Source organism: Pseudomonas sp. URMO17WK12:I6 (assembly GCF_003253625.1).
In the GTDB taxonomy this organism is placed as follows: Bacteria; Pseudomonadota; Gammaproteobacteria; order Pseudomonadales; family Pseudomonadaceae; genus Aquipseudomonas.
Map to the genome: position 1 here is coordinate 110,371 of NZ_QKYZ01000003.1, position 57,348 is coordinate 167,718.

A 57,348-nucleotide genomic window follows, 5' to 3' on the forward strand; every position below is an offset into this window, starting at 1 on the left:
CCGTCAGGTGGCATTGGCTGCGTGCTGGCAGATTGGCGTGGCGAGGAGGGCGTGACAAACGCTTTAATTACAGCGCATAGGTGACTAAATTAGACGCATGAATCCACTACCGCCTCTTAATGCTGTTCGCGCCTTCGCCGTTGCTGCTCGTCATCAGAGCTTCAGCCTGGCGGCCGAAGAGCTGCATGTCAGCCACAGTGCCGTCAGCCGGCATATCAAATTGCTCGAGGAATACCTGGGGGTGCTGCTGTTCGAGCGGCGTATCCGGCAATCTGTGCTGACGCCGGCCGGCCAGCGCTTTTATGAGCAGGTCAGCGCCGGGCTGTCGCAGATCGCCAATGCCGCCACTGCGCTCAAGCAGCATGCCTCGCTGCCTACGGTGAAGATCAATGTGCGTCCGTCCTTCGCCATGCTTTGGCTGACGCCCAGGCTGGCGGATTTCGTTGCGCGGCACCCCGGCATCAAGCCGCAGGTGATCACCCAGACCCAGGCACCCGATCAGGCACGCGACGGGTTCGATATCGTCATTCGCCGTGGTCGTGACGATTGGGCACCGGCGATTGAGGCGCGAGCGCTGTTCGAAGACGAACTGTTGCTGGTCGCGGCCCCTGCGCTGATCGAGCGCCTGCCACTTGAAGACCTCACGTCCCTGAGTCGGCATACGTTACTGACCGCCAAGGCACGCCGTGAAGACTGGCACAATTGGGCCATGCACTTTGGTCAAAGCCAGTCAGCCACTCAGGTAACCCGGCAGTTTGATCACATGCACCTGGTGCTTCAGGCCGCAGTGGATGGACAGGGCGTTGCCCTGTGCCCGACCTCTTTGTTGGGCAGCCATATCTCGAGCGGACGCCTGATCTGCCCGTTACCCGAGTTGCGCATGCCGTTGCCGCGTTATTACTACGGTGTTGCGCCGGACGTGACGGCTCACACGCGGATCTTTGTGGAGTGGTTATTTGCCCGGATTGCTCAGGATGAGCTGAGTTGGCAGACACCTCGTGCCGTGACCGCTACGCTCTGAAATCCCAGACGATCTCCACCACCCGCACCGCCAGCACCAGGTAAACCAGACCCAGGATGATCTGGAACGCCGTGTGATACGGCAACCTGGACAGCCGGCGCAAGCCGTCGCTGACACTGAGCAGCATCAACAGTGCTGATATTGCAATCAACCCCCAGCCGGCAAGGTTTGAGGCGAGCAATCCCATAAACAGTTGATGACCGCCTCGCAACGCGTTGGTGCCCGCCGCGAACAACAGGGCGCACACCAGCAGGTTCTTGATGTTGTCGAACACCTGCGTGGTGAAGTCGGTTTCCAGCAAGGCCAGATACTTTCGCCAGAATTTATCCATGGTTGTGGTGGCACCTGTTGATGGCGGTTGCACGTGGCAAGTCTAGTGGCGTTTTGCACGAAACGCGGGCGAAAAAAAGCCCGGCCTTCAATGTGATGGCCGGGCTTTTGTGTTCAAACGGACTGTGGCGTCAGATCAAACCTTGACGATCCAGCCCGCTGGCGCTTCGATGTCGCCGGTCTGTACACCGGTCAGCTCTTTGTAGAGCTTCTGGGTGACCGGGCCGACTTCGGTTTCGCTGTGGAACACGTGCAGCTTGTCGTTGTAGCTGATGCCGCCGATCGGGGTGATCACCGCGGCAGTACCGCAAGCACCGGCTTCCTTGAAGTCGGACAGCTTGTCGATGAACACGTCACCTTCAACCACTTCCAGGCCCAGACGGGTCTTGGCCAGTTCGATCAACGACAGACGGGTGATGCCCGGCAACACCGAAGGGGAATTCGGGGTGACGAACTTGTTGTCGTGGGTGATCCCGAAGAAGTTGGCCGAGCCGACTTCTTCGATTTTGGTGTGGGTCATCGGGTCCAGGTAGATGGCGTCGGCGAAGTGCGCCTTCTTGGCCTGGGAGCCTGGCATCAGGCTGGCGGCGTAGTTGCCACCGACCTTGGCCGCGCCGGTGCCTTGCGGAGCGGCACGGTCGTAGCTGGAGATCTGGAAGTTGTGTGGGGTCAGGCCGCCCTTGAAGTAGGCGCCGACCGGGATGCAGAAGATCGAGAAGATGAACTCGGGTGCGGTACGCACGCCGATGTTGTCACCCACGCCGATCACGAACGGACGCAGGTACAGCGCGCCGCCGGTGCCGTAAGGCGGAATGAAACGCTCGTTGGCGCGGACCACGTCCTTGCACGCTTCGATGAACTGTTCGGTGGACACTTGCGGCATCAGCAGGCGCGCGCAGCTGCGTTGCATGCGGGCGGCGTTCTGGTCCGGGCGGAACAGGTTGATCGAACCGTCCTTGCAACGGTAGGCCTTCAGGCCTTCGAAGCACTGCTGGCCATAGTGAAGGGCAGTCGAGCCTTCGCTGATGTGCAGCACGTTGTCTTCGGTCAGGGTGCCTTTGTCCCACTCGCCATTACGCCAGTGCGACAGATAGCGCTTGTCTGTCTTGATGTAGTCAAAACCCAGCTTGTCCCAATTGATGCTTTCGTTACCCATGACACCCTCTATCACTTAACAACCGTCGAAACGGTTCAAGGCTTCTGACATTTTTCTGGATGGGGACAACAATACTTCATTCCGGGCCTAAATCGCAGCCCGGACTATCGGGTGATTGGCAGATTTCTTAGCCAGCTCATGAAACTTGTCGCCGATCTTTCATCATTCGAAACCCTGTGGCGAGGGAGCTTGCTCCCGTTCCGGTGCGCAGCACTGGTAAAACCGGACACTGCGGTGCATCAGGCAGATCGCAGTGACGCGGTTGGGGCCACTTCGCAGCCCAGCGGGAGCAAGCTCCCTCGCCACAGTTGAGCGGTTACAGATGCAGCGCGTGCCCCAACGCACGCAGCGCCGCTTCCTGCACCGCCTCGCCGAGCGTCGGATGCGCGTGGATGGTGCCGGCGATGTCTTCCAGCCGGGCGCCCATTTCCAGGCTTTGGCCGAACGCCGTCGACAACTCCGAAACACCCACACCCACCGCCTGCCAGCCAACAATCAGATGATTGTCACGCCGCGCCACGACCCGCACGAAGCCACTTTTCGACTCCAGTGTCATCGCCCGGCCATTGGCGGCGAACGGGAAGCTGGACACGATGCAGTCCATCCCCGCAGCCTTGGCCTCGTCCGGGGTCTTGCCGACCACCACCAGTTCCGGGTCGGTGAAACACACGGCGGCAATGGCGGTCGGGTTGAATTCGCGGTGTTTGCCGCTGATCAGTTCGGCAACCATCTCGCCCTGGGCCATGGCCCGGTGGGCGAGCATCGGTTCGCCGCTGAGGTCGCCGATGGCGTAGACGTTGCGCATGCTGGTCTGGCAACGGTTGTCGATCTTGATCGCCGAACCGTTCATGTCCAGGTTCAAGGTTTCGAGGTTCCAGCCCTGGGTGTTGGGTTTGCGACCGACGGCCACCAGCACCTGATCGGTTGCAAGATTCAGGATGTCGCCGTTCGGGTCGCGAACTTGCAGTGAATTTCTTTGTGAATCAAAGCCTTCAACGCTGTGCTTCAAGTAAAGCTTCACATCGAGTTGTTTGAGTGCTTCGTGCACCGGATGGGTCAGTTCGGCATCGTAGGCCGGCAGAATACGATCCTGCGCCTCGACTACGCTGACCTCGGCGCCGAGCTTGCGATAAGCAATCCCCAGCTCCAGACCGATGTAACCGCCACCGACCACAACCAACCGTTTAGGCACGCTTTTCGGCGCCAGGGCTTCAGTGGAGGAGATGATCGGCCCGCCAATCGGCAGCATCGGCAGGTTGACGCTTGTCGAACCGGTGGCCAGCACCAGGTGCTCGCACTGAATCCGCGTGTCGCCGACCTCAACGGTTTTACCGTCGATCACTTTCGCCCAGCCGTGGATGACCTGGACCTTGTGCTTCTTTAATAGCGCGGAGACGCCAGTGGTCAGGCGATCAACGATGCCGTCCTTCCACTCGACGCTTTTGCCGATGTCCAGGGTCGGCGCCGATACGCTGATGCCCAGCGCCGAGTATTGGCTGTGGTGCTGTGTCTGATGGAACTGTTCGGCGACGTGGATCAACGCCTTGGACGGAATGCAGCCGATGTTCAGGCAGGTGCCGCCCAACGATTGGCCTTCCACCAGAATAGTCGAAATGCCCAACTGACCGGCACGGATCGCTGTCACGTAACCGCCAGGGCCGCCGCCGATGATCAGCAGCGTAGTATTTAGAGTCTGTTGCATTCCTTACTCCACAAACAGCGTTGCGGGTTGTTCGAGCAAGCCACGAACGGCCTGGATGAATTGCGCCGCGTCCATGCCATCGACCACGCGGTGATCGAAGGAGCTGGAGAGGTTCATCATCTTGCGGATCACGATCTGGCCTTTGATCACCATTGGTCGCTCGACGATTTTGTTCACGCCGACGATCGCCACCTCCGGCAGGTTAAGCACCGGCGTGCTGACGATGCCGCCCAGGGCGCCGAGGCTGGTCAGGGTGATGGTCGAGCCGGACAGCTCATCGCGGCTGGCCTTGCCAGTGCGTGCCGCCGTGGCCAGGCGGGAGATTTCCGCGGCGTTGTCCCACAGGCTGCGGGCTTCGGCGTGACGCACCACCGGCACCATCAAACCGATGTCGGCTTGCGTGGCGACGCCCACATGCACCGCGCCGAGGCGGGTGATGACCTGGGCCTCGTCGTCGTAACGGGCGTTGATCTGCGGGAAGTCGCGCAGGGCCACGACCAAGGCGCGCACCAGGAACGGCAGCAAGGTCAGCTTGCCACGGGTCGCACCGTGTTTTTCGTTCAGGTGCGCACGCAGCTCTTCGACGGCGGTGACGTCGATTTCTTCGACGTAACTGAAGTGGGCGGCACGCTGGGTGGCGTCCTGCATACGCTGGGCGATCTTGCGGCGCATGCCGATCACCGGGATTTGCTGTTCGTCGTTGCGCTGGGCGTAAGCGGCGGTGGTCGTCGATGCGTTCGACTGACCCTGAGCCAGATAAGCTTCGAGGTCTTCGTGCAGAATCCGCCCGGCAGGGCCGCTGCCACGCACCAGGCGCAGTTGAATGCCAAGGTCCAGCGCATGCTTGCGCACGGCCGGGGAGGCCAGCGGACGTTCGTCGGCTTCGCGGGCGACCATCGGTCCTTGGCAAGCGGCAGCCGGACGCGGGGCCGCTGCAGCCGGTGTGCTTTCTACGACGGCTTCAACTTTCGGCGCCGCCATAGGTGCTTCTTTAATAACCGCCGTTGGCGCAGTCGATTCCTTAACGTTGCCTGCGCCTTCGACTTCAATGCTGATCAGCACGCTGCCGACCGCCATGACTTCGCCCGGCTGTCCACCCAGTGCAATCACCTTGCCGTTCACCGGCGAGGGGATGTCGACCATCGCCTTGTCGGTCATGACATCGGCCAGCACCTGATCTTCGACGACCATGTCGCCGACCTTGACGTGCCACTGAGACAATTCAACTTCTGCAATGCCTTCGCCAATGTCCGGCATTTTAATAACGTGCGTGCCCATTCAGACCTCCATAACCCGATGCAAAGCCGCGCCCACACGGGACGGACCAGGGAAATACGCCCACTCTTGCGCGTGCGGGTAGGGGGTGTCCCAACCGGTCACGCGCTCGATTGGCGCTTCCAGGTAGTGGAAGCAATGCTCTTGCACCAGCGCGACCAGCTCGGCGCCGAATCCGCAGGTACGGGTCGCTTCGTGAACAACTACGCAGCGTCCGGTTTTCTTCACCGACTTGACGATGGTTTCCAGGTCCAGCGGCCACAGGCTGCGCAGGTCGATGACTTCGGCATCGATGCCGGTTTCTTCAGCGGCGACTTGCGACACATAAACCGTGGTGCCGTAGGTCAGGATGGTCACGTCCTTGCCCGGACGGGTGATGGCGGCAACATCCAGCGGCACGGTGTAGTAACCGTCCGGCACTTGCGCGGCCGGGTGCTTCGACCATGGGGTCACCGGGCGCTCGTGGTGACCGTCGAACGGGCCGTTGTACAGGCGTTTTGGCTCGAGGAAGATCACCGGGTCATCGTTTTCGATGGAGGCGATCAGCAGGCCTTTGGCGTCGTAAGGGTTGGATGGCATGACGGTGCGCAAGCCGCAGACCTGGGTGAACATCGCCTCGATGCTCTGGCTGTGAGTCTGGCCGCCATAGATGCCGCCGCCGCAGGGCATGCGCAGGGTCATCGGCGCGGTGAACTCGCCGGCCGAGCGATAACGCAAGCGCGCCGCTTCGGAAATGATCTGGTCCGATGCCGGATACACGTAGTCGGCGAACTGGATCTCGGCCACCGGCCGCAAACCGTAAGCACCCATGCCCACGGCGACGCCGACGATGCCGCTTTCGGAGATTGGCGCATCGAATACGCGGGAGGTGCCGTACTTGGTCTGCAGGCCTTCGGTGCAACGGAACACACCACCGAAGTAGCCGACGTCCTGACCGAACACCACGACGTTGTCGTCACGCTCAAGCATCACATCCATGGCCGAGCGCAGGGCCTGGATCATGGTCATGGTGGTCGTGGTCATGGCGGTTTCCAACTGAATATTATTGTTGTGATCGTTCATGTCAGATCCCCAACTCCTGACGCTGGCGCTTCAAGTGCTCCGGCATCTCTTTGTAGACGTCTTCGAACATGGTCGCGGCGCTCGGAATCTGGCCGCCGGCGAGGGTGCCGTACTGCTCGGCTTCTTTCTGCGCGGCGATCACTTCGGCTTCCAGTTCGGCGCTGACAGCGGCGTGTTCCTCCTCGGACCACTGACCGATTTTGATCAGGTGCTGCTTGAGGCGAGCAATCGGGTCACCCAACGGGAAGTGACTCCAGTCGTCGGCAGGACGGTATTTGGAAGGATCATCGGAGGTCGAGTGCGGGCCGGCGCGGTAGGTGACCCATTCGATCATGGTCGGGCCGAGGTTGCGCCGCGCGCGTTCGGCAGCCCAGGCGGATGCAGCGTAGACCGCGTAGAAATCGTTGCCATCGACCCGCAGGGAGGCGATGCCGCAACCGACGCCGCGTCCGGCAAAGGTGGTGGCTTCACCGCCGGCAATCGCCTGGAATGTCGAGATCGCCCACTGGTTGTTGACCACGTTGAGGATCACCGGCGCACGGTACACGTGGGCGAAGGTGAGGGCGGTGTGGAAGTCCGATTCAGCAGTGGCACCGTCGCCGATCCACGCCGAGGCGATTTTGGTGTCGCCCTTGATCGCCGAGGCCATGCCCCAGCCCACCGCCTGGACGAATTGGGTGGCGAGGTTGCCGGAAATGGTGAAGAAACCGGCTTCCTTGACCGAGTACATGATCGGCAGCTGACGGCCCTTGAGCGGATCGCGCTCGTTGGACAGCAGTTGGCAGATCAGGTCCACCAGCGGCACTTCGCGAGCCATCAGGATGCTTTGCTGACGGTAGGTGGGGAAGCACATGTCGTCGATGTTCAGGGCCAGGGCCTGGGCGCTGCCGATGGCTTCTTCGCCGAGGCTCTGCATGTAGAACGACATTTTTTTCTGGCGCTGGGCGACCACCATGCGGTTGTCGTAGATCCGTGTCTTGAGCATGGCGCGCATGCCTTTACGCAGGATCTCGACGGGTACGCCTTCAGCCCATGGGCCGAGGGCATTGCCCTGGTCGTCGAGCACGCGAATCAGGCCTTTGGCCAGATCAGCGGTATCGGCCGGTTCTACGTCGATTGGGGGTTTGCGCACCGTGCCGGCATCGGTCAAATGCAGGTAGGAGAAGTCGGTTTTGCAGCCGGGACGGCCCGAAGGTTCGGGCACGTGCAGGCGCAGCGGTTCGTACGCTTGGTTCATGGCTTCTACGCTCGATCTTGTGAATTTCTTGTAGTGAGCTGGCAGTCATTCTTCGGTAAAAGAATTCTTGTCCTACAACAATCATAGGCCGGGCCAAGAAGAATATTTCTCTGTGTTTCGTTGCGCTGGAGGTCATTTGAGGATAAAAAATCTGCATAAACATAAAAAACAGGTGTTTTTGTCTCATGCGCAAACTGGACCGTACCGACATCGGCATTCTCAACAGCCTTCAGGAGAACGCGCGCATCACCAACGCCGACCTCGCGCGCTCGGTGAACCTGTCGCCCACGCCGTGCTTCAATCGGGTCAAGGCGATGGAAGAATTAGGGCTGATTCGCGAGCAGGTGACGTTGCTGGATGCCGACTTGCTGGGGCTGCATGTGAATGTGTTCATTCACGTCAGCCTGGAGAAGCAGGTGGAAGAGGCGTTGCAGCATTTCGAAGAGGCGATTTCTGATCGCCCGGAAGTAATGGAGTGCTATCTGATGGCCGGCGACCCGGACTATTTGATCCGTGTGTTGGTGCCGACCATCCAGTCGCTGGAGCGCTTCATGATGGACTTTCTGACCAAGGTGCCGGGAGTGGCGAACATTCGTTCGAGCTTTGCGCTCAAGCAAGTGCGCTACAAGACGGCGTTGCCGTTGCCGGCGAATGGTCTGACCCTGGCCAATTGAAGATCGCAGTTGTAGCGGCCGTAGCAGCTGTCGAGCACCGCGAGGCAGCGTTCGGGGCTAGAGTTGGTTCAGGGGGATTTTCAGGTAGGTCACGCCATTGTCTTCCGCGGGCGGCAAATTCCCTGCCCGCACATTCACCTGAATCGCCGGCAGCAACAGCGTCGGCATGCACAAACCGGCGTCACGCTGGGTGCGCATCGCGACGAAGGAGGCTTCGTCGACGCCGTCGTGAATATGAATGTTGCTTTTGCGCTGCTCGCCAACCGTACTCTGGCATTGCGGGGCGCGGCCCTCGGGCGGGTAATCGTGGCAAACGAAGAGACGCACACTGGCGGGGAAGGCCAGCAGTTTGCGGATCGAGGCGAACATCTGGTTGGCGTTGCCGCCGGGGAAGTCGCAACGCGCGGTGCCGACGTCCGGCATGAACAACGTGTCGCCCACCATAATCACATCGCCGTCGATCAAATAAGCCATATCTGCCGGAGTATGCCCTGGCACATGCAGGGCCGTGGCCTTGAGGTTGCCGATGCGGAATGACTCGTCTGGCGCGAACAGGTGATCGAACTGCGAACCGTCGGTCCTGAATCCTGGTTCAAGATTGAACAGTGTCTTGAACACCCCCTGAACCTTGCTGATCGACTGACCAATCGCAATCTTGCCCCCCAGTTCCCGGCGCAGATAAGGCGCGGCCGACAGGTGGTCGGCGTGGGCATGGGTTTCCAGCAGCCATTGCACCTGCAACTGGTGTTGGCGAACGAAGGCGATGATCCTGTCGGCCTGGACGGTCGAAGTGCGCCCGGCGGCGGCGTTGTAATCGAGCACCGGGTCGACAATCGCGCAGTGCCCGCCATCGTGCTCGTAGATTACGTAGCTGTAGGTCTTGGATGCGGGGTCGAGGAAGGCTTCAATCAAGGCGGGCATGGTGGCTGTTTCTGTTTGGACAAGCCTTGAGGGTAGTTTCATTTTCCCTGCGTTGACCAGCCCCGCATCAATTCAATTAATGAAAAAAACTGTGCGGGCTCTATCCTGTCACTCAATCGATACCGGGCGTCCCCGGCCTTTTTTCGCGGATCATGAGTGTTTTATGTTGTTGGCAAGTTTTTTTGGCCTGGTCATGGGCCTGGTGCTCGGCTTGACCGGAGCCGGTGGCGGTATTCTTGCGGTGCCGGCGCTGGTGCTCGGGCTGGGTTTGACCATGACCCAGGCGGCGCCCGTCGCGTTGTTCGCGGTGGGCAGTGCGGCGGCGATCGGTGCGATCGACGGGTTGCGCCATGGTCTGGTGCGCTATCGCGCGGCGCTGTTGATTGCTTTGCTTGGCGCGGTGTTTTCGCCGGTGGGTATCTACTTCGCTCATCAGTTGCCGGAAAAGATCCTGAAAATCCTGTTCAGTCTGCTGATGGTCATGGTGGCCTGGCGGATGCTGCGCCCGGAAAAGCTCGACGCCGGTCCGAGCGACCACGGCCACGCCAACTGGGGCCAGAAGAACTGCATGCTCGATCAACAGACCGGGCGTTTTTCCTGGACCGCCAAATGCACCGCGACCCTTGCCGCGCTCGGCGCGGTCACTGGCGTGGTCTCGGGGTTGCTCGGGGTCGGTGGCGGTTTTCTGATAGTGCCTGCGTTCAAGCAACTGACCGATGTGCAGATGCGCGGGATCGTCGCCACGTCGTTGATGGTGATCAGCCTGATCTCGATCATCGGGGTGATTGGCGCGTTTCACGCCGGGGTGCGGATCGATGGTTTGGGCGTGTCGTTCATTGTCGCCAGCATCGTCGGGATGATCCTCGGCCGAAAACTCTGCGCGCGGGTGCCGGCCCGAGGGTTGCAGATCGGCTTTGCCAGCGTCTGCGTGGTGGTAGCCGTTTACATGCTGTTTAGAGCACTCGCCTAGCGCACCGGTTCCTGTGGACGTCTGTGTGGCCCGCAGGCTTACACCCTAAGTTCCGGGCCTGGCCGACGGGCGGTCTTACGCCGAATTTGCCGCGCGCTACCGGCCAGCCCAAAGCACCCGACAACCGCCCCCAAGGCAGCGTATGACGCCGCCTGTCCGCTTTCGATAATCGCCTCCGACATCAAGTCCCCGTAGCGGAGCGCGTCATGCACAACAATAAGAATTTCAAGCATCGTTTCTTGCCGGCTTTCATCGTTAGTCTGTCATCCCTGGGCCTGAGCTCGATGGTCCAGGCCGAGATCATGCTGTACGACAAGGACCAGACCACTTTCTCCACCGATGGCTACATCAACGCCTTCTACGTCAATAGCAACGTGGACCGGGCCGGCGATCAGTACGACCGGCGCCAGGCGCGGGTGAAGATGGGTTTTTTGCCTAACTATCTGGGTTTCAACATGGGCAAGCAGGTCGATGACCTCAAGCTCGGCGCCCGGGCCTCGTTCTGGGTGACCATCAATGACAGCGAAACCAACGGCACCAACACCGCCATTGACGTGCGGCAGTTCTACGGCACGGTGGCCAACCCGGAGTGGGGCGAGGTGCTGATCGGCAAGGACTTCGGCCTGTTTGCCCGTTCCAACATCCTGCTCGACGAACTGCTCGCCGGTTACGGTCAGGTCAGCGATACGTTGGGCCTGGTGGACGGCGGGGGGGTGTCGTTCGGCAACATCGGCAGCGGTTATCCGTACCCGTTCCCGACCTCGCAGATTACCTATCGCACCCCGATGATGGACGGCTTGCGGGTGGCGGTGGGGATCATGGACCCGGTCGACACCAACGACAGCAGCGCAACCGGCAAGGCCTACCAGAAGAACCCGCGTACCGAGAGCGAGATCACCTATCAGTTCGACCTCGGCGGAGCGAAGATTTACAGCTGGCTCAACGGTAGCTACCAGACCTCCGACAACACCGACTCCAACGTCGAGTCCGTCACCTCCAAAGGTGTCGGTTACGGTGTGCAGGCGAAGATGGGCGGGCTGTCGCTGACCGGCTCCGGTTTCCAGGCCAAAGGTATTAACCCGTTCTTCACCAACAATGCCGGTGAACCGACCCTGCGTAATGTCGACAGCAACGGTTACCTGTTGCAGGGCTCCTACAAACTGGGCAAGAACCGCCTGGCCTTGTCTTATGGCAAGACCAAGGACGACGGTAACGGCGTGGTGGGCAGCGGTGCCGATTACGAGACTCGCGGCGTTGCGCTGTTCCATGACGTCAACGACAACCTCAAGCTGGTGGCCGAGTACAACCAGTTCGAAATCAACGGCCACGACACCAGCGCCCAGAATGAAAACACCGATACGTTTGCGGTGGGGGCGGTGTTGACCTGGTAGGGGTTGACTAACCACTCCTTATGGCGAGGGAGCTTGCTGTGGCGAGGGAGCTTGCTCCCGTTGGGTCGCGCAGCGGCCCCGATCCTGGTCGCGCATCGGCCAGTATTAGGGGACTGCTTCGCAGTCCAGCGGGAGCAAGCTCCCTCGCCACAATTGCGCTAGTCACCCACTGATCAGGCCACCATTCTCATCCCATCGAACCACCCACCCGCTACCCAAGTAGCATTCGTCGCCGCCCGCAGGCTTCGTACACTCGAGCCTCATACAGGCGAGGGGCGACGATGCAGCAGGTTCAGAGCGACGGTGTGGTCAGTGCCATGTCCCAGGCCATCGATGCCCAGCAAGCGGCGCAGGATCTGGCGCGACAACTCTTGCACCCGCATTTGGGCTTCGTGCTGTTCTTCTGTTCCGCCGAGTACGACTTGCAGGCGCTGGGGCAGGCGTTGCAGCAGAGCTTCGGCGGCATTCGGCTGGTGGGCTGCACCAGTGCCGGCGAAATCACCCCCCAAGGTTATGGCCGCAGCTGCGTGACCGCGGTGGGCTTCGATCATCGGCACTTTTCCATCTCTACCGAACTGATCGATGAGATGGAGCATTTCAGCCTGATCGATGCCCAGCAAATGGTCGAGCGCCTGGTCAGCGGTTGTCGCAGCAATACCCTGGCGCCGATCAAGGGCAACAGCTTCGCCCTGACCCTGCTCGATGGCTTGTCCAGTCGTGAAGAAATGGTGCTCGCGGCCTTGAGCGCGGCGTTGGGCGATATTCCGCATTTCGGCGGTTCGGCCGGCGACGACAATTACCTGACCCACACCCATGTGTATTTCGGCGGCGAGTTTCACAGCGGCGCGGCGGTGGTGGTGCTGGTCAATACCTGGCTGGACTTCGAAGTCTTCACCACCCACCACATCCTGCCCAGGGCCGAAAAACTGGTGGTCACCGCTGCCGACAGCACTTCGCGCCGGGTATTCGAACTCAACGCCGAACCGGCCGCCGAGGAGTACGCCCGGCATATCGGCGTGCCGGTGGCCGACCTCGATTACCGGACCTTTGCCGCACACCCGTTGGCGGTACGGATCAACGATCAGTATTACGTGCGGGCGATCCAGCAGGTTCACCCAGACCTGAGCCTGAGTTTCTACTGTGCGGTGGAAAACGGCATCGTCCTCACCGTCATGAAACCCGGCCCCATGCTGCCGAATCTGCAAGGCTTGTTCGAGGGCTTGCGCGAGCGTCTCGGGGAATTGTTGCTGACCATCGGCTGTGACTGTTTTCTCCGGCGCCTGGAACTGGAGGACGCCGGCAGTCTCGAGCAGATCGGCGCGTTTTTGCGGGACCAGCGGGTGATGGGTTTCAACACCTACGGAGAACAGTTCAATGGCATGCACATCAACCAGACCTTCACCGGGGTTGCCATTGCCCGAGGACGCGCCCCTGGACAGCGCTGACCTTCAGGCGCAAATCGCCAGCCTGCGGCACGAGAACCAAAAATTGCAGCGCATCAATGACGCGTTGATCGAACGCATCGAGTCCGGTATCACCCGGGGCAACGACCCGTATGCGGCGTTCCAGCATTCGGTGGTGCTGGCCGAACAGGTGCGTGAGCGCACCGACGCCCTGAACCAGGCCATGGCCGAACTCAAGGCTGGCAACCATTTGCTCAGCGAAGCGCGGCTACGGGCCGAAACCGCCCATCAACACTTGATCGACGCCATTGAAAGCATCTCCGACGCTTTTGTGCTGTTCGATGCCGAGCAGCGGATCGTGCTGTTCAACAGCCGTTTCAAGGCGTTTTGGGGTAACAGCCGGGTACGGATCAACGCGGGCATGCGCCTGAGTGAGGTCAAACGGTTGATGACTTCGACCGGGTTGTTCAGTGAAGAACCCCGGTCGCCTGTCGACGAAAGCCTGCTCTATCGCCTGCACAATGGCCGTTGGCTGCAAGTCAGCGAGCGGCCGACCCAGGAAGGCGGGCGGGTGATCCTGTTCACCGACATTACCGACGTCAAACTCAGCGAAACCCTGCGCCGCGAGCAGGCGGTGGCGCAGAAATCGCACCTATTGCAACGGGCGGTCGACAACCTGTCCCAAGGGGTGGCGATGGTCAACGCCGAGGGCATTCTGGAGTTGTGGAACCGGCGCTTCCTGGAACTCAGTGGCCTGGCCCCGGTGGCGGCTCATCGGCCGTTCGCCGAAGTGATCGCCGACAGCGAATTGAACCTGCTGACCCCGGCCAGTCGCGATGCCAACGGGCGGTACGTGCAGGAATGCGAGCAGCGCCTCTACGATGGCCGGGTCCTGGAAATCCGCACCCATCCGTTGCCCACCGGCGGCTTCGTCAACACCTTCACCGACATCACCGAACGCTATCAGCATGCCGAAGCCCTCAGCGAAAGCGAGCGCTGGATTCGCTTGATCACCGACCATGTGCCGGCGCTGATCGCCTACCTGAATGCCGATCTGGTCTATGAGTTCACCAACAAAGTCTATGAAGAATGGTACTGCTGGCCCCGGGGCGTGATGCTCGGGCAGAGCCTGCGCGAAGTGCACAGCGAGCAGCACTATCAGCGCCTCGAGGCCTATGTGGCTCGTGCCCTGGCCGGCGAGAGCGTGACGTTCGAGTTTGCCGAAACCAACATCAACAATCAGGAGCGCTACATGCTGCGCTCCTATGTGCCCAATCGCCTGGCCAGCGGGGAAGTGGTGGGGATTTTCGTACTGATCCGCGACATCACCGAACGCCGCCGTACCGCCGAGGCGCTGCATCAGGCCTATCAGAACCTTGAGTTGCGGGTACGCGAACGCACCACCGAACTGACCACCCTCAATGACCAATTGCTGCGCGAAATCGACGAGCGCCGCCGCGTGGAATCACGCTTGCGCGAGGCCAAGCTCGAGGCCGAGCAGGCCAACCTGTCGAAGACCAAATTTCTCGCTGCCGTCAGCCATGACCTGCTGCAACCGCTCAACGCCGCACGATTGTTTACCAGCGCGTTGCTGGAGCGCCGGGAACCAGTGGCCAACGAAAATCTGGTGCGCAATGTCAGCAATTCCCTGGAAGACGTGGAAAACCTGTTGGGCACACTGGTGGACATTTCCAAACTGGATGCCGGGGTGATCAAGGCCGACATTGCGCCGTTCGCTCTCAGCGAATTGCTGGAAAACCTCGCCGCCGAATACACCCAAGTGGCCCGCAGTGAAGGCCTCGAGCTGCATTTCATCCCGTGTTCGGCGCTGGTGCGCAGTGACATTCAATTGCTCGCGCGGATCCTGCGCAACCTGCTGAGCAACGCAATCCGCTATACCTACAGCGGGCGGGTGGTACTCGGTTGCCGGCGCCATCACCAGCGGCTGACCATCGAAGTCTGGGACAGCGGCATGGGCATTGCCGAGAACCGTCTGGAGGAGATTTTTCAGGAGTTCAAACGCGGTGACGTACAGCGCCCCGATCAAGATCGCGGCTTGGGGCTGGGCCTGGCGATCGTCGAGAAAATCGCGCGTATTCTTGGCCACCGGATTCACGTGCGTTCATGGCCGGGCAAGGGCTCGATGTTTTCCGTCGAAGTGCCTTTGAGCGCCACGGCGCCGAAGGCATTGCCGAGTTTGTTGATGAGTGAACCGATGCTCGAGCGCCTGCGCGGTGCACGGGTGTGGGTGCTGGACAACGACGCGGCAATTTGTGCCGGGATGCGCACCTTGCTCGAAGGTTGGGGCTGCCGGGTGGTCACGGCACTCTCGGAGGAGGACCTGGCGCGGCAAGTGGATAATTATCACGCCGAAGCCGACCTGTTGATCGCCGACTATCACCTGGATGACGAGCAGAACGGTGTCGACGCCGTGGCCCGCATCAACGCCCGTCGCGCTTCGGCGATCCCGGCGATGATGATCACCGCCAACTACAGCAACGAACTCAAACAACAGATCCGCGAACTGGGCCACACCCTGATGCACAAACCGGTGCGGCCGATGAAGCTCAAGACGGCGATGAGTTATTTGCTCGGCCCATCCAGATAACACCTAACCTGTGGCGAGGGAGCTTGCTCCCGCTGGGGCGCGAAGCGGCCCTTTACAAACCACCGAGTCGCCTGGATTGACGACTGCTTCGCAGCCGAGCGGGAGCAAGCTCCCTCGCCACAGGTCAGCTTTCAAACCGGGCAGTTACCGCCGAAGATACGACCCGAAATCAATATCCCCGGCACTCAATATCGCCTGCACCCGGTTGTGCACATTGAGTTTGCGCAAGATCGCCGAGACGTGGGCCTTGACCGTGGTTTCGGCGATTTCCAGGGTGTAGGCGATCTGTTTGTTCGACTCGCCCTTGGTCATGCGTTCAAGCACCAGCAGCTGTTTGCGGGTCAGCGCCTGGAGCAGCTCCGGCGGGAAGCTCGGAGTCTCGCTCATGCGCCGGCTGGCACCGCTCTTTTGCGTGCGGATGATGTCCGGCGGCAGGTACACATTGCCATTGAGAATCTGCTGGATGGCTTCGGTCATCTGCGCCCGTGGCGAGGACTTGGTGATGAACCCCACCGCGCCATAGGTGATGGCTTGCAGCACGATCTGCTTGTCCTGTTCGGCCGAGACGATCACCACCGGAATGGTCGGCGCCTCGTTGCGCAGGTTGATCAGGCCATTGAGGCCGTGCATGCCGGGCATGTTCAGGTCGAGCAGGATCAGGTCCAGGTCGTCGTGTTCCTGGGTCAGGGCCAGGGCGCTGTCGAGGTCGGCGGTTTCCATGACCTCGCTGCCGGGGAAACCGTCGCTGATGACGTTATGAATGGCTTCACGAAACAGCGGGTGATCGTCGGCAATCAGAATTTTGTACATGGCCTTTCACCTCATTATTTTTTTTCAGGGTGTGGCAACAACACGCAAATGCTCAAGTCAGGGAAAAGGCTCGGGCTTCGCCTGTGTCACGGGCAGATTCGCCGCTTGCCAGGCATCCAGTCCGTCGCGGTACCAATACAGTGTTTTATAGCCCATGGAAGCAGCGCGTTTTACCGCGTTCCAGCTCAACCAGCAATCGGAGCGGCAGTAAAAGACCAACGGTTGCGTGTGATCGCCAGCGGTCAATGTGTTCAGGTTACGCGCAAAATAGTCTTGCCAGTCGGGCGTCAGATCGCCGTCACCGGTATTGGCCAGCCAATGGCTGCCGGGCAGGTTTTCGTGGGGCTGGTCTTCGATGAAGCGGCCCTGTAGCCATTGTCGGCGGTAGACGTCGATCAGCACCGGCGGGGGTGTCTGCTTGAGCAGGTCTTGCAGGGCGGGCGTGTCGATGATGCTCGCGCCCTGGAGCTGAGTCGGGGTCGGGCTGCGGTACAGACCGATGCGATAACCGTCGGCGGAGAACAGCGCTGTTTCGGCCTGTGCGGTGCCCAGCAACAGGCTCAGCGACAGCGCAGCGAGAGAAGGGCGCAACAGAACACGTCGGGCACGCGGCATAGGGGTCAGTCCTTATAGTTATGAACCCATTACATGCCAGTAGCGATGCGTTGTGAATGCGACGATAGACAGGTAAACCAGTACCAAAGTAGTAATTTGCCCTGTTTTTTATCGTTCGGAGTAGTCAGCCGGATTTACGCAAGGCCGCATGTTGCGGGTTGAAGGTGAGCACGGCGAGCAGGGCGAACACCAGCGTCAGCCCCGCGCACACCGCCAGCGCCAAGAGGTTGAAGCGTTCGTACAGCGCGAAGCGCACCAGCTCCACCGCATGGGTGAACGGGTTCAAGGCGCACAGCCAATACAGCCACTCGCTGGAATCGCGCATTTTCCACAGCGGATACAGCGCCGACGACAGGAAAAACAGCGGGAAGATCACGAAATTCATCACCCCGGCAAAGTTCTCCAGTTGGCGAATCGCATTGGACAGCAACAGGCCCAGCGCACTGAGCATCAACGCCACCAGCAGCAACGCCGGCAACGCCAGCAACAGGCCCATGGCCGGCGGTTGCACGCCGTACAGCCAGGCAATCGCGAGGAAGGCGTACACCTGCAACAGCGAAATCAGCGACGTCGCCAGTAATTTGCTGCACAGCAGAAAGGTCCGGGGCAGGGGGCTGGTCAACAGCACGCGCATGCTGCCCATCTCCCGGTCATACACCATCGACAACGAACCTTGCATGCCGTTGAACAGCAGGATCATGCAGGCAAGGCCGGGGATGATGTAAACCTCATAGGGAATGTAGGTGTCGTAGGGCTCGATGATGGCGATGCCCAGTGCCGCGCGGAACCCGGCAGCGAACACCAGCAGCCACAGCAACGGCCGTACCAGCGCACTGAGAAACCGCGTGCGCTGCAACACGAAGCGCAGCCATTCGCGCAGCACGATACCGCTGAAACATTGCCAGTAAGCGTTCATCTGCTGACTGCTCCTGAAGGGGGCGAGGTGGTCAGGCGAGCGAAGGCCGAATCGAGGTCGCCGCCATGTTCCAGGCTCAGCGCATCAGCTTGTCCGCTGGCGACCAAACGGCCTTGATGCAGGATCAGCAAGTCGTCGCTGGGTTGCACTTCATCCAGCAAATGAGTGGTCCAGAGCACGCTGATGGTTTGCTCGCGGCACAGGCTGCGGATGTGCTGATTGAGCGCCAGGCGACTGGCCGGGTCGAGGCCGACGCTGGCCTCGTCAAGCAACAACAGGCGTGGTTCGTGCAGCAACGCGCGGGCGATTTCCACCCGCCGGCGGTGGCCGCCATTGAGTTCGCGGACCCGCTCGCGACGGCGCTCGGTCAGGGCCTGACGCGCCAGCTCAGCGTCGACCCGCAGCCCGGTCTGGCGTCGGGACAGACCATGCAGCGCCGCGTGATAACGCAGGTTCTGCTCGACACTGAGGTCTAGATCCAGCGTGCTTTGCTGAAACACCACCCCTAATTGCTTGAGCGCCGGGCGTGCCGCGTCGCGCAACGAGCAGCCGCCGACCCGGATATCACCGCGTTGCAGATCATAGAGGCGGGTGAGCAGGGCGATCAGAGTGGATTTGCCCGCGCCATTGGGCCCAAGCAGCGCCGCAAAACGCCCGGGTGCCAGGCTGAAACTCACCTGACGCAAGGCCTCGCGCGGGCCGTAGGCGAAACTCAGGTCGCTGACCTCGAGGGCGTTCATGGCGTCACCACCACGCCCCATGGATAGCGCCCGACCTTCACCGATTTGCTGACCTTGAGGGTGTCGACATCGATCACCGACACATCGCCACTGACGCCATTGGTGGCCAGCAATTGTCGTTGATCCGGGGTGAACGCCATCTGCCAGACCCGTCGGCCCACCAGCAGGTAATCAACAATTTCGAAGGTCTTGGCGTCGATCACCGCCACATGGTTGGCCGGGCCGAGGGCGACAAAGCCGTACTTGCCGTCGGCGCTGAGCTTGATGCCCACCGGCTGGACTTTGTCCGGGTGCACGCCTTTGATCTGGAAACTCAGGGTCTTGAGGATCTTGCGGCTGGCGACATCGAGAATCGTCACCGTGCCACCGATTTCCGCCGAGGCCCAAAGCTGCGAGCCATCGGGATTGAACTCGACGAAACGCGGCCGCTGATCCACCAGCGTATTGTCGGCCAGGGTCTGGGTGCTGGTGTCGATCCAGTGCAGCATGTTGGTGGTTTCGCTGGTGTTCACCGCCCATTTGCCATCGGGGCTGACGGCCATGCCTTCGGGCTCGACGCCGACGTTGATCTGCCCGAGCACCTTGGAGGTTTCGGTGTCGATCACCGTCACCAGCGCATCGTCTTCGTTGGAGACATACAACCAGCGATTGTTAGGGTGCAGGGCGAATTGTTCAGGGTCTTTGCCCGAGGGCAGTTCCTTGATGATCTTGCGCGTGGCGACGTCCATCACCTGGACCCGGTCCGAATCGCTGGCGCAGATGTACAGCAGCTTGTTGTCGTGGGACAGCAACAGGCCGCGCGGGCGCTGGCCGACGGGCAGGGTGTCGGTGACTTGCAGGGTCTGCATGTCGATCAGGCTCAGGCTGTTGTCCTTTTCGTTGGAGACCCAGGCGGTGCTGGCCGCCGCATGCCCGGCGGCGAGCAGTAGAGCGCATGAAAGCAGGGTGCGGCGCATGGCAGATTCCTTATTGTTGTGGTGGTAGAGCTTTCAGGGAAAGCGGCAACTGACCTCGGCTTTGTCGTAACCCAGGCTGTCCATTTCGTTGAAGGGGTGCAGGAAGCCGTCTTGCGGCGACGTACTGACCAGCGCCCTGGGTTGCACGATGGGGATCGGCTGGCGCAACTGACCGTTCCACGGCCGATAACTGAGCTTGCGACCCTTGAAGCCGTCCAGCGGCAATTGCTCGCTGATTTCAAGGGTACGAATCGCCATGGCATCGGCCTGACGCAGTTTGCCCACCGCGCTGGCAATGCTGCGCACCGCCATCCATGCGGCGAAATCCCGGTCGTTCATCCAGCGCCCGGCCAGGGCTTCGAAGCGTTTTTGCAACTGGGCGGCACCGTAGGTTTCCACGGTCTTGTGCCAGCCCACCGGGGTCAGGCCCTGGGTGCCGGCGACCGGCCGTGGGTACCAGGTCTGGTAGGGCACGTACTCGCCGAAATCGCCGCGTTCATCGGCCACCAGCACCACGTCGTACTCGGCGGTTTGGGTGAACAGCGGCATGTCGGCCTGGGCGCTGCGCCGTTGATCGTTATCGAAGCTCCAGGCTTTCTCCGCCACCAGTTGCAGGCCGAAGCGTTTCGCCGCCCGGCGCAGGGCGGCGGCATAGGCTTGATCGTCGGCGGTGGGGCCGACGATCAGCAGCGCCCGTTGCCATTTGCGCAGCACCAGAAATTGCGCCAGCGCATCGGCCAGCATCGCCCGGCTTGGCAGGCTGTGCAGCACGTTCGGCAGGCAATCGGTAGTGCGCAGGCTGTCGTCGGGGCTGCCGGCATTGAACAGCAGGCTGTCGGGGAGCATGGCGCTGAGTCGGCGCAGGTTTTCCGCCGGAGCATTCACCACAAACAGGCGCAGGCCTTGTTCGTGTTGGGCTTTGGCGGCTTCGAGCAAGGCGTCGGGGTTGTCGACATTGGCGCTGACCAACTCGTAGCGCTGGTTGAGAAAGTGCCCGGTGCTGTTGCTGTCGATGATTGCCAGTTCAGCGCCCCGCAGGCCGGCATCGGTCGGTTCAGGAATAACGTTCGACAGCAATGGCCCGGGATCGGGGCGATACCCCAGGTAGCCGATCCGCACCTGCAACGGAGCATCCGCCGCCTGACTCTGGGTCGCCAGCCCGGCGGCGCAGGCGATCGCCAGCAGGTAGATCAAGGCATAAGGGGCGAGCTGGCGCATAAGGCACTCCATCACAGGTAGCGCCAGCATAGGAACCCTGGACGGGCGGGGAAATATGCAGAAAGTACCGATGGGCCAGTACCAAGGTAGTAACGGCGTGGGAAATACTTGGGCGGCTCACCACAAGCCCTACTACCAAGGGAGTAGGTCGCGACCACCAAAGCAGCATAGGGCTGGTGCGACGGGGTTCCTAAGATGGCTGCCATAGCCTCTGTAAAGAGGTTCTGCGTGCAATCTTGAGGGCATAACAATGACAACAAAACGCAACGCCTTGCTCGTTGCCGGACTGCTGGCCGGCTTCATCAGCGCAGGTTCCGTCTGGGCTCACGGCAACGTGGTACCCCAGGCCGTCGAAACCAAGGGACTGACCCCGATCAAGGATGCCGGTGTGCAGGTCGATGCCGATGGTTGGGCGGCGGTGAACCCGTATCGTTCCTCTCCGGAGCACGATAAAGCGTTGGAAATCGGCTCTTCGGCCTACAACCAGAACTGCGCGGCCTGTCATGGTCTGGAAGCCAAGTCCGGCGGCATCGCCCCTGACTTGCGCAAGCTCGACGTCGCCGAAGCCGGTGACGAGTGGTTCGTCGAACGGGTGCGCCATGGCGCCGTGCGTGATGGCCGAGTGTACATGCCGAAGATGGCTGACTATTTGAGTCAGGAAGCCTTGTGGGCGGTACGCACCTACCTGGACAGCGTGCACGTCGAGGAGTGACCCATGCGCCTGCTCGCGGTGTTGATCAGCGCTGTGTGGTTGTGCTGCCAGGCAGCGCAGGCACAGGTCCGGACCTATGACGAAATGATCGCCGCCGCCGAGCTGAAAGTCGCGGTCTACAAGGACTTCGCGCCCTACAGTTTCGAAGATGCCGGCCAGCCTCGTGGAGTCGATGTCGAACTCGCCCAGGCCTTGGCCAAGGCCATGGGGGTACGCCTGAAACTGATCTGGGCGCCCGCCGGAGAGAAGCTCGACGACGACCTGCGCGATTACATCTGGCGGGCCAGTCAGCTGCACAATCAGCAACTGGCCGACCTGATGATGCGCGTCCCCTACGACCGCGATTACTCACAGAAACGCAATGAGCTGGGCGAACTGGAGAACGGCCATGTGGTGATGTTCGGGCCGTACCAGACCGAGCAATGGCAGGTGGCGTATGACCGTCGTCGGCTGGACTCGGTGGCCAGCGTCGCGGTGTTCCAGCAGCACCCGATTGGCGTCGAAGTCGACAGCGTGCCGTCGTTTTACCTGACCTCGGTGTTCAACGGCATGCTCGCCGCCAAGACCCACCATTACCCCGGTGTGCCCCAGGCGTTTGCCGCGATGAAGGCCGGTGAAGTCGACGCGGTGATGGCGATGCGCGGCGAGATCGACTGGCAGGTGCATCAGGCCGCCGATCCGCAAGTGGCGCTGGCGGAAAACGCCTATCCGAACATGGGTAAGCAACGCTGGGAGATCGGCATGGCGGTGCATGAAAGCAACCGGCAACTGGCCTATGCCGTGGAAGAGGCGTTGGAAACGTTGATTCGCGAGGGCACGCTCAAAAGCATTTATGCCCATTACGGCCTGCGCTATGACGTGCCCGAGATGTATCAACAATGAACTGGCGCGCGCGTTGGCTGTTGGCCTGCTGGTTGCCCTTGGCCGCGCAGGCGGTTGAGGTCGATCCGGTGCCGTCGGTGATGTGGGCGTTCTATCACAAGCAGATGCTTGGCGACGCACCGTTCGTGTTCGACGAGCGGGTCAAGCTGCTGGCACCGCCGTTCGCCGAAGACGCCCGGCAAGTGCCGTTGGAAATCGACGCTCGGGCGTTCAAGGGCGAAGTGGTGCGAATCCTTGCCTGGGCCGAACTCAACCCGCTGCCGAAAATCGTCGACTTCGAGCCTTTGACCGGTGTGCTGCCCTGGCTGTCGATCCGCATCCGCGTTGAACAGGCCACGCCATTGCGCGCGGCGGTGTTGACCCGCGACGGACTGTGGCATGTCGGTTCGACCCTGATCGACGCGGCCGGCGGCGGTTGCACGGCGCCGAGCGTGGTGCGCACCCAGCCGGGCTGGGAAGAACACATCGGCGAAGTGCTTGGCGGTCGTTATCCCCGTGATGAGTTCAGTCGCGTGCGTTTGCAAGTGGCGCATCCGATGGACAACGGTATGGTCAGCGGCATCCCGGAATTTTTCCTCAACCAGGCCGAGCTGCGGGACTCAGACGACCGGGTACTGGCGCGTCTGGAGCTGTTCCCGGCGGTCAGCGAAAACCCCAACCTGGCTTTCGACATCGAAGGTGCGGGGCAGACGCGCCTGATACTGCGCGACAACAGCGGCAATCAATTCGATGCGGCCATACCCTGACCCAAGGAGCGTTTGATGCGCTGGATGCTGTTGTTGTTCATCTGTGTGAGCCTGCCGACCCTGGCCGATCCCGATTACGCACTCAAGCCCCGACAGATTGCCGAAGACACCTGGCTGCTTGAGGGCAGCACCGATAACTTCGCCAAGAACAACGGCGGCAACATCGTCAACACCGCGTTCATCGTCACCGGGCAAGGGGTGGTGGTGATCGACACCGGGCCATCGAAGCGCTACGGCGAGGCCCTGCGCAAAGCGATTGCCGCAACCACCGATAAACCAGTGATCCAGGTGTTGCTGACCCATCACCATCCCGACCATGTGCTGGGCAATCAGGCCTTCACCGACGTGCCGATTGGTGCACTGGCCGGCACCACCGAGCTGTTGCATCAACAGGGTGATGCGATGGCCGAGAACATGTATCGACTGGTGGGTGACTGGATGCGCGGCACCGAAGTGGTGTTGCCGACGCAGACGCTGACGCCAGGTGTGCAAAGTTTTGGGAACCACGATTTGCGGCTGCTGAGTCTGGGTGGGCACACCGGCGCGGATCTGGCTATTCTCGACCAGAAAACCGGCGTGCTGTTTGCCGGGGATCTGGTGTTTTATCAGCGGGCCCTGACCACGCCGAACAGCCCGGGGTTGTCGGTGTGGCTGGCGGATATCGCCACGCTTCAGGGGCTGCCGTGGACGCTGATCGTCCCCGGTCATGGCCCCGTGGCAACGGACAGCAAACCGTTCGAGCAAATGCGCGATTACCTCTCCTGGCTCGATCAACTCATGCGCGAGGGTGCGGCGAACGGCAGCGACATGGCCGAGATGATCCGCAGCCCCATCCCCGAACGTTTCGCCGGGATCAACCTGAGCCGTTATGAGCTGATCCGCAGCGTCAGCCATTTGTACCCGCGCTATGAGCGCGCGCAGATGACGCGGGTGGATTCCGGCACGCGCCAGTAACGCTGATCGTGGTGATCGATCGTTCCCATCTCCTCCGACCCGCTACCAAGGAACTAGAAATCTCCGCATTGCGGGCAATTGTTGCAAGGGCGGCGGCGCCCAAGAATCTGCACCAGACCGGGAAAATTTCCCGGGTATAACAAAAACCGCAGAGGTAGCCGTCATGACCCAACCCGCACGTCGCCAACCCTTCGTCTTGAGCGTGCTGCTCAGTGCCATGCTGTTGTCCGGCCAGGCAATGGCCGCAGTCTCCGATCAAGACATCCTCCAGGATCCGAAGAATCCGGAACAGGTCGTCACCAATGGCCTGGGCGTCCAGGGTCAGCGCTACAGCCCGCTGGACACCCTCAATGTCGACAACGTGAAAGACCTGCGCCCGGTCTGGGCCTTTTCGTTCGGCGGTGAAAAACAGCGCGGTCAGCAAGCGCAGCCGATGATCAAGGACGGCGTGATGTACATGACCGGCTCCTACTCACGGGTGTTCGCGGTGGATGCGCGCACCGGCCGCAAGCTTTGGCAATACGATGCGCGCCTGCCGGATGACATCCGTCCGTGCTGTGACGTGATCAACCGTGGCGTGGCGCTGTATGGCGACCTGGTGATCTTCGGCACCCTCGACGCCAAGCTCGTGGCCCTGAATAAAGACACCGGCAAAGTGGTATGGAGCAAGAAAGTCGCCGACCACAAGGAAGGCTACTCCATCAGCGCCGCGCCTCTGGTGATCAACGGCAAACTGATCACTGGCGTTGCCGGTGGCGAGTTCGGGGTGGTGGGCAAGATCGAAGCCTACGACCCGAAAAACGGCGACCTGCTGTGGACCCGGCCAACGGTCGAAGGCCACATGGGCTACGTCTACAAAGACGGCAAGGCCGTAGAGAACGGCATCTCCGGCGGCGAAGCGGGCAAGACCTGGCCGGGCGATTTGTGGAAAACCGGCGGCGCGGCGCCGTGGCTGGGCGGCTACTACGACCCGGAAACCAATCTGCTGCTGTTCGGCACCGGCAACCCGGCACCCTGGAACTCGCACCTGCGCCCTGGCGACAACCTTTACTCGTCCTCGCGCCTGGCGCTGAACCCGGACGACGGCACGATCAAATGGCACTTCCAGAGCACCCCTCACGACGGCTGGGACTATGACGGCGTGAACGAACTGGTGTCGTTCAACTACAACGAAGGCGGCAAGGAAATCAAAGCCGCGGCCACCGCGGACCGTAACGGTTTCTTCTATGTGCTGGATCGCACCAACGGCAAATTCATCCGCGGCTTCCCGTTCGTGGACAAGATCACCTGGGCCAGTGGCCTGGATAAAAACGGTCGGCCGATCTACAACGAAGACAGCCGTCCGGGTGCACCGGGCTCCGAGGCCAAAGGCAGTTCGGTGTTTGTAGCGCCGGCGTTCCTGGGGGCGAAAAACTGGATGCCGATGGCCTACAACCGCGACACCGGCTTGTTCTATGTGCCGTCCAACGAGTGGGGCATGGACATCTGGAACGAAGGCATCGCCTATAAAAAAGGCGCGGCGTTCCTCGGCGCCGGTTTCACCATCAAGCCATTGAATGAAGACTACATCGGCGTGCTGCGCGCCATCGACCCGAAAACCGGCAAGGAAGTCTGGCGCCACAAGAACTTCGCGCCGTTGTGGGGCGGGGTGCTGACCACCAAGGGCAACCTGGTGTTCACCGGTACGCCGGAAGGTTTCCTACAAGCGTTCAACGCCAAGACCGGCGAGAAAGTCTGGGAATTCCAGACCGGCTCCGGCGTGCTCGGCTCGCCCATCACCTGGGAAATGGATGGCGAACAATACGTTTCGGTGCTCTCCGGCTGGGGCGGCGCGGTACCGCTGTGGGGCGGCGAAGTGGCCAAGCGCATCAAGGACTTCAACCAGGGCGGCATGCTGTGGACCTTCAAGCTGCCGAAGGACCTGGTTGCCAAGCACTAACCCTGGCAACCACAACCTGAGTGGCGATGAATGACCTGTGGCGAGGGAGCTTGCTCCCGCTGGGCTGCGAAGCCGCCCCCAACGTTCCCGGCCCCAACCGAGTCGTTTGGATTTACGACTGCTTCGCAGCCGAACGGGAGCAAGCTCCCTCGCCACAAAAGCCGCTGACACAGCGGCGCCTTCTACTACCAAATAACGAGAGTCCCCCTGCCAACGGCGCATTCGTCTGACAGGCGGGGCTCTCTACTATCGGTTCATCGCCTGTTGGCCTGACAGGCATCGACCCAGACAGAGGCCCATCATGATCTACGCACAACCCGGAACACCTGGCGCCATCGTTTCCTTCAAACCGCGCTACGGCAATTTCATCGGCGGCGAGTTCGTCGCCCCGGTCAATGGCGAGTACTTCACCAATACCTCACCGGTCACCGGTGAAGTGATCGCCGAATTCCCGCGCTCCAGCGCCGCCGACATCGAAAAGGCTCTCGACGCCGCCCATGCCGCCGCTGATGCCTGGGGCAAAACCTCGGCGCAGGACCGCTCGCTGGTGCTGCTGAAAATCGCTGACCGCATCGAACAGAACCTGGAAATCCTCGCCGTCACCGAAACCTGGGACAACGGCAAGGCCGTGCGCGAAACCCTCAACGCTGACGTGCCGCTGGCCGCCGACCACTTCCGTTACTTCGCCGGTTGCATCCGCGCTCAAGAGGGCGGTGCCGCTGAAATCAACGAACTGACTACCGCCTATCATTTCCACGAACCACTGGGCGTGGTCGGGCAGATCATTCCGTGGAACTTCCCGCTGCTGATGGCCGCGTGGAAACTCGCCCCGGCGCTGGCGGCCGGCAACTGCATCGTGCTCAAACCCGCCGAGCAAACACCGCTGTCGATCATGGTGTTCGCCGAGCTGATCGCCGATTTGCTGCCAGCCGGCGTGCTGAATATCGTCCAGGGCTTCGGTCGCGAAGCCGGTGAAGCGCTGGCCACCAGCAAGCGCATCGCCAAGATCGCCTTCACCGGTTCCACCCCGGTGGGCGCGCACATCATGCATTGCGCAGCCGAGAACATCATTCCAAGCACCGTCGAGCTGGGCGGCAAGTCGCCGAACATCTTCTTCGAAGACATCATGAACGCCGAGCCACAGTTCATCGAAAAAGCCGCCGAAGGCCTGGTGCTGGCGTTCTTCAACCAGGGCGAAGTCTGCACTTGTCCGTCGCGGGCACTGGTGCAGGAATCGATCTACGAGCCGTTCATGGCCGAGGTGATGAAGAAGATCGTCAAGATCAAGCGTGGCAATCCGCTGGACACCGAGACCATGGTCGGCGCCCAGGCGTCCGAGCAGCAATACGACAAGATCCTCTCGTACCTGAAAATCGCCCAGGAGGAGGGCGCCGAGCTGCTCACTGGCGGCGCGGCCGAGCGGCTGGAAGGCGACTTGTCCAGCGGCTATTACATCCAGCCGACGCTGCTCAAGGGCCACAACAAAATGCGCGTGTTCCAGGAAGAAATCTTCGGCCCGGTGGTGGGTGTCACCACCTTCAAGGACGAAGCCGAAGCCCTGGCGATCGCCAACGACAGCGAATTCGGCCTCGGCGCCGGCCTGTGGACCCGCGACATCAACCGCGCCTACCGCATGGGCCGGGCGATCAAGGCCGGGCGCGTCTGGACCAACTGCTACCACCTGTACCCGGCCCACGCCGCGTTCGGTGGCTACAAGAAGTCCGGTGTCGGCCGTGAGAACCACAAGATGATGCTCGACCATTACCAACAGACCAAAAACCTGCTGGTGAGCTACGACATCAATCCGCTGGGGTTCTTCTGATACGACCTGAAACCGGGTGATGGCCTTCGCGGGCAAGCCTCGCTCCTACAGGTTATGTGTTGGCCGTGAGGTCCGCGCATCCCTGTAGGAGCGAGGCTTGCCCGCGAAGGCGTCGTCACATTCAACACATTCGTTGACTGACATTCCGCTATCGCGGGCAAACCCGCTCCCACAGGATTTTGTGTGGTGCTTAAGATCTGCGCGCCCCCCTACCAACGCACGCCGCCACCTCCTTCGAAAGTAGCATTCGGGCAGTTGGCGCCCCGTGCATTAATGACGTTACCGGAATCGTCCGGCACAAGAAGAGGAATGACCCATGTGGCATAAACCCGCGTTTACCGATCTGCGCATTGGCTTCGAAGTGACGATGTATTTCGCCAACCGTTGATTGATCGCCCGGTCAGCCGTCGCGTTGGCCGGGCCTGCTTTCTGGAGCCTGCCATGCACATCCGCGTTCTCGGTTCCGCCGCCGGCGGCGGTTTTCCGCAATGGAACTGCAACTGCCGCCAGTGCGCGGCGATGCGTCACGGCAACCTGCGTGCGCAACGCCGTACGCAGTCGTCCATTGCCCTGAGCGACGACGGTGTGGAATGGATACTCTGCAATGCTTCACCAGACATCCGCGCCCAACTCGAAAGCTTCCCGACGCTGCAACCGGCCCGCCGCGTGCGTGACACGGCGATTGCCGGCGTGGTCCTGCTGGACAGTCAGATCGACCATTGCACCGGCCTGTTGAGCCTGCGCGAAGGCTGCCCGCATTCGGTCTGGTGCACCGAGCGGGTGCATGAAGACCTGAGCAGCGGCTTCCCGTTGTTCACCATGCTCAAACACTGGAACGGTGGTTTGCAGTGGCAACCGATCGAACTGGACCGTGAGCCGTTCAGCATCGCAGCCTGCCAACACCTGCAATTTCGCGCCATTCCATTGGTCAGCAACGCACCGCCGTATTCCCCCAACCGTGGCAACCCGCAGCCGGGGGACACCATCGGCCTGTTCATCGAAGACCTGCGCAACGGTGCATCGGTGTTCTATGCGCCGGGTCTGGGGCAGGTCGATGCCGAGGTATTGAGCTGGATGCAGCGCGCCGATTGCCTGCTGCTGGACGGCACGCTGTGGCGCGACGATGAAATGCGCGTATGTGAAGTCGGCCAGAGCCTGGGCCGCGAAATGGGCCACCTGCCGCAAAGCGGTCCCGGCGGGATGCTCGAAGTGCTGGAGGGCTTCAATCGCCAGCGCAAGGTGCTGATCCACATCAACAACACCAACCCGATCCTCGACGAAGACTCGGCCGAGCGGGCGTTGCTGGAGCGGCGGGGGATTGAAGTGGCCTATGACGGCATGAGTATTGAGCTGTAGCGGACTGCCTCATCGCAGAACCCAACGGTTATTCCCCGGAGAACCGCAATGACTGACACTCCCATGACCCCCACCGAATTCGAAGCGGCCCTGCGCGCCAAAGGCGCCTATTACCACATCCATCATCCATTCCACCAAGCGATGTACGCCGGGCGCGCCACCCGCGAGCAGATCCAGGGCTGGGTCGCCAATCGCTTTTACTATCAGGTGAACATTCCACTGAAGGACGCGGCCATTCTCGCCAACTGCCCGGACCGCGACGTGCGGCGGGAATGGCTGCAACGGATTCTCGACCATGACGGAGTCCCCGGCAGCGAAGGCGGTATCGAAGCCTGGTTGCGTCTGGGCGAAGCGGTGGGGCTGGATCGCGAACAAATTCTCTCGCAAGAGTTGGTGCTGCCGGGTGTGCGATTTGCCGTGGACGCCTACGTCAATTTCGCCCGCCGTGCTTGTTGGCAGGAAGCGGCCAGCAGTTCGCTGACCGAACTGTTCGCACCGCAGATCCATCAGTCTCGGCTCGACGCCTGGCCCAGCCATTACCCATGGATCGACCCGGCCGGTTACGACTATTTCCGTACGCGCCTGAGCCAGGCCCGGCGCGATGTCGAGCATGGTTTGCGCATCACCCTGGCGCATTACGTCACGGTCGAGGGCCAGCAGCGCATGCTGGAGATTCTGCAGTTCAAGCTTGATGTGCTGTGGAGCATGCTCGACGCGATGAGCATGGCTTATGAGCTGGACCGCCCGCCGTATCACACGGTCACCGCCGAGCGGGTCTGGCACCGGGGGATCGCCCTGTGAACGCGATCGAGCAGCAACCCGGCCCACCGTTGTGGCTGTTGGCGGAGCTGACCTATCGCTGCCCGCTGCAATGCCCGTATTGCTCCAATCCCTTGGATTTCGCCCAACAGGGTGAGGAGTTGAGCACAGAAGAGTGGATCCGGGTGTTTCGCGAAGCCAGGGAGATGGGCGCCGCGCAACTGGGGTTTTCCGGTGGCGAGCCGTTGGTGCGCCAGGACCTGGCCGAGCTGATCAAGGCCGCGCGGGATATGGGTTACTACACTAACCTGATCACCTCGGGTATCGGCCTGACCGAGCAGAAGGTCCGCGACTTCAAGGTCGCCGGGCTGGACCACATCCAGATCAGCTTTCAGGCCGCCGACGAAGCGGTCAACAACATGCTCGCCGGCTCACGCAAGGCCTTCGCCCAGAAACTGGCCATGGCCCGGGCGGTGAAAGCCCAGGGCTACCCGATGGTGCTGAACTTCGTTACCCATCGGCACAACATCGACCAGATCGCGCAGATCATCGAGCTGTGCCTGGAGCTGGAAGCGGATTTCGTCGAGTTGGCGACCTGCCAGTTCTATGGCTGGGCCGAACTCAACCGCGTCGGCCTGTTGCCGACCCGCGAACAATTACAGCGCGCCGAGCGCATCACCAACGAGTATCGCCAGCGGCTTGAGGCCGAGGGCCACCCGTGCAAGCTGATTTTCGTCACCCCGGACTATTACGAAGAGCGCCCCAAGACCTGCATGAATGGCTGGGCCAACCTGTTTCTCGACATCACCCCGGACGGTACGGCGTTGCCTTGTCATAGCGCGCGTCAGCTGCCGGTGCAGTTCCCAAATGTGCGCGAGCACAGCGTCGAACACATCTGGAACGACTCCTTCGGTTTCAACCGGTTTCGTGGCAATGACTGGATGAAAGAGCCGTGCCGTTCCTGCGATGAAAAGCATAAGGACCTGGGCGGCTGCCGCTGCCAGGCGTTCATGCTCACGGGGGACGCGAGCAACGCCGACCCGGTGTGCAGCAAGTCGCCGCACCACAGCGTCATCCTCAAGGCCCGGGACGAAGCCGAAGCGCCGGGGCAGGGCATGGAACACCTGACCTTGCGCAATGAAAAGGCTTCGCGGCTGATCTATCGCGGATAAATCGAACAGCACCACGTAAGCCGTCATGCGATCTGTAGCAGCTGGCGAAGCTTGCGTTCGGTGGTAGCAGCTGCCGAGCTCGCGAGGCTGCGTTCGGCTGCGAAGCAGTCGTAAAATCCAGCCATTTCGGTGCGTCAGGGACACCACGGCAACCGGACTCGCGACTGCTGCGCAGCCGAACGCAGCCTCGCGAGCTCGGCAGCTGCTACAACGAATGCGTCGCGGCTGAAATTGGCTCCCACAGGGATCTTCGTGCACCCCGGGTAGTTGCTACCCATTGGTCTGATTGCATTCGCAGCCGGATGCTTTAGTGTTGGCTTTACCTTTCAAAACAATAAAAACAGGCTTTCCAATGAGCCAGAATCTCAGTCAACTGCGTAAATTCGTTTCACCTGAAATCATCTTCGGTGCCGGCTGTCGGCATAACGTCGGCAATTACGCCAAGACCTTCGGCGCCCGCAAGGTGCTGGTGGTCAGCGACTCCGGTGTGATCGCCGCCGGTTGGGTCGCCGATGTCGAGGCCAGCCTGCAAGCCCAGGGCATCGATTACTTTGTGTACAGCGACGTTTCGCCCAACCCGCGGATCGAGGAAGTGATGCTCGGCGCCGAGCTGTACCGGGAGAATCACTGCGATGTGATCGTCGCGGTCGGCGGCGGCAGCCCGATGGATTGCGGCAAGGGCATCGGCATCGTCGTCGCCCACGGGCGCAACATTCTTGAATTCGAGGGTGTGGACACCCTGCGCATGCCCAGCCCGCCGCTGATCCTGATCCCGACCACCGCCGGCACGTCGGCCGATGTGTCGCAGTTCGTGATCATCTCCAATCAGCAAGAACGCATGAAATTCTCCATCGTCAGCAAGGCTGCGGTGCCGGACGTGTCGCTGATCGACCCGGAAACCACCCTGAGCATGGACCCGTTCCTGTCGGCCTGTACCGGCATCGACGCGTTGGTCCACGCCATCGAGGCCTTCGTTTCCACCGGCCACGGGCCGCTCACCGATCCCCACGCGCTGGAGGCGATGCGGCTGATCAACGGCAATCTGGTGCAGATGATCGCCAACCCGAACGACATCGCCCTGCGGGAAAAAATCATGCTCGGCAGCATGCAGGCCGGGCTGGCGTTCTCCAACGCGATCCTCGGCGCGGTGCACGCCATGTCCCACAGCCTCGGTGGATTCCTCGATCTGCCTCACGGCTTGTGCAACGCGGTGCTGGTGGAGCACGTGGTGGCGTTCAACTACAGCTCGGCGCCGGAGCGCTTCAAGGTGATCGCCGAGACCTTCGGCATCGATTGTCGCGGCCTGAATCACCGGCAGATCTGCGGACGTCTGGTCGACCACTTGATCGCCCTCAAACACGCCATCGGCTTCCACGAAACCCTGGGCCTGCACGGGGTGAGCACGTCGGACATTCCGTTCCTGTCGCAACATGCCATGGATGACCCGTGCATCCTTACCAACCCGCGCGAGTCCAGCCAGCGCGACGTCGAGGTCGTCTATGGCGAAGCCCTCTGACGAACAGCAACGGGCGCTGACCGGGTTACTCGGGCTGGGCAATCACTCGGCGCGCAAGAGTCATTACCCGGAACTGGCCGCGCGCCTGGATGAACTGGAGGCCGAGCGCAACCGCTACAAATGGCTGTTCGAAAACGCCGTGCACGGAATCTTCCAGGCCAGCCTGCAGGAAGGCATGCGCGCCGCCAACCCGGCGCTGGCGCGGATGCTTGGCTATCAGGACCCGCAGGAGGTGCTGTTTTCCCTGACGGACCTGGCGGGCACGCTGTTCGTCGGCGGCGCGCAAGAGCTGGAAGGCATCGGCGAGGTCCTCCAGCGTGAGCGCAGCCTGCTGGGCTATGAAACCCAGCTGCGGCGCAAGGACGGCACTGTCCTCGACGTGTTGATGAACCTGCTGCTCAAACCGGATCAGGAAGGCCTGGTGGAGGGGTTCGTCGCCGACATCACCGAACGAAAACAGGCCCAGGAGCGCTTGCAACAGCTCAATGATCAACTGGAGCAACGGGTCACCGCGCGCACCAATGAGTTGCTGGACGCCAACCGCAATCTGCAACAACAGATCACCGAGCGTAAACAGATCGCCGAAGCCTTGCGCGACGCCCGTGATGCCGCCGAAGCGGCCAATCGCAGCAAGGACAAATACCTCGCCGCCGCCAGTCACGACCTGCTGCAACCGCTCAACGCCGCGCGTTTGCTGATCTCGACCTTGCGCGAGCGCAAGCTGCCCGACGTCGAGCAGGTGTTGGTGGAACGCACGCATCAGGCGCTGGAAGGGGCCGAGGACTTGCTCACCGATCTGCTGGATATTTCCCGGCTCGATCAGGCCGCGGTAAAGCCGGACATCGCCCTGTACCGCCTCGATGAATTGTTCGCGCCACTGGTTTCGGAGTTTCAGTCGGTGGCCGCGGCGACCGGGTTGAACCTGCGGGTGCACATGGGTGATTACGCGATTCATACCGACTTGCGGCTGATGACGCGGATTCTGCGCAACTTCCTCAGCAATGCCTGCCGCTACACCGACGACGGCAGCATCCTGCTGGGTGCCCGGCGCCGGGGCGACGTACTGCGAATCGAAGTCTGGGACACCGGGCGCGGGATCCCGGCGGATCGTCTCGATTCGATCTTCCTTGAATTTAACCAACTGGACGTTGGCCGCGCCGCCGACCGCAAGGGCGTGGGCCTGGGACTGGCGATTGTCGAACGCATCGCCAAGATCCTCGATTACCGGATTCAGGTGCATTCGCGGCCAGGGCGCGGTTCGATGTTCAGCATCGAGGTGCCGATTTCCCGTGAGATTCCACTGCCGATCAGCCAGGCCGCGCCGCAGCCGAGCACCGGCAACCCGCTGCCGGGGCGGCGCCTGCTGGTGCTGGACAACGAAGTCAGCATCCTTGAAAGCATGAGCGCACTGCTCGGGCAGTGGGGCTGCGAGGTGGTCACCGCCACCGATGAGGCCACCGCGCTGGTGGCTTTGCAGGGGCAGGCGCCGGAACTGATTCTGGCGGATTACCACCTCGATCACGGGGTGGTGGGCTGTGAAGTGGTCCGGCATCTGCGCGAGCATTTCAGCCGGACGATACCGGCGGTGATCATCACCGCCGACCGCACCGATCAGTGTCGACGCTCGTTGCAGCGGCTCGACGCGCCATTGCTGAACAAACCGGTGAAACCCGGCAAGTTGCGTGCGGTGTTGAGTCAGTTGTTGGCGTAGCGATTTTTCAAAGGGTCACAACACCAAATGCGGTAACCACAGCGAAATGGCGGGGATGTAGGTCACGGCCATCAGCACCAGGAACAGCACGCCGTAGAACGGCAGCAGCGCTTTCACGGTGCTTTCGATGCTGACCTTGCCCACCGCCGAGCCGACAAACAGCACCGCGCCCACCGGCGGTGTGATCAAGCCGATCCCCAGGTTCACCAGCATGATCATGCCGAATTGCACCGGGTCTACGCCGATGCCGAGAATCACCGGCATCAGAATCGGCGTGAGGATCAAAATCAGCGGCGCCATATCCATCACCGTGCCGAGCAACAGCAGCATCACGTTGATGCACATCAGGATCACGTAACGGTTGTCCGACAGGGTCAGGAACATCGTGGTGATCTTCGCCGGGATCTGCATCAGCGTCATGATGTAGCCGAAGCTGGCAGCGAAGCCGATCAGGATCATTACGATCGAGATGGTGCGCACCGTGCGGTGCATCAACTTGGGCAGTTCGCGCCATTTGTAGTCGCGGTAGATGAACATGGTGACGAAGAACGACCAGAGCACCGCGATCGCCGCTGATTCGGTGGCGGTGAAAATGCCCGAGAGAATGCCGCCGAGGATGATCACCATCGCCATCAAGCCCCACATCGCTTCACCGCAGATTTTCAGCGCCTGGCGCATGGGGATGACTTCGCCCTTGGGGTAGTTGCGCTTTCTGGCGAAGAGCAGACACAGCACCATCAGGCACGCGCTCATCAACAGCCCCGGCACCACGCCGGCCATGAACAGCGAAGCGATCGAAACGGTACCGCCGGCAGCCAGCGAGTACAGCACCGAGTTATGGCTGGGCGGCGTCAGCAGGGCTTGCACCGAACCGCTGACCGTCACTGCGGTGGAGAAATCCCGCGGGTAGCCGCGACGCTCCATTTCCGGAATCAGCACCGAACCGACTGACGCCGTGTCCGCTACCGAAGAGCCGGAAATCGCCCCGAAGAAGGTCGAGGCCATGATGTTCACCAGCGACAACCCGCCCCGCACGAACCCCACCAGCACGCCGGCAAAAGCCACCAATCGCCGGGACATGCCGCCCTCGGCCATGATCGCCCCGGCGAGCACGAAGAACGGAATCGCCAGCAACGAGAATTTGTTCACCCCACCCGCTACCTGAATCATCAGCGCCTGGAACGGAATGTCGATCCACCACGCACCGATCAGGGCCGAAAGCCCCAGGGCGTAGGCGACCGGCATGCCGATCAGGATCAACGCGATAAAACTGCCCAACAGGATCAATGCGTCCATTCATGCCGCCCCTTCGCTTTCTTCAACCAAATCGAAACGCACGACCCGACGGTTGCTCTGGTCACCGAGCAAGAGTTTTTCCAGCACGAAAATCAGCGTCAGTACACCGCCCACTGGGATCGGCATGTAGGTGATGCCCACGCGCAGGGTGGGCAGAGAGCTCATGAACTGGTTCCAGGTGGACAGGCAGAGCTTGGTGCCCCAGATGGCCATGAACAGGCAAATGGTCGCCATCAGCAGCTGCGAAACGATGCTCATGGTCTTGCGCAGTCCGGGGGCCATGCGGTCGGTGAGCATGGCCACGGCCATGTGCGCACCGGCGCGATAACTGGCGGCGGCGCCAATGAAGGTGAACAGCATCATCAGCAGAATCGCGGTGGGCTCCGGCCAACTCGAACCGGTGCCCAGGACATAACGGGCGAAGACGCCCCAGGGAATGATCAGGGCAATGGCCAGGACCGACAGGCCGGCGACCCAGATGCAGGTCATGTAAATCCTGTCGTTGATGCGCAGCAGCAGATTCTTCATCGGGTTTCACCGTAACCGGGCGTCGCTGACGATCCGTTCGTCAACGGTGCCGGGCCTTTCATGAAGGTTAGGGAGGGTTACTGAACGGCTTCGATGCGCTTGATCAGGTCGGCGTAAGGCGCGCCGTATTTTTCCCGGACCGAGGCTGTGGCTTCATAGAAAGGTTTCTTGTCGACCGTGATGAACTCGACGCCGGCAGCCTTGAGTTTCTCTTCGCTACTGGCGGATTTGGCGTCCCACAGCGTGCGTTCCTGGGCCTGTGCGGCTTTGGCGGCTTTCTTCACAAGGGCTTGCTGATCGGGGGTGAGTTTTTCCCAGGTGATTTTCGACATCACGATTGGCTCGGGCAGGATCAGGTGCCCGGTCAGGCTGTAGAACTTGGCGTTCTGGTAGTGGTTGTGTTCAAGCAGGGTCGGCGGGTTGTTTTCCGCGCCGTCGATCACCCCGGTCTGCAAGGCGCTGAAGATCTCGCCGGTGTCCATCGCGATGCCGTTGCCACCCATGGCGTTGATGGTGTCGATGAACATCGGGTTGCCTTGCACGCGGATCTTCATGCCCTTGAGGTCGGCGAGGCTGCGCACCGGTTTCTTGGTGTAGATATTGCGCGTGCCGCCGTCCATCCAGGCCAGGGCGACCAGGTTGAATTCGGAGTGAGTGATCTTGTCGAGGATCTCGTCACCGACCTCACCGTCGATGACTTTGCGCATGTGCGCCTGGTCGCGGAACACGAACGGCATGTTGAACACGTTCACGTCCGGCACCACTGGTCCGACGATGCCAAGGCTGACCCGGGCCATCTGGATGGCGCCGACCTGAGCCTGTTCGATCACCTCTTTTTCCGAGCCGAGCACACCGCCGGCGAACATCTTGAAGGTCAGCTTGCCGTCGCTGTCGGCCACCAGGGTTTTACCCAGCTGTTCCTCGGCGATCACGGTCGGGTAACCGGCGGGGTGGATGTCGGCGAATTTGATTTCCAGCGCCTGGGCGGCACTGCTGAGGGAGAAGGTGAGTGCTGCGGTGATGGGAAGTGCGGCGGCGAGCAAGGTGCGTTTGAAGTCCATGGGGTGGTTCTCCAGTCTTGTTATTTTTTTATTCAAGGCACAGCGGTGCGGCGGGAGCGGTTAAAGCGAGTCGTTGAACTGGGGTTCGGGTAAACCTTGAACGCCGGGGTTGAGGGCGAATACGCCGCCGGCCAGGGACTGTTCGTCATGGTCGTCAGCGGGGCGGATCGAGGTCACGAACAGCGTGTCGAGCCGGCTGCCACCGAAGGCGCACATGGTCGGTTTCTTCACCGGCACGGGGAGGGAACGTTCCAGTCGGCCATCGGGGGTGAAACGGTGAATCAGCCCGACGTCGTTGGCGCAGATCCAGTAGCAACCTTCGGCATCCACGGCGGCGCCATCGGGGCGGCCAAGGAAGTGATGCATGTCGACGAACAGTCGACGGTTGGACGGCGTACCGCTGTGGATGTCGTAATCGAAGGCCCAGATCTGCTGCACGTTCGGGTGCGAGTCCGAGAGGTACATCGTCTTGCCGTCCGGGCTGAAGCCCAGGCCATTGGGCACGATGAAATCGCCGAGTCGGGCGGCGAGTGGTCCGGGTTGCCCGGCGCTGTAGCGATAGAGCCGGCCGTCAGCGGCGTTGGCGCCCATGTTCAGCACCATGCTGCCGGCCCAGAACCGCCCCTGACGATCACAGCGGCCATCGTTCAGGCGCATGTCGGGGCGGGTGTGATCGACGTGGGCCAGCAGTTCGCTGTCGAGGCTGCCATCGTTGTGCGGATGCAGGTGAAACAATCCGCTTTCCATGCCGGCGATCCAGCCACCGGCGCTGTGACGGGCGATGCAGGCGAGCATTTGCGGGGCTTTCCAGACGTGAACGTGCCCGCTGTCGGCACTCCAGCGCTGCAACCTTCCGGCCGGAATATCGACCCAGTACAGGGCGTTTTCCTCGAGGACCCACACCGGGCTTTCACCGACCGCATTGCGGGCATCGACAATCAATTCCGCTTGCATGGCAACTCATTCCCTTGGGTTGTGATGGGGCAGTGGCGAGGGTTCAGTCGCCGAACGGCCCGGCCGCGACAAAGGCTCCGCCCTGATAGACCCGGGCCGGATCATCCTCGGCGGGCATCGGCAGGGCTTCGACTGTTTCGCGGAACACTTCGGACGTGTCTTGCGGCGCATAACCCAGGTGCGCGGCGAAACGGTTGTCCCACCAGACGTGCTGGTTGTCGGACATGCCATACACCACGGTGTGGCCGACATCCGGGGTGTACAGCGCGCGTTCGAGCAGCTGGGTCAGGTCGCCGAAGCTCAGCCAGGTGCTCATCATTCGACGGTTTTGCGGTTCCGGGAACGAGGAGCCGATGCGGATGCTGACAGTCTCGATGCCATGGCGATCGAAGTAGAAACTGGCCATGTCTTCGCCGTAGGACTTGGACAAGCCGTAGTAGCCGTCCGGGCGGCGAGGGGAGTGGGCGTCGAGGGTTTCGTCCTGCTTGTAGAAGCCAATGACGTGGTTGGAACTGGCGAAGATCACCCGCTTCACGCCGTGATGGCGGGCCGCTTCGTAGATATGGAACACCCCGCAGATATTGGCACCGAGGATCTCTTCGAACGGACGCTCCACCGACACGCCGCCGAAGTGCAGGATCGCGTCCACGCCTTCGACCAGCTGATGCACCGCTTGCTTGTCGGCGAGGTCGCAAGGCACGACTTCTTCGCGGTCATCGATGGCCGGCGTCATGGCGGCGATGTCCGACAGGCGGATCACGTTGGCGTATGGCCGCAGGCGTTCGCGCAGGACTTTACCGAGGCCACCGGCGGCGCCGGTCAGGAGCAGGCGATTGAAAGGCGCACGGACTGGGGGGGTGGTCGTCATGAAAGTCCCTGTACATGAAGTTGTTATTGGTTTGTTGTAGGTTGTCGTATGACTTAGCGAAGTATTGGTAGGCTTTCCGGTGCTTGTCAACGACAGGTTCGTGGAAATTGACGGAGGGTCATTCCACATTGCAGGCGACCGAGTGCTGAAATAGATCGCCGTGATGGTGACCTATCAATGAGCCGGATAACCGCCCGGCCAAGGGTGGGTTATACGATGACTTGCCGAAGGATGCAGCCCCGGCAAGGGCTGCGTTCACCTGAGTCAGTGGTTATACGCTGCCTCGGTGTTATCGATCAGCGGGTTCTTTTCGGTCAGCACGATCTGGGCAATCTGATCCTTGCGCATGAAGCTGACCTTCGGATGGGACTTGGCGTAACGGATAAAACGCTCCACCGCCTCGACCATCGCCGGGGTGCCGCCGATGCGGTCATGCAGACTCACCGACATCATCCGCCGCTGGCTGGCACCTTCGGCGTACAGGCGGTCGAATTCCAGCACCAATTGCCGGTAGAACTGTTGCGCCGAGAAGTGCCGGCCTTCGATCAGCACAATGTCGTTGTTGCGCAGGGTGTAAGGCACCACGGCGAATTTCCTGCCACGGACCAGCGTCACAAACGGCTCATCACGGCTGACGTCGTCGATGTGGTAGGTGAAGTTCAGGTCTTGCAGCACTTTCAGGGTATTGGGGCTGCGCCGCAGCCAATTGGCGTTGTAGCCCACGGAGCGCTGGCCGGTGAGTTTCTGCACCGCGTCGACGCCGTCGCCGATGAAGGCCTTCTCTTGCTCGTAGCTCATGTTGTAGGAGTCGGCCCAGCGCATGCCATGGGCGGCGACTTCATGGCCGCGATCGGCGATCGCCCGCACCAGTTCAGGGTGTTTCAATGCCGCTTCGCCCACCACATGGGACGTGACCTTGATGCCGTTGCGGTCCCACAAGTCGAGCATCCGCCACAGGCCTTCCTTGTAGCCGTAGTCGAACCAGGTCTGTGCCGGCATGTCCGGGTAACCCTTGGGCAATGGAGTGCCGGAGAACGGACTTTCGGCACCGTCGGGCTGGCCGCCGGTTTCGAATTGCATGGAGAACGAAATCACCAGTTGCGAGCCATCCGGCCACGGGCGTTCCTGGGCGAACGCGAGGGACGGCAGCAGCAGGGCGGCGGCCAGCAGATTTTTCAGCCAGCGGGGGGAGCGTTGCCAATGGGCAGTGGTCATAAGGGGCACCTTTTGAGTTGAACAGTGCCGTGAGGGTGTCATTTGGATTGCCCCGGAAAAATCCGCTACGGGCGAGAAGACTTTTAAACAGAATTTACGAATCCCGCCGAACACACCGTCCAGTGCGGGAGTAAGCCTGTGGCGAGGGATTTGTGTTTCAGCTGTGGCAAACTGACCACACTCCTTGAACCAAGGCCATCGAATGGATCACTACACCCCGCGCGACTGGCAGCCCCACGAGCGGCCCAGCCTGCCCGGATCGCCCTCGACGCCGTTGCACTCCAACCCCAGGCGGCTGGCCTACGCGCTGGTGGGGGTGTTGGTGGCATTGACCGGTGGTCTCGGCAACTCGCTGGTGGTCGCCAACCTGCCGTATCTGCAAGGCGCGCTGGGCGCGACCACGGCCGAGATGGCCTGGCTGCCGGCGGCTTACGTCATGACCAACGTGTCGATGAACCTGCTGCTGGTGAAATTTCGTCAGCAGTTCGGCCTGCGGGCTTTCACCGAAGTGTTCCTGATGCTTTATGCGCTGGTGACCTTCGGCCATTTGTTCGTCAACGACCTGAGTTCGGCGATCGCCGTGCGCGCGGCCCACGGCATGGTCGGCGCAGCGCTGAGTTCGTTGGGCCTGTATTACATGATCCAGGCCTTCCCGGCGAAATGGCGGATGAAGGCGCTGGTATTGGGCCTCGGCACCTCGCAACTGGCTTTGCCCATGGCACGGTTGTTTTCCGAAGACCTGCTGCAGATCGCCGAATGGCGCGGGCTGTACCTGTTCGAACTGGGCATGGCGCTGTTGTCTTTGGGCTGCGTGTTTCTGCTGAAACTGCCGCCGGGTGATCGCTTCAAGACCTTCGAAAAACTCGACTTCCTGACCTTCGCCATCCTCGCCACCGGCGTGGCCTTGCTCTGCGCGGTGTTGTCTTTGGGGCGGATCGACTGGTGGCTGGAAGCGCAGTGGATCGGCGTGGCCTCGGCGGCTTCGATCGTGTTGATCCTCACGGGCCTGGCCATCGAGCACAATCGCAGCAACCCGATGCTGATGACCCGCTGGCTCGGCAGCGGGGCGATGATCCGCCTGGCCCTGGCGGTGATCCTGATTCGCATGGTGACGTCGGAACAGTCCACCGGGGCGGTGGGGTTCATGCAGACGCTGAACATGAGCAGTCAACAGCTGCACAGCCTGTATGTGGTGATGTTGATCGGCAGTATCGCCGGCCTGGTCACCAGCGCCCTGACCATCGACCCCAAGCACCTGATCATGCCGCTGAACATCTCCCTGGCGCTGATGGCGGTCGGTTCGGTGATGGACAGTTATTCGAACAACCTGACCCGCCCGGAAAACCTGTATTTCAGCCAGTTTCTGCTGGCCTTCGGCGGGACGTTCTTCCTCGGGCCGACCATGGTCTTCGGCATGCGTAACGTGCTGTCCAGCCCGCGCAACCTGGTGAGTTTCTCGGTGCTGTTCGGTATCTGTCAGAACCTCGGCGGCTTGATCGGCGCGGCACTGCTGGGGACGTTCCAGATCGCGCGCGAGAAGTTTCATTCCAGTCACATCGTCGAGCAGCTGACGTTGCTCGACCCGCGTGTGGCGGCGCGGGTCCAGAGCGGCGGCAACGCGGTCGGCTCGATAATTGCCGATCCGAGCCTGCGCAACCTGCAGGGCATCCGTAGCCTGGCCGCTGCCGCCACTCGCGAGGCTAATGTCCTGGCCTATAACGATGTGTTCATGCTGATTGCCGTGATCGCGGTGCTGACCATGATCTGGATTTCCATTCGCGCCCTGTGGCTGATGAGCACTACCCAAGCCGTTGCCCCGGCGCCTGCCACTCCAACCAAACAATCCAGCGGTGCCACTTCTTCATGACCGAACCGACCACCACGACCACCAACACTATTGCCGCCACCCCCGAAGGCGTGACGCCGCCATCCTCGCCGGGCTCTGAACCGCGCTCGCTGGGGGTGCGGATCATCTCGTCCCTGGGCTTTGCGGCGATTGCTCTCGTCGGTGTACTGATCGTGTTGTACGCCTGGCAACTGCCACCGTTCAGCAGCGCGGTCGAGACCACGGAAAATGCCCTGGTGCGCGGGCAGGTGACGATCATCGGCCCGCAACTCAGCGGTTACGTGTACGAAGTGCCGGTGCAGGATTTCCAGTTCGTGAAGGCCGGCGATTTACTGGTGCGCCTTGACGACCGCATCTACAAGCAGCGTCTCGATCAGTCCCTGGCGCAACTGGCGGTGCAGAAAGCCGCGTTGGCCAACGTGGTGCAGCAACGCAACAGCGCCGAAGCGACCATCAAGTTGCGTCAGGCCGCCGTCGCCGACGCCCAGGCACAGTTGCGCAAAAGTGAAGCGGATTTGCGCCGCAACAAAGAGCTGGTCGGTGATGGCTCGGTGTCGAAACGCGAGCTGGACGTGACCCTGGCCGCCAACGCCCAGACCGTTGCCGCCGTGGCGCAAGCCCAGGCCAATCTGGACATCGCCCGCCAGGATCTGCAAACGGTGATCGTCAATCGCGGCTCGCTGGAAGCGGCGGTGGCCAGTGCTGAAGCGGCGGTGCAACTGGCGCGGATCGACCTGTCGAACACCCGCGTGGTGGCGCCGCGCGACGGTCAACTCGGGCAGATCGGCGTGCGCCTTGGCGCCTACGTCAACTCCGGGGCGCAGCTGATGGCGTTGGTGCCGAACCAGTTGTGGGTGATCGCCAACATGAAGGAAACCCAGATGGACAACGTGCGGGTCGGCCAGCCGGTGAGCTTCACCGTCGATGCGCTGAACCACCAGAAATTCCACGGGCGGGTGCAACGGATTTCACCGGCCACAGGCTCCGAGTTCAGCTTGTTGCAGGCTGACAATGCCACTGGCAACTTCGTCAAGATTGCCCAGCGAGTGCCGGTGCGGATCAGCGTCGATGCCGATCAGGAACAGAGCGAACGGCTGCGGCCGGGGATGTCGGTGGTGGTGAGTATTGATACCGCTGCGCCGATTACCCCTGACTGACACCGCCCTTGTAGGAGCGAGGTGTGTTTCAGTTGGCGATCATTGGGGGCAGGGTGCCCAGCAGTGAAACCGCCGCTACCGCGCCGATCCCCAGTATCCATTCCAGCATGACGCTGGTGCGCAACAGCCCCGGACGCTGCTGGCAATCCTTGACCCGCAGCCGATTGAACAGCGCCAACCCCAGCATCGCGATCACCAGCACAACCTTGATCAACAGAATCAGCGCAAACCCGGACAGCAACGGCGTCGGCCAGAACACGCCGGTCAGTACGCGCACGTTGATCAGGCCGGTCATCACCAACCCCGCCACCAACGTGTAACCGATCCCGCTGAAGCGTTGCAGTATCGCGCTCAAGGGATGATCGTCCGGTTGGCGCAGGATCATCACCAGCAACATCAAGCCCCCGAGCCAGGCACCGACGCACGCCAGATGAATGATCTGATTGAGGATCAGCAGCCGGCCTTGCAGACCATCGAGCATGGCGCCATGACCGACCGGAGCCAGGGTCGCCAGCAGCAGGCTGGCAAGGCCGATGCGCAGGAGCATGCTTGAACGCCAGGGTGTCAGCAGCAACGCCACGAGCAACAGATTGAATAGCAGATGCCAGCGCCAGACCTGACCGAAATAGGTATTGCTCAGCACCAGGCCTAGCGTCGCCGGGTCGAATGCCGCCTCCGGGGAACTGGCCATGCTGGCGGTGATCAGCAGCAACCAGCCGACGCCGCTGAGTAACGCCACCACGCTGAGCCAGCGGGTCACTCGCGCCAGTGCCGGATCCAGCCACTTCGTTTCGCGGCCCAGCAGCAAAGGCCTGAACACCCAGGCCCCGAACAACATCAGCACCACGGTGAAATGCAGGAAGCGGCACAGCACCAGCGCATCGGTCATGAATTACTGACCCACCTTGAAGCGGTAGGCGCCTTCACTTTTATGGGTGTCGACCGACACGGCGTGCCATTCGACTTTGTAATCGCCAGCGGCCAACGGCGCTGCCGGGGTGACGACCAGGGTTTTCTTGTCGCTGCCTTCGGTGGCGAGGCTTTTTACCGGTACGTCGGCACCGTCCTTGCTGATCGTCACTTTGGTGAATGTCGCTTCAACCCCTTCGGAAAACACCAGGCGCAGTTCCGTAGGCGCGCTCACCGAGCTGTCGGCCGCCGGGGTCTGGCTTTTCAGATGGGCGTGGGCAAACACTGATGAGGCGGCGAACAGCGAGCCGAGCAGGGCGGCGGCGGTCAGGGCGTTCTTGAGCAGCATCGTGGAGACCTCGCAGGCAGGTTCAAAGAGGCAGGCAGTTTACCTGCCGCAGGGCCGCTGTACGAAGTTTCGTTTTCCCCTGTCGCCGCGACGTAGAGCGGATGCTAGTCTTGAGCAACGCTGTTGTCAGGGAGCCCTCATGGGCAATCACAAGATCGAGATTCGTCGCAGTAACGTCGAAAAAATCCTGTTGGCGGCCGAAAAGGTCTTCGCCGAAAAAGGCTTCGGCAGCACCGCCATGGCCGACATCGCCGCTGAAGTGCAACTGCCGCGCTCCAACCTGCATTACTACTTCAGCACCAAGAGCGAGCTGTACAGCGCGGTGCTCCTGGGTTTGCTGGAGGTCTGGAAGCAGGACGCCCTGTGCTTCGAAATGTTCGACGACCCGCGCGTGGTGCTCAGCAGCTACATCCGCGCCAAGATGAACCATTCCCGCAGCCGGCCGTACGGTTCGAAAGTCTGGGCCAACGAAATCATCCACGGCGCTCCGACCCTCGGTGAGAAACTGGACGCGAGCCTGTACGACTGGGCCAAGATGAAGGAAGCGAAAATTCGCCAGTGGGTGGAAGACAAACGCATCCTGCCGGTGGAGCCTTCCAGCCTGTTGTACATGATCTGGGCCTCGACCCAGCACTACGCCGACTTCGATCATCAGGTGAACATCCTGAATGATCATCAGCCGTTGTCGGACATGCAGTTCGAACGGGCGGTGCAGACGGTGACCAGTGTGATCTTGCGTGGGATCGGGTTGGAGCCATAGATCAAGGGATCGCAGCCTCGTTTCACTCGACAGCTCCTACAGAGTGCAACGAGGCTGTGATCCCTTGATCTTCAGCCCTCAAACCGTGACATGGTAGGGATTGCGGGGATCATGGTTCCAATCCAGAAACGGCTTGCCCGTATCCACCGGGACCATCTCGATGCAATCCTGCACCGGGCAGGTGATCTGGCACAGGTTGCAGCCCACGCACTCCTCATCGATCACTTGATATTTATGCGTGCCATCGGCCTGTTTGAGGCTGGCAATCGCCTGGTGCGAGGTGTCTTCGCAAGCGATGTGGCAGCGACCGCAACCGATGCACGCCTCCTGATCGATTTTCGCAATCACCTGATAGTTGATGTCCAGGTACTTCCAGTCCGTGGTATTGCTCACCGCACGCCCGGAAAAGTCCGACACGCTGGCGTAGCCCTGACTGTCCATCCAGCGTGACAAACCGTCCTTCATCTCCTCGACAATCCGGAAGCCATGCAGCATCGCCGCCGTGCACACCTGCACCGAACCGCTGCCCAGGGCAATGAATTCCGCCGCGTCGCGCCAACTGCCGATGCCGCCAATGCCGCTGATCGGCAAGCCCTGGGTCTGCGGGTCGCGGGCGATCTCGGCGACCATGTTCAATGCAATCGGCTTCACCGCCGAGCCGCAATAACCGCCGTGGGTGCTTTGGCTGCCGACGGCGGGATTGGCGACCATGCGCTCCAGATTGACGCTGGTGATCGAGTTGATGGTGTTGATCAACGACACCGCATCGGCGCCACCACGGTATGCGGCACGAGCGGCGACGCGGATGTCGGTGATGTTCGGCGTGAGCTTGACGATTACCGGCAACGAGCAATAGGTCTTGCACCAGCGGGTGACCTGTTCGACGTATTCCGGCACCTGGCCGACCGCCGCGCCCATGCCCCGTTCCGGCATGCCGTGGGGGCAACCGAAATTCAGCTCGATGCCATCGGCGCCGGTGGCTTCCACCAGCGGCAGGATGTTTTTCCACGACTCTTCGACGCAGGGCACCATCAGCGACACGATCAGTGCGCGGTCCGGCCAGTCCTTTTTGACCTGGGTAATTTCCCGCAGGTTGATTTCCAGGGAGCGGTCGGTGATCAGCTCGATGTTGTTGAAGCCCATCACTTCACGGTTAGCCCCGAAGTGCGCCGAGTAGCGTGACGACACGTTGACCGCCGCCGGGTCTTCCCCCAGGGTTTTCCAGACCACGCCTCCCCAGCCGGCCTCGAACGCGCGGACCACGTTGTAGGCTTTGTCGGTCGGCGGCGCGGAAGCGAGCCAGAACGGGTTGGGGGCCTTGATGCCGGCGAAGACAATCGAGAGATCGGCCATTTACGCAGCCTCCACGTTGAGCATGAGTTGAGCGTTGATGGCCTCGGCGGCCAGCTTGCCGTGCTGCACGGCTTGCACGGTAAGGTCCTGATCGAGGCTGGTGCAGTCGCCACCGGCATACACGCCGGGAATGCTGGTGCGCAGCTGTTCGTCGACGAGGATGCGATCGCCCTGACGCTTGAGTTCACGGGCCAGCGGATCGGCGAGGGCGCGGGCGTCGAAGGCCTGGCCGATGGCTTTGAAGATCGCGTCGGCGGCCAGCTCAAAGGTTTCGCCGGTGGTTTGCAGGCGACCTTCCACCAATCGGGTGCGGGCGAAGCGCATGCCGCGCACGTTGCCCTGATCGTCGAGCAGCACCTCTTCGGGTTGTGCCCAGGTCAGCAGGCGCACCTGATTGGCCTTGGCGATGTCCTGTTCGTGAGCGGTAGCGCCCATGTCCGCGACACCACGGCGGTACACCAGATTGACGTCCCGGGCACCGAGGCGGGCCATTTGCACGGCCATGTCGATGGCGGTGTTGCCGGCACCGAGGACGATGCAGCGTTCGGCCAGCGGCAGTTGCGTCAGGTCATCGGCCTGGCGCAGTTCGCGGATGTAGTCGGTGGCGGGGAGCAGGCCGGGGGCATCCTCGTTGGGCAGGCCCAGTTGTTTGCTGGCGGCCAGGCCGAGGCCTAGGAACACCGCGTCGAATTGCTGATGCAGTTCGCTGAGGGTCAGGTTGTCGCCCAGCTTCTGCCCGTGGCGAATCTCGATTCCGCCAATTCCCATCAGGAACTCAAGCTCCTTCTGCGCGTAGTCGTCCACCAGCTTGTACTTGGCGATCCCGTATTCGTTGAGGCCGCCGGCCTTTTCCCGGGCCTCGAAAATCACCACGTCATGGCCGTGCATGGCGCTGCGGTGCGCGCAGGACAAACCGGCCGGGCCTGCCCCCACCACGGCAATGCGCTTGCCGGTTGCGGCGGCGCGCTGGAACGGGTGTTCGCTGAAGTGTGCGTTGTCCACGGCATAGCGTTGCAACAGGCCGATCAGTACCGGCGCGCATTCCTGGGCGTTGTTGCGCACGCAGGCTTGCTCGCAGAGGATTTCCGTCGGACAGACCCGGGCACAACTGCCACCGAGGATGTTGGCCGAGAGGATTTTCTGCGCCGCACCCTGCACGTTTTCCTGATGGATATTGCGGATGAACGATGGAATGTCGATGTCGCTTGGGCACGCGTTCACGCACGGCGCGTCGTAGCAATACAGGCAGCGCGAGGCTTCCAGATGCGCCTGACGCTCGTTGAGCGGCGGCGCCAGGTCGGTGAAATGGCCGGCGAGGGCGGCCGCGTCCTCATGGGGATGCGGGAGGTGGTTCAAAGTCTTGATCACGGTGTTGGCCTCACGGTTAATTGAGGTACTGCCTCTGGTGGGCATTGGTTTTTTCGCATCATCCTGTGGCGAGGGAGCTTGCTCCCGTTGGGTGGCGAAGCCGCCCCACATCCTGCCAAATCGGTTGTCCTGCCCCCCCCGAGTCGACTGGCTTTGGGCCTGCTACGCGGTCCAGCGGGAACAAGCTCCCTCGCCACAGAGGGCAGATCAGCGTTTCACAGCGGTCGGCTTGTGCAACTCAGCCCGCTTGCTCAGCAAATCAAACACCGCTGGATACGCCGGCCGTTCGATATACCGGCCCGCGCCACGCTCGGCGCGCAAATCACCATCGGCCCACACCACACGGCCCTGGCTGACGGTGTGACTCGGTACGCCACGCACGGTCTTGCCTTCGAAGATGTTGAAGTCGACCTGCTGGTGGTGAGTCTTGGCTGAAATCGTCCGCGTGCCTTCCGGGTCCCACAGCACCAGATCGGCATCGGCACCGACACGGATCGCACCTTTGCGCGGGTAGAGGTTGAAGATCTTCGCGGTGTTGGTGGAGGTGAGCGCTACGAAGTGCTGCATCGACAAACGCCCGGTGTTCACCCCTTCATCCCAAAGCACTGCCATGCGGTCTTCGATACCGGCGGTGCCGTTGGGGATCTTGCTGAAGTCGTCACGGCCGGCGGCTTTTTGCTCGGCGCAGAAGCAGCAGTGGTCGGTGGCGGTGGTGTGCAGGTTGCCCGCTTGCAGGCCGTTCCAAAGGGCTTCTTGATGACCGCGCGGGCGGAAGGGTGGGCTCATCACGTAACCGGCGGCGGTCTGCCAGTCCGGGTGTTGGTAAACGCTGTCGTCCAGCAGCAGATGCCCGGCCAGCACTTCGCCGTACACCGGTTGGCCCTTGGCGCGGGCGTAGGTGATTTCGTCGAGGGCTTCCTTGGTCGAGACGTGGACCAGGTACAGCGGCGTGCCCAACGTTTCGGCAATGCGGATCGCCCGGCTCGCGGCTTCACCTTCCACCTGCGAAGGTCGTGATAGCGGATGCGCTTCCGGCCCGGTGATGCCCTGGGCCATCAACTTGCGTTGCAGGTGATAGACCAGCTCGCCGTTTTCCGCGTGCACGGTCGGCACCGCGCCCAATTCCAGGCAGCGCTCGAAACTCGCCACCAGCGTATCGTCGGCGGCCATGATCGCGTTCTTGTAGGCCATGAAATGCTTGAAGCTGTTGACCCCGTGCTGGCTGACCAGCTCGGCCATTTCCTCGCGGACTTGCTCGCTCCACCAGGTGATGGCGACGTGAAAGCCGTAGTCAGACGCCGACTTCTCGGCCCAGCCACGCCATTGATGAAAGGCCTCCATCAATGATTGCTGTGGGTTGGGTATCACGAAGTCGATGATCGACGTGGTGCCACCGGCCAATCCCGCTGCGGTGCCGCTGAAAAAATCTTCGCTGGCCACCGTGCCCATGAAGGGCAGTTGCATGTGCGTGTGCGGATCGATGCCGCCGGGCATCAGGTATTGGCCGCTGCCGTCGAGCACTTGAGCATCGGCGGGAACATCGAGGTTTTCACCGATGGCTTTGATCACGCCGTCGGCGCAATACACGTCGGCGCGATAACTTTCATCATGGGTAATAACGGTGGCGCCACGGATCAACAGAGACATTCCGAGTTCCTCGCAGGCATGACCGACTATTGCCGGTTCTAGATGTTTTATATGAAGCAGACGCCAATCGGTGTATTCCTGTCAGCGCTGTCAAGAATAGACGCTAGCTGCAGTTTGTGGATTGAGCAAGAATATTTTTTATAAGCTTATTATTGTTTTAACTGTTTGATAAATAACGATAAAAAATGAAAATCACCAAAATGGTGAGACCGCTCACCATTTTGACGCACTTGACAGGTTGGAAATATGGTCAAGATTTTCTATGTGAAATCAGCCGGTTGAGGATGGTCTATGGTTGATGCGCAACCTTACAAAAAAGATCGACGCACCAGATTGAGTCCTGACTGTTCGGACAACTTGCCTGGCATTCGGCCTGAGTGACAGGGCAACTGACCGGGGACTCGCTAGCTGGATAAATAAAGCTGATTAACATCAGTTGGTTAGCAAAGTTTTATGGCACTGCCCGAGGCGCAAGCGGGGCACCCGGCACGTTTATTGATGCCGCCGCTGACACCGTGGCCGGTCCGTAAAAGTTGTCAGTTTCTCCGGCCATCGTCCGGCTCGCGCGCATTGCGCCAGCCTCTGATGAGCAAAAATAATCAAAAGAACAGTGGAGCGGCCATGCAACAGATCAGATCGCAAGTGACCGAGCGCGACGGCTTGTTTGAGCTCGAAGCCGGCAGCGATGTCCTCGACAGTCCCCGATACAACCACGACATGGCACCGACCAAGGTGCGCGAACGAACCTGGAACAAATGGCACATCACTGCGCTGTGGGTCGGCATGGCGATCTGCGTGCCGACTTACACCCTCGGCGGTGTGCTCACGGCCTACTTCGGCCTGACCGTGGGCGAAGCGCTGCTGGCGATTCTGTTCGCCAATATCATCGTGCTGATCCCGCTGACCCTGAATGCCTTCCCCGGCACCAAGTACGGCATTCCGTTTCCGGTATTGCTGCGCTCGTCCTTCGGCATTCTCGGTTCCAACATCCCGTGCCTGATCCGCGCCCTGGTGGCGTGTGGCTGGTTCGGCATCCAGACCATGTTCGGTGGGCTGGCGATTCACCTGTTTCTCGGCTCGGTGTTCGATGGCTGGAAGGCCCTCGGCGGTACCGGCGAGGTGATCGGCTTCATGCTGTTCTGGGCCTTGAACCTGTGGGTGGTGATTCGCGGCGCGGACTCGATCAAGTGGCTGGAAACCCTCTCGGCGCCGTTGTTGGTACTGGTGGGCGTGGGCCTGCTGGTGTGGGCTATGCCAAACGTGTCGATGACCGAGTTGCTGGCGATCCCGGCCAAGCGTCCGGAAGGGGCCGGCGTGGCCAGTTATTTTGCCGCCGGGCTGACCGCCATGGTCGGCTTCTGGGCCACGCTGTCGCTGAACATCCCGGACTTCAGCCGCTACGCGAAAAGCCAGAAGGATCAGATCATCGGACAGATCATCGGCTTGCCCCTGACCATGTTCCTGTTCGCCTCCCTCGGCGTGGTGATGACGGCCGCGTCGGTCAAACTGGTGGGTGTCACCGTCTCTGATCCGGTCACCCTGATCGGCCATATCCAGAGCCCGGTCTGGGTCGCACTGGCCATGGCGCTGATCATCATCGCCACCTTGTCCACCAACACTGCGGCCAACATCGTGTCGCCAACCAACGATTTCCAGAACGTCGCGCCCAAGTACATCAACCGCACCACGGCGGTGATGCTCACGGGGTTGGTCGGGTTGGCGCTGATGGCCCATGAACTGCTGAAAAAGCTCGGGCTGATTGTCTCGGATCTGAGCCTGGAGACGGTGTATTCCAACTGGTTGCTCGGCTATTCGAGCCTGCTGGGGCCGATCGCCGGGATCATGGTGGTGGACTATTTCCTGATCAAGAAACAGCAACTGGATCTGGCCGGCCTCTATCGTGATGACGTGTACCCGGCGTGGAACGGGTTTGGCTTCATCGCGTTCGGCGTGCCGGTGGTGTTGACGCTGCTGTCGCTGGGCAGCGATGCCTTCAGCTGGTTCTACAGCTACGGCTGGTTCACCGGCTCGGCCTTGGGAGGGCTGATTTATTACGGGTTGAGTTCGATGCGGCCGAGTCCGACTGTCGTGAAATCTCCGGTGTGATGAGTGATCGTTCCCACGCTCTGCGTGGGAACGCAGCCAGGGACGCTCCGCGTTCCAGGAGCGGACGCAGAGCGTCCAGGGATGAATTCCCATGCGGGGCGTGGGAACTAGCGAAGAAACCGATAACAACTGCCTGAGGAGATCACCATGAACGCTGCTGTAGACGTTCTGCAATCCACCCATCAGCACATCAATCGCGACCGTCTGTGGCAGTCGCTCATGGACCTGGCCAAGCTCGGCGCGACGGTCAAGGGCGGTGTCTGCCGGCTGGCCCTGACCGACCTCGACCGCCAGGCGCGCGATATCTTCGTGAAGTGGTGCGAGGAGGCCGGTTGCACGGTCAGCATCGACGCCGTCGGCAACATCTTCGCCCGTCGTCCGGGGCGCAATCCGAACCTGCCACCGGTAATGACCGGCAGCCACATCGACACTCAGCCCACCGGCGGCAAGTTCGACGGTTGCTTCGGCGTGCTGGCCGGGGTCGAAGTCTTACGCACCCTCAACGACCTCGGCGTGGAAACCGAAGCGCCGCTGGAAGTGGTGGTCTGGACCAACGAGGAAGGCTCACGCTTCGCCCCGTGCATGATGGGCTCCGGCGTGTTCGCGGAAAAATTCACCCTCGAGGAAACCCTGGCCAAGGTCGATGCCGAGGGCGTGACTGTCGGCGAAGCCTTGAACGCCATCGGTTACGCCGGGCCGCGCCAGGTCAGCGGTCATGCTGTGGGTGCGTACTTCGAGGCGCACATCGAGCAAGGGCCGATTCTTGAGGACGAACACAAAACCATCGGCGTGGTGATGGGCGCGCTGGGGCAGAAATGGTTCGACTTGAAACTGCGCGGCGTCGAAGCCCACGCCGGTCCGACGCCAATGCACCTGCGCAAGGACGCGCTGGTCGGCGCCGCGGTGATCGTTGGCGCAGTCAATCGCGCAGCCCTCGGTCATCAACCCCACGCCTGCGGCACCGTCGGCTGCCTGCAAGCCTATCCCGGCTCGCGCAACGTGATTCCCGGCGAAGTGCGCATGACCCTGGACTTCCGTCATCTGGAACCGGCGCGACTCGACTCAATGATCGCCGAAGTCCGCGAGGTCATCGAAACCACCTGCGAGCAACACGGCCTGACCTTCGAACTGACACCCACCGCCGACTTCCCGCCGCTGTATTTCGACAAGGGCTGCGTCGAAGCGGTACGCGGTGCGGCTCAAGGGCTCGGTCTGTCGCACATGGACATCGTCAGTGGAGCAGGGCACGACGCAATCTTCCTCGCCGAACTCGGCCCGGCCGGGATGATCTTCGTGCCCTGTGAAGGTGGTATCAGCCACAACGAAATCGAAAACGCCGCGCCGGATGATCTGGCCGCCGGGTGCGCCGTGTTGTTGCGGGCGATGCTGGCGGCGTCGCAGGCGATTGCCAGTGGTAAGCAGGCGGCTTGACCACTGGCTTGGCGGGGATGCTCAACGGCGGGTTTGCAGCGCTTTGAACATCAGCATCCCCGCCAGCATGGCGATGGCGAACACCCAGGCTTGCCAGTGCCCCGTCGGCAACAACACCAGTGCCGGGCCGGGGCAGATGCCGGCAATACCCCAACCGATGCCGAAGAGCAGGCTGCCACCGATCAGGCGTCGGTCCAGCTCACGGCTGACCGGCAATTGCATAGGCGCACCCAGCAAGGATGTCGGTTGTTTCATGGCCCAGTGAAACGGCCCCCAAGCCACGGCAATGGCGCCGATCATGACCAGCGCCAGTGACGGATCCCACAGGCCGGCAATGTCCAGAAAACCCAGCACTTTGGCCGGATTCGCCATGCCGGCCAGCAACAGGCCGACGCCGAACAGCAGGCCGGCGAGGAAAGCGGTCAGTTTGCGCATGTTCAATACCCCAGCAGATGGCGCAGGACGAACACCGTCACGAAGCCTGTGAACATGAAGCTCAATGTCGCGGCAATGGAGCGCGGTGACAGGCGCGAGATACCGCACACGCCGTGACCACTGGTGCAGCCGGAGCCATAACGAGTGCCGATGCCGACGCACAATCCAGCGATGATCAGCCCCACCGTACCGGTTTTGAATTCGATGGTCGGCCACACATGAAACAGCGCCCACACCAACGGTGCCGCCAACAGTCCAAGCAGGAACAGGGCTTTTTCACCTCGTCCTGAATCATTACGCTCAAGCAGGCTGCCCAACAGCCCGCTGATCCCGGCAACTCGCCCGTTGGCCACCACCATTACGCTGGCGGCCAGGCCAATCAGCGCTCCTCCCGCAAGGGCAGACCAGGGGGTGAAGTGAAGAGAATCAAACACCATGGCAACTCTCCGTATAGACAAAAAGCGGCACTAAACCACTCTTTCCGTATTGAGCATAGGGCTACTTTGGGAGGCCGCGGGTGCCGGGCTTTGCACTATCACAAACGCCTGCGGTCGTAATCTTCACTGGGCAGCGCGCAAAAGTGCCGCCGCAATTGTGGAGTTCCAATGAGCCAGGACGTCCTGAGCACTGAAACCAATCGCCGCCAGTTGCAGCAGATCATCGCCGGCCTGTCCGATGGGGTGATTCTGCTGGAGCTCGACCAGACCATTCTCTGGGCCAATGACGCCGCGCTGGCCATGCACGGTGTCAGCGAGATTGGCGAGTTGGGGGCCAATGCCGGGGAGTACGCCAAGCGTTTTGCCTTGCGTTATCGCAACAATCATCCGGTAGCGATCGAGAACTATCCGATCAGCCGCGTGGCCCATGGCGAGACGTTCAGCGATGTGATGGTGGAGGTGACGCAGCTGGAAAATGAAGAGCGCACCTGGGTTCACAGCGTGCGCAGCATGGTGCTGGCGGACCGTGCCGGTGAGCCGGAATCGTTGGTGCTGATCATGAACGATGTCACCGACTGGGCCAGCGCCGAGCAGCGTTTCGAAAGGACCTTCAACGCCAACCCGGCCCCGGCAGTGATCTGCCGCCTCAGCGATTTGCGCTACATCAAGGTCAACCAGGGCTTCGTGGACATGACCGGCTATGCCCGTGATCAGGTGATCGGCGCTTCGGCTTATGAGCTGGATGTGCTGGAGCGCGCCGAGAACAAGGACCTGGCCAAGCAGCGTCTGCGTGACGGCGCGACCATTCCGCAGATGCAGGCAGAACTGCAATTGGCCGACGGTGGCAGCAAGCAGGTGATCGTTGCCGGGCAACCGCTTGAGCTCAACGACGAAGCTTGCATGCTGTTTTCCTTCGTCGACATGGAGCTTCGGCACAAGGCCGAAATCGCCCTGCGCCAGAGCGAGGAACGGTTCGCCAAAGCGTTTCGCCTCACTCCGGTGCCGATCCTGGTGTGCCGCGCCGCGGACCAAGTAGTGATGGACGTCAACGAAGCCTTCCTGGAGTCCCTCGCATTTCCCAATGATGAAGTGCTCGGCAAGACCGTGGCGCAACTCGGCTTCATTGATGACGCGGGCGCTCGCACGCGACTGTTTGCGACCCTGGAGAAAAGCGGGCGCGTGGATCGTGTCGATGTCAGGGTGCGCCGGAAGGATGCCGGGCTGATTGATTGTGCGGTCTCGGCGGACACCGTGAACATTCAGGACGGCTCTTGCTATCTGCTGGTGTTGATGGACATCACCGAGCGCAAGCGCACCGAGTTGGAGTTGGTGTCGGCGATCGAAGAGGTGATGAAAGATGCGTCTTGGTTCAGCCGTACGCTGATCGAAAAACTCGCCAATGTGAAAAACGTCAATTCGCCGCAGTTGCCCAGTGTGTCGTTCACCGACCTGACCACCCGGGAGCGCGATGTGCTCGGCCTGATTTGTGAAGGCCTGGCCGACAAGGAGATCGCCGCGCGCCTGAAACTCGCGCCCAATACAGTGCGCAATCATGTGTCGACGGTGTACTCCAAGCTCGATGTGCATAGCCGTAGCGAGGCGATTGTCTGGGCTCGCGAACGAGGTCTGTTCTCCGGCGTGAAGCGGACCAAGGGGCAACGTTAAGGTGCAAATGCACTAGTGCGGGTGGTGCAATTTCATGTATTGATCAGATGGGGCTTTTTCTAGGCTGTCGGGGTGCGAGACGTGGCTTGGGCCCGGTATCGCGTCCTCTTCGATGCAGCTGAAGGAACAACCTCATGGGTGCGAAAAGAACAGGCGGGCAGTCGACGTTACGCTGTCGCCAAGGTGAGTCGGGATGAGTTACCTGGTGCAATTGCGTATGCGGTTGGAGCGGAGCTTTTTGCCGTTGGCCTGTGAGTGTGCGCTTGCCGGGGATAATTCGTTGACGGTGAAGCTTTACCATCCGGCGACAGGGCAGGTGGATCTGGTGGTCAGCGGGTTGAACGTGGCGACGCTCCGGACGCCGGAGGCAGTGGCGGCGTTGATTGAAGAGCTGCGCTATGAGCTTGAAAGCAGTGGTTTGAATCGATCCTCCGCTCTTTAGGCGTCATATCCCGCAGGCCTGCGGTAATGGAATGGTCGCAGTCTTTCTGGCATTGGCGGGTAGCTAAGCTATAAGGAATGCGAGGGTATTTCTTTTCTGTGACAGGGCCGCGGGTTCGCGGGATGGTTTTCGAGTCGCGGAAAATGTCGATTACTTACCGCGGGTCAGCCTATGAACAATTTTGGGAAATGTGCTTTTTCACCACTGTCGCTCGCACTCTGCATGGCAATTCTCGGTGGTTGCGCCAGTCCGCCGCCTCCACCCCCGGCCGTACCGCCACCGACACCGGTTCGTACCTGTTCGACCACCGAAAGTACCGATGTACAGGGTGATATGAGGGCTGAAGGGCAGGTGACCCGAACCACGACCCTGACCCGTTGCGTCACTCAGTAAACCGGGTCCGGTGTACCGCCAGTAGCACGTGCAACTGGCGGTGTATGACCTGAGCGTCGGTTCAGACTTCCTCGATCCTGACCCACCGCGACTCTCGTGCCGCCAGACGAATCGCTGTTGCCAGGCGTTCGACTTCCCACGCCTGCTCGAAATCGGTCCCGTCCTGGCCGAGACCGGCCAGCGCCATCACCAACTCATGCACTTCAAGGGTCTTGAGTTCGTTGTAACCCAACTGGTGCCCCGGCGCCGGGCTGAAGGCGGCGTAACCCGGCAAATCCGGCCCCGCCAGCAGCCGTTGGAAACCGTTTTGCCCGGCACGATACAGCCGCAGTTCATTCAAGCGTTCCTGATCGAACGCCAGGGTGCCTTGGGTGCCGCTGATTTCAAAACTCAGGTGATTCTTGTAACCGTGTTTGAGCCAGCTGCTGCTGAACGTCCCTCGCGCGCCATTGGCGAACCGCAGCAACGCGTGGACCTGATCGTCGACCGCGACCTCGCGTCGTTCCTGACCGCCCGCCGTCACGGGGCGTTGCGCATGTACGGTCTGGGTATCC

At 61.4% G+C, this 57,348-nt stretch carries 52 protein-coding genes (1 of these 52 only partly in view); 25 read left to right on the forward strand and 27 right to left on the reverse strand.

Annotation, left to right across the window (positions count from 1 at the left end; genetic code table 11):
- The first annotated feature begins 97 nt into the window (after positions 1–97).
- Positions 98–1,021, forward strand: coding sequence for a LysR substrate-binding domain-containing protein (locus tag F475_RS06545; protein WP_018929729.1), 924 nt, complete (start codon positions 98–100; stop codon positions 1,019–1,021).
- On the opposite strand, the gene F475_RS06550 is transcribed toward F475_RS06545, so the two are convergent.
- From F475_RS06550 to F475_RS06580, 6 genes are all read right to left on the reverse strand, one after another.
- Positions 1,011–1,352, reverse strand: coding sequence for a hypothetical protein (locus F475_RS06550; RefSeq protein WP_018929728.1), 342 nt, complete (start codon positions 1,350–1,352; stop codon positions 1,011–1,013). The genes F475_RS06545 and F475_RS06550 overlap by 11 nt on opposite strands.
- 135 nt (positions 1,353–1,487) lie before the next feature.
- The gene (locus F475_RS06555) at positions 1,488–2,507 is read right to left on the reverse strand and encodes a branched-chain amino acid aminotransferase (protein ID WP_018929727.1); all 1,020 of its coding nucleotides are present in this window, start codon (positions 2,505–2,507) and stop codon (positions 1,488–1,490) included.
- A gap of 316 nt (positions 2,508–2,823) precedes the next feature.
- Complete coding sequence (lpdA, locus tag F475_RS06565) at positions 2,824–4,209, reverse strand: dihydrolipoyl dehydrogenase (RefSeq protein ID WP_111453482.1); 1,386 nt, start codon at positions 4,207–4,209, stop codon at positions 2,824–2,826.
- 3 nt (positions 4,210–4,212) lie between these two features.
- Positions 4,213–5,487, reverse strand: coding sequence for a dihydrolipoamide acetyltransferase family protein (locus F475_RS06570; protein ID WP_111453483.1), 1,275 nt, complete (start codon positions 5,485–5,487; stop codon positions 4,213–4,215).
- Positions 5,488–6,546: an alpha-ketoacid dehydrogenase subunit beta gene (locus F475_RS06575; protein WP_019648882.1), complete on the reverse strand. Its 1,059-nt coding sequence runs from the start codon at positions 6,544–6,546 to the stop codon at positions 5,488–5,490.
- Position 6,547: 1 nt separating this feature from the next.
- A complete protein-coding gene (locus F475_RS06580) occupies positions 6,548–7,783 on the reverse strand; it encodes a 3-methyl-2-oxobutanoate dehydrogenase (2-methylpropanoyl-transferring) subunit alpha (RefSeq protein WP_018929723.1) in 1,236 nt (411 codons plus the stop codon).
- Positions 7,784–7,968: 185 nt separating this feature from the next.
- Here F475_RS06580 and bkdR point away from each other — a divergent pair, with 185 nt between their 5' ends.
- A complete protein-coding gene (gene bkdR / locus F475_RS06585; protein WP_017339472.1) occupies positions 7,969–8,457 on the forward strand; it encodes a Bkd operon transcriptional regulator BkdR in 489 nt (162 codons plus the stop codon).
- Positions 8,458–8,514: 57 nt separating this feature from the next.
- On the opposite strand, the gene F475_RS06590 is transcribed toward bkdR, so the two are convergent.
- Positions 8,515–9,378, reverse strand: a complete 864-nt coding sequence (locus F475_RS06590) for an MBL fold metallo-hydrolase (RefSeq protein WP_111453484.1) — start codon at positions 9,376–9,378, stop codon at positions 8,515–8,517.
- Between the two features lie 163 nt (positions 9,379–9,541).
- Here F475_RS06590 and F475_RS06595 point away from each other — a divergent pair, with 163 nt between their 5' ends.
- From F475_RS06595 to nahK, 4 genes are all read left to right on the forward strand, one after another.
- The gene (locus F475_RS06595) at positions 9,542–10,348 is read left to right on the forward strand and encodes a sulfite exporter TauE/SafE family protein (protein ID WP_111453485.1); all 807 of its coding nucleotides are present in this window, start codon (positions 9,542–9,544) and stop codon (positions 10,346–10,348) included.
- 206 nt (positions 10,349–10,554) lie between these two features.
- On the forward strand, positions 10,555–11,739 hold the full coding sequence (locus F475_RS06600; protein ID WP_111453486.1) for a porin: 1,185 nt from the start codon (positions 10,555–10,557) through the stop codon (positions 11,737–11,739).
- Positions 11,740–12,020: 281 nt separating this feature from the next.
- Positions 12,021–13,184, forward strand: a complete 1,164-nt coding sequence (gene nosP, locus F475_RS06605; protein WP_111453487.1) for a nitric oxide-sensing protein NosP — start codon at positions 12,021–12,023, stop codon at positions 13,182–13,184.
- The gene (nahK, locus tag F475_RS06610) at positions 13,153–15,750 is read left to right on the forward strand and encodes a hybrid sensor histidine kinase/response regulator NahK/ErcS' (protein ID WP_111453488.1); all 2,598 of its coding nucleotides are present in this window, start codon (positions 13,153–13,155) and stop codon (positions 15,748–15,750) included. The genes nosP and nahK overlap by 32 nt, the downstream gene beginning before the upstream one ends.
- A 144-nt stretch (positions 15,751–15,894) precedes the next feature.
- On the opposite strand, the gene F475_RS06615 is transcribed toward nahK, so the two are convergent.
- The 6 genes from F475_RS06615 to F475_RS06640 form a co-directional block, all read right to left on the reverse strand.
- Positions 15,895–16,560, reverse strand: coding sequence for a response regulator transcription factor (locus tag F475_RS06615; protein WP_111453489.1), 666 nt, complete (start codon positions 16,558–16,560; stop codon positions 15,895–15,897).
- A gap of 57 nt (positions 16,561–16,617) precedes the next feature.
- The gene (locus F475_RS06620) at positions 16,618–17,175 is read right to left on the reverse strand and encodes a PQQ-dependent catabolism-associated CXXCW motif protein (RefSeq protein WP_064618316.1); all 558 of its coding nucleotides are present in this window, start codon (positions 17,173–17,175) and stop codon (positions 16,618–16,620) included.
- Positions 17,176–17,299: 124 nt separating this feature from the next.
- Entirely contained in the window at positions 17,300–18,091 is a 792-nt protein-coding gene (locus tag F475_RS06625) for an ABC transporter permease (RefSeq protein ID WP_064618314.1), read from the reverse strand.
- On the reverse strand, positions 18,088–18,831 hold the full coding sequence (locus F475_RS06630) for an ABC transporter ATP-binding protein (protein WP_111453642.1): 744 nt from the start codon (positions 18,829–18,831) through the stop codon (positions 18,088–18,090). Before F475_RS06630 ends, F475_RS06625 begins: the two co-directional genes overlap by 4 nt.
- Entirely contained in the window at positions 18,828–19,787 is a 960-nt protein-coding gene (locus F475_RS06635; RefSeq protein ID WP_086946230.1) for a YVTN family beta-propeller repeat protein, read from the reverse strand. Before F475_RS06635 ends, F475_RS06630 begins: the two co-directional genes overlap by 4 nt.
- Before the next feature lie 33 nt (positions 19,788–19,820).
- Positions 19,821–21,005 (reverse strand): ABC transporter substrate-binding protein, encoded by a 1,185-nt coding sequence (locus F475_RS06640; RefSeq protein WP_111453490.1) that lies wholly within the window; start codon positions 21,003–21,005, stop codon positions 19,821–19,823.
- 250 nt (positions 21,006–21,255) lie between these two features.
- Between F475_RS06640 and pedF the strand changes: the two genes are divergently transcribed.
- From pedF to F475_RS06705, 12 genes are all read left to right on the forward strand, one after another.
- Positions 21,256–21,717 (forward strand): cytochrome c-550 PedF, encoded by a 462-nt coding sequence (gene pedF / locus F475_RS06645; protein WP_018929707.1) that lies wholly within the window; start codon positions 21,256–21,258, stop codon positions 21,715–21,717.
- Positions 21,718–21,720: 3 nt separating this feature from the next.
- Positions 21,721–22,599, forward strand: coding sequence for an ABC transporter substrate-binding protein (locus F475_RS06650; RefSeq protein WP_111453491.1), 879 nt, complete (start codon positions 21,721–21,723; stop codon positions 22,597–22,599).
- Positions 22,596–23,345 carry a quinoprotein dehydrogenase-associated SoxYZ-like carrier gene (locus F475_RS06655; protein WP_111453492.1) on the forward strand — a complete coding sequence of 250 codons (750 nt, stop codon included), beginning with the start codon at positions 22,596–22,598 and terminating at the stop codon, positions 23,343–23,345. Before F475_RS06650 ends, F475_RS06655 begins: the two co-directional genes overlap by 4 nt.
- Before the next feature lie 15 nt (positions 23,346–23,360).
- Complete coding sequence (locus F475_RS06660; protein ID WP_111453493.1) at positions 23,361–24,299, forward strand: quinoprotein relay system zinc metallohydrolase 1; 939 nt, start codon at positions 23,361–23,363, stop codon at positions 24,297–24,299.
- 163 nt (positions 24,300–24,462) lie between these two features.
- Positions 24,463–26,238, forward strand: a complete 1,776-nt coding sequence (locus tag F475_RS06665) for a PQQ-dependent methanol/ethanol family dehydrogenase (protein ID WP_018929703.1) — start codon at positions 24,463–24,465, stop codon at positions 26,236–26,238.
- A gap of 301 nt (positions 26,239–26,539) precedes the next feature.
- Entirely contained in the window at positions 26,540–28,060 is a 1,521-nt protein-coding gene (locus tag F475_RS06670) for an aldehyde dehydrogenase family protein (protein WP_019648895.1), read from the forward strand.
- 316 nt (positions 28,061–28,376) lie between these two features.
- A complete protein-coding gene (gene pqqA / locus F475_RS06680) occupies positions 28,377–28,448 on the forward strand; it encodes a pyrroloquinoline quinone precursor peptide PqqA (RefSeq protein ID WP_081499480.1) in 72 nt (23 codons plus the stop codon).
- 53 nt (positions 28,449–28,501) lie between these two features.
- Positions 28,502–29,416 carry a pyrroloquinoline quinone biosynthesis protein PqqB gene (gene pqqB / locus F475_RS06685; protein WP_018929701.1) on the forward strand — a complete coding sequence of 305 codons (915 nt, stop codon included), beginning with the start codon at positions 28,502–28,504 and terminating at the stop codon, positions 29,414–29,416.
- A gap of 48 nt (positions 29,417–29,464) precedes the next feature.
- On the forward strand, positions 29,465–30,217 hold the full coding sequence (pqqC, locus tag F475_RS06690) for a pyrroloquinoline-quinone synthase PqqC (protein ID WP_018929700.1): 753 nt from the start codon (positions 29,465–29,467) through the stop codon (positions 30,215–30,217).
- Entirely contained in the window at positions 30,214–31,347 is a 1,134-nt protein-coding gene (gene pqqE / locus F475_RS06695; protein ID WP_018929699.1) for a pyrroloquinoline quinone biosynthesis protein PqqE, read from the forward strand. The genes pqqC and pqqE overlap by 4 nt, the downstream gene beginning before the upstream one ends.
- Positions 31,348–31,699: 352 nt before the next feature.
- The gene (gene ercA / locus F475_RS06700) at positions 31,700–32,863 is read left to right on the forward strand and encodes an alcohol dehydrogenase-like regulatory protein ErcA (protein WP_111453494.1); all 1,164 of its coding nucleotides are present in this window, start codon (positions 31,700–31,702) and stop codon (positions 32,861–32,863) included.
- A complete protein-coding gene (locus tag F475_RS06705; protein ID WP_111453495.1) occupies positions 32,847–34,574 on the forward strand; it encodes a NahK/ErcS family hybrid sensor histidine kinase/response regulator in 1,728 nt (575 codons plus the stop codon). Before ercA ends, F475_RS06705 begins: the two co-directional genes overlap by 17 nt.
- A 15-nt stretch (positions 34,575–34,589) precedes the next feature.
- Here F475_RS06705 and F475_RS06710 read toward each other — a convergent pair whose 3' ends face one another.
- The 6 genes from F475_RS06710 to F475_RS06735 all read right to left on the reverse strand — a co-directional run bounded on the left by F475_RS06710 (position 34,590) and on the right by F475_RS06735 (position 40,496).
- On the reverse strand, positions 34,590–35,870 hold the full coding sequence (locus tag F475_RS06710) for a TRAP transporter large permease (protein ID WP_018929696.1): 1,281 nt from the start codon (positions 35,868–35,870) through the stop codon (positions 34,590–34,592).
- Positions 35,871–36,398: a TRAP transporter small permease gene (locus F475_RS06715; protein ID WP_018929695.1), complete on the reverse strand. Its 528-nt coding sequence runs from the start codon at positions 36,396–36,398 to the stop codon at positions 35,871–35,873. It lies immediately after the preceding gene.
- 77 nt (positions 36,399–36,475) lie between these two features.
- Positions 36,476–37,459, reverse strand: coding sequence for a TRAP transporter substrate-binding protein (locus F475_RS06720; protein ID WP_018929694.1), 984 nt, complete (start codon positions 37,457–37,459; stop codon positions 36,476–36,478).
- 60 nt (positions 37,460–37,519) lie between these two features.
- Positions 37,520–38,413: an SMP-30/gluconolactonase/LRE family protein gene (locus tag F475_RS06725; protein ID WP_111453496.1), complete on the reverse strand. Its 894-nt coding sequence runs from the start codon at positions 38,411–38,413 to the stop codon at positions 37,520–37,522.
- A 43-nt stretch (positions 38,414–38,456) separates the two neighbouring features.
- Positions 38,457–39,281, reverse strand: coding sequence for an NAD(P)-dependent oxidoreductase (locus F475_RS06730; RefSeq protein ID WP_111453497.1), 825 nt, complete (start codon positions 39,279–39,281; stop codon positions 38,457–38,459).
- 264 nt (positions 39,282–39,545) lie between these two features.
- Positions 39,546–40,496, reverse strand: a complete 951-nt coding sequence (locus tag F475_RS06735; RefSeq protein WP_111453498.1) for a polysaccharide deacetylase family protein — start codon at positions 40,494–40,496, stop codon at positions 39,546–39,548.
- A gap of 202 nt (positions 40,497–40,698) precedes the next feature.
- Here F475_RS06735 and F475_RS06740 point away from each other — a divergent pair, with 202 nt between their 5' ends.
- Positions 40,699–42,363 carry an MFS transporter gene (locus tag F475_RS06740; RefSeq protein ID WP_064618294.1) on the forward strand — a complete coding sequence of 555 codons (1,665 nt, stop codon included), beginning with the start codon at positions 40,699–40,701 and terminating at the stop codon, positions 42,361–42,363.
- Positions 42,360–43,499: an HlyD family secretion protein gene (locus tag F475_RS06745; RefSeq protein ID WP_018929689.1), complete on the forward strand. Its 1,140-nt coding sequence runs from the start codon at positions 42,360–42,362 to the stop codon at positions 43,497–43,499. Before F475_RS06740 ends, F475_RS06745 begins: the two co-directional genes overlap by 4 nt.
- A 28-nt stretch (positions 43,500–43,527) precedes the next feature.
- Here the strand turns inward: F475_RS06745 and copD are convergent, their stop codons facing one another.
- Positions 43,528–44,388 (reverse strand): copper homeostasis membrane protein CopD, encoded by an 861-nt coding sequence (gene copD, locus F475_RS06750; RefSeq protein WP_111453499.1) that lies wholly within the window; start codon positions 44,386–44,388, stop codon positions 43,528–43,530.
- Between the two features lie 3 nt (positions 44,389–44,391).
- Positions 44,392–44,757, reverse strand: coding sequence for a copper homeostasis periplasmic binding protein CopC (gene copC, locus F475_RS06755; protein ID WP_111453500.1), 366 nt, complete (start codon positions 44,755–44,757; stop codon positions 44,392–44,394).
- Between the two features lie 139 nt (positions 44,758–44,896).
- On the opposite strand from copC, the gene F475_RS06760 reads away from it, so the two are divergent.
- Positions 44,897–45,517, forward strand: a complete 621-nt coding sequence (locus tag F475_RS06760; protein WP_007937670.1) for a TetR/AcrR family transcriptional regulator — start codon at positions 44,897–44,899, stop codon at positions 45,515–45,517.
- Between the two features lie 78 nt (positions 45,518–45,595).
- Here the strand turns inward: F475_RS06760 and preA are convergent, their stop codons facing one another.
- From preA to hydA, 3 genes are all read right to left on the reverse strand, one after another.
- A complete protein-coding gene (gene preA, locus F475_RS06765; protein WP_111453501.1) occupies positions 45,596–46,870 on the reverse strand; it encodes an NAD-dependent dihydropyrimidine dehydrogenase subunit PreA in 1,275 nt (424 codons plus the stop codon).
- Positions 46,871–48,238 (reverse strand): NAD(P)-dependent oxidoreductase, encoded by a 1,368-nt coding sequence (locus F475_RS06770; protein WP_111453643.1) that lies wholly within the window; start codon positions 48,236–48,238, stop codon positions 46,871–46,873.
- Between the two features lie 207 nt (positions 48,239–48,445).
- Entirely contained in the window at positions 48,446–49,885 is a 1,440-nt protein-coding gene (gene hydA, locus F475_RS06775; protein WP_111453502.1) for a dihydropyrimidinase, read from the reverse strand.
- Positions 49,886–50,506: 621 nt separating this feature from the next.
- Here hydA and F475_RS06780 point away from each other — a divergent pair.
- Positions 50,507–51,991 carry an NCS1 family nucleobase:cation symporter-1 gene (locus F475_RS06780; RefSeq protein WP_111453503.1) on the forward strand — a complete coding sequence of 495 codons (1,485 nt, stop codon included), beginning with the start codon at positions 50,507–50,509 and terminating at the stop codon, positions 51,989–51,991.
- Positions 51,992–52,138: 147 nt separating this feature from the next.
- On the forward strand, positions 52,139–53,422 hold the full coding sequence (locus tag F475_RS06785; protein WP_111453504.1) for a Zn-dependent hydrolase: 1,284 nt from the start codon (positions 52,139–52,141) through the stop codon (positions 53,420–53,422).
- A gap of 21 nt (positions 53,423–53,443) precedes the next feature.
- Here the strand turns inward: F475_RS06785 and F475_RS06790 are convergent, their stop codons facing one another.
- Positions 53,444–53,857 (reverse strand): DUF6691 family protein, encoded by a 414-nt coding sequence (locus tag F475_RS06790; RefSeq protein ID WP_018929681.1) that lies wholly within the window; start codon positions 53,855–53,857, stop codon positions 53,444–53,446.
- Positions 53,858–53,859: 2 nt separating this feature from the next.
- Entirely contained in the window at positions 53,860–54,294 is a 435-nt protein-coding gene (locus F475_RS06795) for a YeeE/YedE family protein (RefSeq protein WP_111453505.1), read from the reverse strand.
- A gap of 168 nt (positions 54,295–54,462) precedes the next feature.
- Here F475_RS06795 and F475_RS06800 point away from each other — a divergent pair, with 168 nt between their 5' ends.
- Both F475_RS06800 and F475_RS06805 read left to right on the forward strand, forming a co-directional pair.
- Positions 54,463–55,959, forward strand: a complete 1,497-nt coding sequence (locus F475_RS06800) for a helix-turn-helix transcriptional regulator (protein WP_111453506.1) — start codon at positions 54,463–54,465, stop codon at positions 55,957–55,959.
- Positions 55,960–56,152: 193 nt separating this feature from the next.
- Complete coding sequence (locus F475_RS06805) at positions 56,153–56,401, forward strand: DUF1652 domain-containing protein (protein ID WP_064618276.1); 249 nt, start codon at positions 56,153–56,155, stop codon at positions 56,399–56,401.
- Between the two features lie 454 nt (positions 56,402–56,855).
- On the opposite strand, the gene F475_RS06810 is transcribed toward F475_RS06805, so the two are convergent.
- Positions 56,856–57,348 carry the end of a Gfo/Idh/MocA family protein gene (locus F475_RS06810; protein WP_111453507.1) on the reverse strand. It continues 623 nt past the right edge of the window, so 493 of the gene's 1,116 nt are visible here — the last part of the coding sequence; the start codon falls outside the window, past its right edge; the stop codon is at positions 56,856–56,858.

Bases quoted from the DNA above. Each gene is read 5' to 3' on its own strand.
- F475_RS06545 (WP_018929729.1), top strand. From the start codon at position 98: ATGAATCCACTACCGCCTCTTAATGCTGTTCGCGCCTTCGCCGTTGCT.
- F475_RS06550 (WP_018929728.1), bottom strand. From the start codon at position 1,352: ATGGATAAATTCTGGCGAAAGTATCTGGCCTTGCTGGAAACCGACTTC.
- F475_RS06555 (WP_018929727.1), bottom strand. From the start codon at position 2,507: ATGGGTAACGAAAGCATCAATTGGGACAAGCTGGGTTTTGACTACATC.
- lpdA (WP_111453482.1), bottom strand. From the start codon at position 4,209: ATGCAACAGACTCTAAATACTACGCTGCTGATCATCGGCGGCGGCCCT.
- F475_RS06570 (WP_111453483.1), bottom strand. From the start codon at position 5,487: ATGGGCACGCACGTTATTAAAATGCCGGACATTGGCGAAGGCATTGCA.
- F475_RS06575 (WP_019648882.1), bottom strand. From the start codon at position 6,546: ATGAACGATCACAACAATAATATTCAGTTGGAAACCGCCATGACCACG.
- F475_RS06580 (WP_018929723.1), bottom strand. From the start codon at position 7,783: ATGAACCAAGCGTACGAACCGCTGCGCCTGCACGTGCCCGAACCTTCG.
- bkdR (WP_017339472.1), top strand. From the start codon at position 7,969: ATGCGCAAACTGGACCGTACCGACATCGGCATTCTCAACAGCCTTCAG.
- F475_RS06590 (WP_111453484.1), bottom strand. From the start codon at position 9,378: ATGCCCGCCTTGATTGAAGCCTTCCTCGACCCCGCATCCAAGACCTAC.
- F475_RS06595 (WP_111453485.1), top strand. From the start codon at position 9,542: ATGTTGTTGGCAAGTTTTTTTGGCCTGGTCATGGGCCTGGTGCTCGGC.
- F475_RS06600 (WP_111453486.1), top strand. From the start codon at position 10,555: ATGCACAACAATAAGAATTTCAAGCATCGTTTCTTGCCGGCTTTCATC.
- nosP (WP_111453487.1), top strand. From the start codon at position 12,021: ATGCAGCAGGTTCAGAGCGACGGTGTGGTCAGTGCCATGTCCCAGGCC.
- F475_RS06615 (WP_111453489.1), bottom strand. From the start codon at position 16,560: ATGTACAAAATTCTGATTGCCGACGATCACCCGCTGTTTCGTGAAGCC.
- F475_RS06620 (WP_064618316.1), bottom strand. From the start codon at position 17,175: ATGCCGCGTGCCCGACGTGTTCTGTTGCGCCCTTCTCTCGCTGCGCTG.
- F475_RS06625 (WP_064618314.1), bottom strand. From the start codon at position 18,091: ATGAACGCTTACTGGCAATGTTTCAGCGGTATCGTGCTGCGCGAATGG.
- F475_RS06630 (WP_111453642.1), bottom strand. From the start codon at position 18,831: ATGAACGCCCTCGAGGTCAGCGACCTGAGTTTCGCCTACGGCCCGCGC.
- F475_RS06635 (WP_086946230.1), bottom strand. From the start codon at position 19,787: ATGCGCCGCACCCTGCTTTCATGCGCTCTACTGCTCGCCGCCGGGCAT.
- F475_RS06640 (WP_111453490.1), bottom strand. From the start codon at position 21,005: ATGCGCCAGCTCGCCCCTTATGCCTTGATCTACCTGCTGGCGATCGCC.
- pedF (WP_018929707.1), top strand. From the start codon at position 21,256: ATGACAACAAAACGCAACGCCTTGCTCGTTGCCGGACTGCTGGCCGGC.
- F475_RS06650 (WP_111453491.1), top strand. From the start codon at position 21,721: ATGCGCCTGCTCGCGGTGTTGATCAGCGCTGTGTGGTTGTGCTGCCAG.
- F475_RS06655 (WP_111453492.1), top strand. From the start codon at position 22,596: ATGAACTGGCGCGCGCGTTGGCTGTTGGCCTGCTGGTTGCCCTTGGCC.
- F475_RS06660 (WP_111453493.1), top strand. From the start codon at position 23,361: ATGCGCTGGATGCTGTTGTTGTTCATCTGTGTGAGCCTGCCGACCCTG.
- F475_RS06665 (WP_018929703.1), top strand. From the start codon at position 24,463: ATGACCCAACCCGCACGTCGCCAACCCTTCGTCTTGAGCGTGCTGCTC.
- F475_RS06670 (WP_019648895.1), top strand. From the start codon at position 26,540: ATGATCTACGCACAACCCGGAACACCTGGCGCCATCGTTTCCTTCAAA.
- pqqB (WP_018929701.1), top strand. From the start codon at position 28,502: ATGCACATCCGCGTTCTCGGTTCCGCCGCCGGCGGCGGTTTTCCGCAA.
- pqqC (WP_018929700.1), top strand. From the start codon at position 29,465: ATGACTGACACTCCCATGACCCCCACCGAATTCGAAGCGGCCCTGCGC.
- ercA (WP_111453494.1), top strand. From the start codon at position 31,700: ATGAGCCAGAATCTCAGTCAACTGCGTAAATTCGTTTCACCTGAAATC.
- F475_RS06705 (WP_111453495.1), top strand. From the start codon at position 32,847: ATGGCGAAGCCCTCTGACGAACAGCAACGGGCGCTGACCGGGTTACTC.
- F475_RS06710 (WP_018929696.1), bottom strand. From the start codon at position 35,870: ATGGACGCATTGATCCTGTTGGGCAGTTTTATCGCGTTGATCCTGATC.
- F475_RS06715 (WP_018929695.1), bottom strand. From the start codon at position 36,398: ATGAAGAATCTGCTGCTGCGCATCAACGACAGGATTTACATGACCTGC.
- F475_RS06720 (WP_018929694.1), bottom strand. From the start codon at position 37,459: ATGGACTTCAAACGCACCTTGCTCGCCGCCGCACTTCCCATCACCGCA.
- F475_RS06725 (WP_111453496.1), bottom strand. From the start codon at position 38,413: ATGCAAGCGGAATTGATTGTCGATGCCCGCAATGCGGTCGGTGAAAGC.
- F475_RS06730 (WP_111453497.1), bottom strand. From the start codon at position 39,281: ATGACGACCACCCCCCCAGTCCGTGCGCCTTTCAATCGCCTGCTCCTG.
- F475_RS06735 (WP_111453498.1), bottom strand. From the start codon at position 40,496: ATGACCACTGCCCATTGGCAACGCTCCCCCCGCTGGCTGAAAAATCTG.
- F475_RS06740 (WP_064618294.1), top strand. From the start codon at position 40,699: ATGGATCACTACACCCCGCGCGACTGGCAGCCCCACGAGCGGCCCAGC.
- F475_RS06745 (WP_018929689.1), top strand. From the start codon at position 42,360: ATGACCGAACCGACCACCACGACCACCAACACTATTGCCGCCACCCCC.
- copD (WP_111453499.1), bottom strand. From the start codon at position 44,388: ATGACCGATGCGCTGGTGCTGTGCCGCTTCCTGCATTTCACCGTGGTG.
- copC (WP_111453500.1), bottom strand. From the start codon at position 44,757: ATGCTGCTCAAGAACGCCCTGACCGCCGCCGCCCTGCTCGGCTCGCTG.
- F475_RS06760 (WP_007937670.1), top strand. From the start codon at position 44,897: ATGGGCAATCACAAGATCGAGATTCGTCGCAGTAACGTCGAAAAAATC.
- preA (WP_111453501.1), bottom strand. From the start codon at position 46,870: ATGGCCGATCTCTCGATTGTCTTCGCCGGCATCAAGGCCCCCAACCCG.
- hydA (WP_111453502.1), bottom strand. From the start codon at position 49,885: ATGTCTCTGTTGATCCGTGGCGCCACCGTTATTACCCATGATGAAAGT.
- F475_RS06780 (WP_111453503.1), top strand. From the start codon at position 50,507: ATGCAACAGATCAGATCGCAAGTGACCGAGCGCGACGGCTTGTTTGAG.
- F475_RS06785 (WP_111453504.1), top strand. From the start codon at position 52,139: ATGAACGCTGCTGTAGACGTTCTGCAATCCACCCATCAGCACATCAAT.
- F475_RS06790 (WP_018929681.1), bottom strand. From the start codon at position 53,857: ATGCGCAAACTGACCGCTTTCCTCGCCGGCCTGCTGTTCGGCGTCGGC.
- F475_RS06795 (WP_111453505.1), bottom strand. From the start codon at position 54,294: ATGGTGTTTGATTCTCTTCACTTCACCCCCTGGTCTGCCCTTGCGGGA.
- F475_RS06800 (WP_111453506.1), top strand. From the start codon at position 54,463: ATGAGCCAGGACGTCCTGAGCACTGAAACCAATCGCCGCCAGTTGCAG.
- F475_RS06805 (WP_064618276.1), top strand. From the start codon at position 56,153: ATGAGTTACCTGGTGCAATTGCGTATGCGGTTGGAGCGGAGCTTTTTG.